General features: G+C 64.4%; 53 protein-coding genes and 1 pseudogene (1 of these 54 running past the window's edge). 23 read left to right on the forward strand and 31 right to left on the reverse strand.

Features of this window, described 5'->3' with window-relative positions:
* Positions 1-135 precede the first annotated feature (135 nt).
* The 4 genes and pseudogenes from DVS29_RS30240 (at position 136) to DVS29_RS30255 (ending at position 5,836) form a co-directional block, all read left to right on the forward strand.
* Positions 136-1,930, forward strand: a pseudogene (locus tag DVS29_RS30240) (ShlB/FhaC/HecB family hemolysin secretion/activation protein).
* A 96-nt stretch (positions 1,931-2,026) separates the two neighbouring features.
* Entirely contained in the window at positions 2,027-2,650 is a 624-nt protein-coding gene (locus DVS29_RS30245; protein ID WP_118184205.1) for a LysE family translocator, read from the forward strand.
* Between the two features lie 301 nt (positions 2,651-2,951).
* Positions 2,952-4,070, forward strand: a complete 1,119-nt coding sequence (locus tag DVS29_RS30250) for an extracellular solute-binding protein (protein ID WP_118184206.1) — start codon at positions 2,952-2,954, stop codon at positions 4,068-4,070.
* Positions 4,067-5,836: a sensor domain-containing diguanylate cyclase gene (locus DVS29_RS30255; RefSeq protein ID WP_118184207.1), complete on the forward strand. Its 1,770-nt coding sequence runs from the start codon at positions 4,067-4,069 to the stop codon at positions 5,834-5,836. Before DVS29_RS30250 ends, DVS29_RS30255 begins: the two co-directional genes overlap by 4 nt.
* Positions 5,837-6,354: 518 nt before the next feature.
* Here the strand turns inward: DVS29_RS30255 and DVS29_RS30260 are convergent.
* The 6 genes from DVS29_RS30260 to DVS29_RS30285 all read right to left on the reverse strand — a co-directional run bounded on the left by DVS29_RS30260 (position 6,355) and on the right by DVS29_RS30285 (position 11,432).
* Positions 6,355-6,933: a J domain-containing protein gene (locus DVS29_RS30260; protein ID WP_118184208.1), complete on the reverse strand. Its 579-nt coding sequence runs from the start codon at positions 6,931-6,933 to the stop codon at positions 6,355-6,357.
* Between the two features lie 96 nt (positions 6,934-7,029).
* Entirely contained in the window at positions 7,030-7,971 is a 942-nt protein-coding gene (locus DVS29_RS30265; RefSeq protein ID WP_118184209.1) for an IclR family transcriptional regulator, read from the reverse strand.
* Between the two features lie 76 nt (positions 7,972-8,047).
* Entirely contained in the window at positions 8,048-8,794 is a 747-nt protein-coding gene (locus tag DVS29_RS30270) for a DUF4410 domain-containing protein (RefSeq protein WP_240655860.1), read from the reverse strand.
* A gap of 105 nt (positions 8,795-8,899) precedes the next feature.
* Positions 8,900-9,484: a DUF3501 family protein gene (locus tag DVS29_RS30275; RefSeq protein ID WP_118184210.1), complete on the reverse strand. Its 585-nt coding sequence runs from the start codon at positions 9,482-9,484 to the stop codon at positions 8,900-8,902.
* Positions 9,485-9,499: 15 nt separating this feature from the next.
* Entirely contained in the window at positions 9,500-10,837 is a 1,338-nt protein-coding gene (locus tag DVS29_RS30280) for a heterodisulfide reductase-related iron-sulfur binding cluster (RefSeq protein ID WP_118184259.1), read from the reverse strand.
* A gap of 172 nt (positions 10,838-11,009) precedes the next feature.
* Entirely contained in the window at positions 11,010-11,432 is a 423-nt protein-coding gene (locus tag DVS29_RS30285; protein WP_118184211.1) for a rubrerythrin family protein, read from the reverse strand.
* 434 nt (positions 11,433-11,866) lie between these two features.
* On the opposite strand from DVS29_RS30285, the gene DVS29_RS30290 reads away from it, so the two are divergent.
* Positions 11,867-12,616, forward strand: a complete 750-nt coding sequence (locus DVS29_RS30290; RefSeq protein ID WP_118184212.1) for a DNA/RNA non-specific endonuclease — start codon at positions 11,867-11,869, stop codon at positions 12,614-12,616.
* Positions 12,609-12,869, forward strand: a complete 261-nt coding sequence (locus DVS29_RS30295) for a hypothetical protein (RefSeq protein ID WP_118184213.1) — start codon at positions 12,609-12,611, stop codon at positions 12,867-12,869. The genes DVS29_RS30290 and DVS29_RS30295 overlap by 8 nt, the downstream gene beginning before the upstream one ends.
* On the opposite strand, the gene DVS29_RS30300 is transcribed toward DVS29_RS30295, so the two are convergent.
* The 4 genes from DVS29_RS30300 to DVS29_RS30315 form a co-directional block, all read right to left on the reverse strand.
* On the reverse strand, positions 12,870-13,421 hold the full coding sequence (locus tag DVS29_RS30300; RefSeq protein ID WP_118184214.1) for a cysteine hydrolase family protein: 552 nt from the start codon (positions 13,419-13,421) through the stop codon (positions 12,870-12,872). It lies immediately after the preceding gene.
* 27 nt (positions 13,422-13,448) lie between these two features.
* Complete coding sequence (locus tag DVS29_RS30305) at positions 13,449-14,795, reverse strand: RNA polymerase sigma factor (RefSeq protein ID WP_118184215.1); 1,347 nt, start codon at positions 14,793-14,795, stop codon at positions 13,449-13,451.
* 21 nt (positions 14,796-14,816) lie between these two features.
* Positions 14,817-15,179, reverse strand: coding sequence for a YciI family protein (locus DVS29_RS30310; protein ID WP_118184260.1), 363 nt, complete (start codon positions 15,177-15,179; stop codon positions 14,817-14,819).
* 107 nt (positions 15,180-15,286) lie between these two features.
* The gene (locus tag DVS29_RS30315) at positions 15,287-16,078 is read right to left on the reverse strand and encodes a Crp/Fnr family transcriptional regulator (protein WP_118184216.1); all 792 of its coding nucleotides are present in this window, start codon (positions 16,076-16,078) and stop codon (positions 15,287-15,289) included.
* A 144-nt stretch (positions 16,079-16,222) separates the two neighbouring features.
* Here DVS29_RS30315 and DVS29_RS30320 point away from each other — a divergent pair, with 144 nt between their 5' ends.
* Entirely contained in the window at positions 16,223-16,765 is a 543-nt protein-coding gene (locus DVS29_RS30320; RefSeq protein ID WP_118184217.1) for an Mpo1 family 2-hydroxy fatty acid dioxygenase, read from the forward strand.
* Between the two features lie 65 nt (positions 16,766-16,830).
* On the opposite strand, the gene rarD is transcribed toward DVS29_RS30320, so the two are convergent.
* On the reverse strand, positions 16,831-17,730 hold the full coding sequence (gene rarD / locus DVS29_RS30325; RefSeq protein WP_118184218.1) for an EamA family transporter RarD: 900 nt from the start codon (positions 17,728-17,730) through the stop codon (positions 16,831-16,833).
* Positions 17,731-18,284: 554 nt separating this feature from the next.
* Here rarD and egtD point away from each other — a divergent pair.
* Positions 18,285-19,262: an L-histidine N(alpha)-methyltransferase gene (egtD, locus tag DVS29_RS30330; protein ID WP_118184219.1), complete on the forward strand. Its 978-nt coding sequence runs from the start codon at positions 18,285-18,287 to the stop codon at positions 19,260-19,262.
* A 64-nt stretch (positions 19,263-19,326) separates the two neighbouring features.
* On the opposite strand, the gene DVS29_RS30335 is transcribed toward egtD, so the two are convergent.
* Entirely contained in the window at positions 19,327-19,623 is a 297-nt protein-coding gene (locus DVS29_RS30335) for an acylphosphatase (protein WP_118184220.1), read from the reverse strand.
* Between the two features lie 486 nt (positions 19,624-20,109).
* On the opposite strand from DVS29_RS30335, the gene hpnA reads away from it, so the two are divergent.
* Positions 20,110-21,117, forward strand: coding sequence for a hopanoid-associated sugar epimerase (gene hpnA / locus DVS29_RS30340; protein WP_118184221.1), 1,008 nt, complete (start codon positions 20,110-20,112; stop codon positions 21,115-21,117).
* A gap of 73 nt (positions 21,118-21,190) precedes the next feature.
* Here hpnA and DVS29_RS30345 read toward each other — a convergent pair whose 3' ends face one another.
* Positions 21,191-21,472, reverse strand: coding sequence for a hypothetical protein (locus DVS29_RS30345; RefSeq protein ID WP_118184222.1), 282 nt, complete (start codon positions 21,470-21,472; stop codon positions 21,191-21,193).
* A 340-nt stretch (positions 21,473-21,812) separates the two neighbouring features.
* Here DVS29_RS30345 and DVS29_RS30350 point away from each other — a divergent pair, with 340 nt between their 5' ends.
* Positions 21,813-22,364, forward strand: a complete 552-nt coding sequence (locus tag DVS29_RS30350; protein ID WP_118184223.1) for a hypothetical protein — start codon at positions 21,813-21,815, stop codon at positions 22,362-22,364.
* Between the two features lie 93 nt (positions 22,365-22,457).
* On the opposite strand, the gene DVS29_RS30355 is transcribed toward DVS29_RS30350, so the two are convergent.
* A complete protein-coding gene (locus DVS29_RS30355; protein WP_118184224.1) occupies positions 22,458-23,663 on the reverse strand; it encodes a glycosyltransferase in 1,206 nt (401 codons plus the stop codon).
* Positions 23,660-24,526: a squalene synthase HpnC gene (gene hpnC / locus DVS29_RS30360; protein WP_118184225.1), complete on the reverse strand. Its 867-nt coding sequence runs from the start codon at positions 24,524-24,526 to the stop codon at positions 23,660-23,662. Before hpnC ends, DVS29_RS30355 begins: the two co-directional genes overlap by 4 nt.
* Before the next feature lie 299 nt (positions 24,527-24,825).
* Between hpnC and ispH the strand changes: the two genes are divergently transcribed.
* Positions 24,826-25,770, forward strand: coding sequence for a 4-hydroxy-3-methylbut-2-enyl diphosphate reductase (gene ispH, locus DVS29_RS30365; protein ID WP_118184226.1), 945 nt, complete (start codon positions 24,826-24,828; stop codon positions 25,768-25,770).
* Between the two features lie 12 nt (positions 25,771-25,782).
* Positions 25,783-26,934 carry an adenosyl-hopene transferase HpnH gene (gene hpnH, locus DVS29_RS30370; RefSeq protein WP_118184227.1) on the forward strand — a complete coding sequence of 384 codons (1,152 nt, stop codon included), beginning with the start codon at positions 25,783-25,785 and terminating at the stop codon, positions 26,932-26,934.
* 177 nt (positions 26,935-27,111) lie between these two features.
* Here hpnH and DVS29_RS30375 read toward each other — a convergent pair whose 3' ends face one another.
* A complete protein-coding gene (locus tag DVS29_RS30375) occupies positions 27,112-27,717 on the reverse strand; it encodes an MlaC/ttg2D family ABC transporter substrate-binding protein (RefSeq protein WP_118184228.1) in 606 nt (201 codons plus the stop codon).
* A gap of 208 nt (positions 27,718-27,925) precedes the next feature.
* Between DVS29_RS30375 and hpnN the strand changes: the two genes are divergently transcribed.
* Both hpnN and DVS29_RS30385 read left to right on the forward strand, forming a co-directional pair.
* Positions 27,926-30,553 carry a hopanoid transporter HpnN gene (gene hpnN / locus DVS29_RS30380; protein ID WP_118184229.1) on the forward strand — a complete coding sequence of 876 codons (2,628 nt, stop codon included), beginning with the start codon at positions 27,926-27,928 and terminating at the stop codon, positions 30,551-30,553.
* Complete coding sequence (locus DVS29_RS30385; protein ID WP_118184230.1) at positions 30,550-31,485, forward strand: MlaA family lipoprotein; 936 nt, start codon at positions 30,550-30,552, stop codon at positions 31,483-31,485. The genes hpnN and DVS29_RS30385 overlap by 4 nt, the downstream gene beginning before the upstream one ends.
* A 30-nt stretch (positions 31,486-31,515) precedes the next feature.
* Here the strand turns inward: DVS29_RS30385 and DVS29_RS30390 are convergent, their stop codons facing one another.
* The 7 genes from DVS29_RS30390 to DVS29_RS30420 form a co-directional block, all read right to left on the reverse strand.
* A complete protein-coding gene (locus DVS29_RS30390) occupies positions 31,516-32,223 on the reverse strand; it encodes a phosphorylase (protein ID WP_240655862.1) in 708 nt (235 codons plus the stop codon).
* A gap of 17 nt (positions 32,224-32,240) precedes the next feature.
* Positions 32,241-34,274 carry a squalene--hopene cyclase gene (gene shc / locus DVS29_RS30395; RefSeq protein WP_118184232.1) on the reverse strand — a complete coding sequence of 678 codons (2,034 nt, stop codon included), beginning with the start codon at positions 34,272-34,274 and terminating at the stop codon, positions 32,241-32,243.
* Positions 34,271-35,545, reverse strand: a complete 1,275-nt coding sequence (gene hpnE, locus DVS29_RS30400; protein ID WP_118184233.1) for a hydroxysqualene dehydroxylase HpnE — start codon at positions 35,543-35,545, stop codon at positions 34,271-34,273. The genes shc and hpnE overlap by 4 nt, the downstream gene beginning before the upstream one ends.
* On the reverse strand, positions 35,545-36,393 hold the full coding sequence (hpnD, locus tag DVS29_RS30405; RefSeq protein WP_118184234.1) for a presqualene diphosphate synthase HpnD: 849 nt from the start codon (positions 36,391-36,393) through the stop codon (positions 35,545-35,547). The genes hpnE and hpnD overlap by 1 nt, the downstream gene beginning before the upstream one ends.
* 238 nt (positions 36,394-36,631) lie before the next feature.
* The gene (locus tag DVS29_RS30410; protein WP_118184235.1) at positions 36,632-37,576 is read right to left on the reverse strand and encodes a sensor domain-containing diguanylate cyclase; all 945 of its coding nucleotides are present in this window, start codon (positions 37,574-37,576) and stop codon (positions 36,632-36,634) included.
* Entirely contained in the window at positions 37,573-38,196 is a 624-nt protein-coding gene (locus tag DVS29_RS30415; protein ID WP_118184236.1) for a chemotaxis protein CheC, read from the reverse strand. Before DVS29_RS30415 ends, DVS29_RS30410 begins: the two co-directional genes overlap by 4 nt.
* Positions 38,189-38,557 carry a response regulator gene (locus DVS29_RS30420; RefSeq protein WP_118184237.1) on the reverse strand — a complete coding sequence of 123 codons (369 nt, stop codon included), beginning with the start codon at positions 38,555-38,557 and terminating at the stop codon, positions 38,189-38,191. The genes DVS29_RS30415 and DVS29_RS30420 overlap by 8 nt, the downstream gene beginning before the upstream one ends.
* Before the next feature lie 658 nt (positions 38,558-39,215).
* Between DVS29_RS30420 and DVS29_RS30425 the strand changes: the two genes are divergently transcribed.
* The 3 genes from DVS29_RS30425 to DVS29_RS30435 all read left to right on the forward strand — a co-directional run bounded on the left by DVS29_RS30425 (position 39,216) and on the right by DVS29_RS30435 (position 43,354).
* Positions 39,216-41,486 (forward strand): hybrid sensor histidine kinase/response regulator, encoded by a 2,271-nt coding sequence (locus DVS29_RS30425; protein ID WP_118184238.1) that lies wholly within the window; start codon positions 39,216-39,218, stop codon positions 41,484-41,486.
* A gap of 151 nt (positions 41,487-41,637) precedes the next feature.
* On the forward strand, positions 41,638-42,819 hold the full coding sequence (locus DVS29_RS30430; RefSeq protein ID WP_118184239.1) for a hypothetical protein: 1,182 nt from the start codon (positions 41,638-41,640) through the stop codon (positions 42,817-42,819).
* A 256-nt stretch (positions 42,820-43,075) separates the two neighbouring features.
* Positions 43,076-43,354: a hypothetical protein gene (locus tag DVS29_RS30435; protein ID WP_118184240.1), complete on the forward strand. Its 279-nt coding sequence runs from the start codon at positions 43,076-43,078 to the stop codon at positions 43,352-43,354.
* A gap of 153 nt (positions 43,355-43,507) precedes the next feature.
* Here the strand turns inward: DVS29_RS30435 and DVS29_RS37475 are convergent, their stop codons facing one another.
* Entirely contained in the window at positions 43,508-43,645 is a 138-nt protein-coding gene (locus DVS29_RS37475) for a hypothetical protein (protein ID WP_164708021.1), read from the reverse strand.
* A gap of 448 nt (positions 43,646-44,093) precedes the next feature.
* On the opposite strand from DVS29_RS37475, the gene DVS29_RS30440 reads away from it, so the two are divergent.
* Both DVS29_RS30440 and DVS29_RS30445 read left to right on the forward strand, forming a co-directional pair.
* Positions 44,094-44,696 carry an RNA polymerase factor sigma-70 gene (locus DVS29_RS30440; RefSeq protein ID WP_118184241.1) on the forward strand — a complete coding sequence of 201 codons (603 nt, stop codon included), beginning with the start codon at positions 44,094-44,096 and terminating at the stop codon, positions 44,694-44,696.
* A complete protein-coding gene (locus DVS29_RS30445) occupies positions 44,683-44,880 on the forward strand; it encodes a zf-HC2 domain-containing protein (RefSeq protein WP_118184242.1) in 198 nt (65 codons plus the stop codon). The genes DVS29_RS30440 and DVS29_RS30445 overlap by 14 nt, the downstream gene beginning before the upstream one ends.
* Positions 44,881-44,906: 26 nt before the next feature.
* Here DVS29_RS30445 and DVS29_RS30450 read toward each other — a convergent pair whose 3' ends face one another.
* The 3 genes from DVS29_RS30450 to arsC all read right to left on the reverse strand — a co-directional run bounded on the left by DVS29_RS30450 (position 44,907) and on the right by arsC (position 47,222).
* Complete coding sequence (locus tag DVS29_RS30450) at positions 44,907-45,197, reverse strand: DUF1272 domain-containing protein (protein WP_118184243.1); 291 nt, start codon at positions 45,195-45,197, stop codon at positions 44,907-44,909.
* 102 nt (positions 45,198-45,299) lie between these two features.
* Positions 45,300-46,673 carry a GntT/GntP/DsdX family permease gene (locus tag DVS29_RS30455; RefSeq protein ID WP_118184244.1) on the reverse strand — a complete coding sequence of 458 codons (1,374 nt, stop codon included), beginning with the start codon at positions 46,671-46,673 and terminating at the stop codon, positions 45,300-45,302.
* 192 nt (positions 46,674-46,865) lie between these two features.
* On the reverse strand, positions 46,866-47,222 hold the full coding sequence (gene arsC / locus DVS29_RS30460; protein WP_118184245.1) for an arsenate reductase (glutaredoxin): 357 nt from the start codon (positions 47,220-47,222) through the stop codon (positions 46,866-46,868).
* A 735-nt stretch (positions 47,223-47,957) separates the two neighbouring features.
* Here arsC and parA point away from each other — a divergent pair.
* On the forward strand, positions 47,958-48,620 hold the full coding sequence (gene parA / locus DVS29_RS30465; protein ID WP_118184246.1) for a ParA family partition ATPase: 663 nt from the start codon (positions 47,958-47,960) through the stop codon (positions 48,618-48,620).
* Positions 48,621-48,644: 24 nt separating this feature from the next.
* A complete protein-coding gene (locus DVS29_RS30470) occupies positions 48,645-49,709 on the forward strand; it encodes a ParB/RepB/Spo0J family partition protein (RefSeq protein WP_118184247.1) in 1,065 nt (354 codons plus the stop codon).
* 49 nt (positions 49,710-49,758) lie between these two features.
* On the opposite strand, the gene DVS29_RS30475 is transcribed toward DVS29_RS30470, so the two are convergent.
* Positions 49,759-51,105, reverse strand: a complete 1,347-nt coding sequence (locus tag DVS29_RS30475; protein WP_118184248.1) for a replication initiation protein — start codon at positions 51,103-51,105, stop codon at positions 49,759-49,761.
* Between the two features lie 957 nt (positions 51,106-52,062).
* Here DVS29_RS30475 and DVS29_RS37480 point away from each other — a divergent pair.
* The gene (locus DVS29_RS37480) at positions 52,063-52,209 is read left to right on the forward strand and encodes a hypothetical protein (protein WP_164708022.1); all 147 of its coding nucleotides are present in this window, start codon (positions 52,063-52,065) and stop codon (positions 52,207-52,209) included.
* 931 nt (positions 52,210-53,140) lie between these two features.
* Positions 53,141-54,352 carry a DNA-binding protein gene (locus DVS29_RS30480; RefSeq protein WP_118184249.1) on the forward strand — a complete coding sequence of 404 codons (1,212 nt, stop codon included), beginning with the start codon at positions 53,141-53,143 and terminating at the stop codon, positions 54,350-54,352.
* Between the two features lie 167 nt (positions 54,353-54,519).
* Here DVS29_RS30480 and DVS29_RS30485 read toward each other — a convergent pair whose 3' ends face one another.
* The 3 genes from DVS29_RS30485 to DVS29_RS30495 form a co-directional block, all read right to left on the reverse strand.
* Entirely contained in the window at positions 54,520-55,530 is a 1,011-nt protein-coding gene (locus DVS29_RS30485) for a tyrosine-type recombinase/integrase (protein WP_118184250.1), read from the reverse strand.
* A gap of 87 nt (positions 55,531-55,617) precedes the next feature.
* On the reverse strand, positions 55,618-56,007 hold the full coding sequence (locus DVS29_RS30490; RefSeq protein WP_118184251.1) for a DUF2471 family protein: 390 nt from the start codon (positions 56,005-56,007) through the stop codon (positions 55,618-55,620).
* 123 nt (positions 56,008-56,130) lie between these two features.
* A protein-coding gene (locus tag DVS29_RS30495; protein WP_118184252.1) for a helix-turn-helix domain-containing protein crosses the window boundary here: on the reverse strand, positions 56,131-56,567 show its 3' portion. 178 nt of this gene lie beyond the right edge of the window; 437 of the gene's 615 nt are visible here — the last part of the coding sequence; its start codon lies beyond the right edge, outside the window; it ends in the stop codon at positions 56,131-56,133.

The following is a 56,567-nucleotide window of genomic DNA, read 5'->3' on the forward strand; positions in this document are numbered from 1 at the left end:
AAAGCCGGACGACCAACCTGTCGGCAGATTCTCATGGCCAACTCGGTTCAAGTGGCAAGAGGTCGGCGCTCTGAAAACGAGTTGTGCAGACCTTCCTTAGTTCTGCGCAGTCACCAGACAGAGAAAGAGGCGGTCATGAGCCGCCAGCCACGACAGGCAGAATCAGGGATCCATTGGCACATGAAGTTAAGCAAGAGGCTGGCGGCATTGCCGCTCACAGCCCTGGTCACACTCGCGTCCGCGCAACGCGCGGCCACTCCACTGGATGACGCGGCGGCGGCCCGCGCTAACGCCGACCAAAACCAGCAGTTGCAGCAACAGCGCGACGCACAGCAACGCGAGCAAACCGTCAACGCACCATCGGTCCGCTCGGAAGTGCCAACGTCAGAAGCCTTTCCACCACTGCCGCACGAATCGCCGTGCTTCCGCATCGACACATTCGCGCTAGATGTACCCGTGACGCTCCCCGACATCATCCGCAACCACGGCGCATCGTCATTGCCGCAAGACCCCTTCTGGTTCGCACGCGAATGGCTTGACCACTATCGGGATGAATGCATCGGCAAGCATGGACTTGAACTCATCGCAAAAGGCTTGCAACAAGCAATCCTGTCTCACGGCTATGTGACGACGCGCGTGCTGTTGCCCGAACAGGACCTGTCGACACACACACTGAAAATCTCGCTCGTCCCGGGTGTCGTGCGCAACATCCGTTTCGCCGATCCAGCGCCATACGGCACATGGAAGTCCGCGTTTCCCACGCGCGACGGCGACCTGCTGAATCTTCGCGATCTTGAGCAAGGTCTGGAGCGGATGAAGCACGTAGCATCTCAAGACGTAGACATGAAGATCGAACCAGCCAACGCACCAGGCGAAAGCGATGTCATGCTAAACGTGAAGCGCACAAAGCCCTGGACCTTCGTCGCATCCGTCGATAACTCGGGAACAGATGCCACCGGCAAGTGGCAAGGTAACGTGAGCCTTGGCCTGGACAATCCACTCGGGCTGAACGACGTGCTGTCGCTAGGCGCGAACCAGGATCTGTCGTTCGGCAACAAGTCACCTGGTTCGCATGGCTTCAACGGATCGTATTCAGTGCCGTGGGGCTACTGGACAGCGACGCTGTCGGGCAACACGAACACTTACTACGAGCAGATAGCGGGCGTGAACCAGACGTTTGTGTCGAGTGGCAACTCACAAACCGCGGTGCTCAGGCTCGCACGCGTATTGCGTCGCGACCAGGACGACGTGCTCGGCGTCGAGCGGCAACTGTCGAAGCGCTTTGGTGCAAGCTACATCGGCGATACGGAGATCGCGCTACAGCATCGCGACAGCACGGTCATTGAGGCTGGGCTCACTGACCGGCACTACTTCGGTGCGTCACAGTTCGATGGCACGCTTGCGTACCGCCAGGGCATCGGGGGACTGGGTGCAACGCCGGATCCGTACATGACGGGTCTGACCTACCGCTACCGGATGGCGGTGCTCGATGCCAGCCTCTCCGTTCCATTCGTCGTCGGTACACAGCCGTTCCGCTACGCAAGCACAGTACACGGCCAGTTCACTGACGACACGCTGTTCTATATCGATGACCTCACTATCGGCAGCTGCTACACCGTACGCGGCTTCGACGGTGAGACGATGCTCGCGGCAGAAAAAGTTCTACTGGCGCAACGAACTGCAATGGCCAATCGGAAAGACTGGCCACACCCTGTTCGCAGGCATCGATTACGGACACGTGTTCGGACCCAACACGGCCTGGCTCGCGGGCACTCAACTCGCCGGCGCGGTGATCGGCATTCGTGGAGGTCTTCTGGCGCGCTTTGCTCGCGTATCGTACGAATCGTTTGTGGGCACACCCGTCTACAAGCCGGCTGCTTTCCCTGCCGCGCGCGTTACCGCCACCGTGCGGCTCAACGCGCAGTTCTAGCACGCGATATGGGATGCGTCGTCAACTCACGGGAGCCTTGGCTACAATGAGTCCGGCGAAGGATTATCGAAGCATATTCAAAGGGCGGACGACAGAATGAGTTGGCACACGTATATGCTTTTCATTGGCGCTAGCCTCGTACTCTGCCTGGTGCCGGGTCCGGACATGCTATTTCTGTTGGGGCGCACGATCGCTCAAGGACGTGCGGCTGGCTTATGCGCCGCGTTGGGTATCAACCTTGGCGCGTACCTTCATTTGCTCGCAGCAGTGACAGGGCTGTCCGCATTGGTGCTGGCTTCAGCCACGGCATTTACTGTCGTCAAATTCGCGGGTGCAGCCTATCTTGTCTACCTGGGGTGGGGCGCTCTTCGTGCCAAAGGCGGATTCACACTCCCGGAAGGCCGGGGCAAAAGCGCTCTGCATCACATCTTCTGGCAGGGATTTCTCAGCGATGCGCTCAACCCGAAGGTGGCGCTGTTCTATACCGCACTACTGCCGCAGTTCATGAGCGCGCATGACCCTCATGCGGTCGCGCACCTCTTCGAGTTGGGTGTGGTTGGCAACACGGTCGGCATCAGCACAAGCGTCGTCTATGTGTTTCTCGCCTCCCGGATGACGCACGCACTCCGGCGAAACAAGACCATCTCGGCGTGGCTGACGAAGGCAATGGGCGCGTTGTTCATCGGCTTAGGTGCGAAGCTCGCGACGGAGAAGTTGTGACGGAGTGACTTGTGGCCACGGCGATTGGAAAGCCGTGCGCGTTACTTCATGCGCCCGGCAGCCGTACCGCCTGGTCGACCCGCGCGTACCCTTCGCTCGGGTTTCTCCGGAGTGAAAAGAAAACGGTGTACCCTGCTTCGACTTTTCTGATTCCGATATGATGGTTTCCCTGAAACCGCTGCGGATCGCCTGATTTGCGAATGCCGCTGACAGATGTAATCCTTACGCCTCGCTACTGACGTGCACACGAATGGGGCGATCAGTATTCGGTATTTAATAAATTGACCAGTTAGGGCGACGCATGAAGACGGTCGTTCTCCGATTAATCCGGGGATGGGGTGTCCGCCTGTGCGCGGGCGGCGTTGTTGCGATCCTGGTCTTCACGTTTCTGTCGTATTCGCGTCACTGGCCCACGGCGCACGCGGATACTGGATTCCCTCATCCAGCCGTTTTGCGCGTGCTCGCATGGCCAGGCTATGCGGACAACGACGTGGTAAGCGCGTTCGAGAAACGCTTTAACGTGAAGGTGGAGGTCACGTTCGTCGATTCCGACGAAGCGCTGTGGACCAGCATGCATAACGCGACGCCTCCGCATTTCGACGTGCTCGCGGCCAACACCGCCGAAATTCAGCGGTACACGCATGAGCATCTGCTGGTTCCGCTGGATCTGTCACGCATCCCGAACCGGCAGCGGCAATTGCCGAACTTCCAGAAGCTGACGGACATTCGCGGACTCACGGAAGGTAAAGACGCCTACGCGATTCCCTTTACCTATTCCTCGATGGGGCTCATTTACGACCGCAAGCAGATTCCCGATATTCCACACAGCATGCTGGAGCTCTGGAATCCGCGCTACCGTGGAAAGGTCCTCGATTTCAACAGCGCACAGCACAACTTCTCGTTTACCGCGCTGGCGCTGGGCTACCAGGATCCATTTCATCTGCAGCCCGCGCAGATGCGCGCGGTTGCGCGCAAGCTCGTCGAGTTGCGGCAGAACCTGCTCACGTACTACACGCTGCCTGAGGAAGCGACGGCACTGTTCGTTCAGCACCACATCGCCTTGATGTTCGGCAACTACGGCACACAGCAGGTGGAATCCCTGCGGCGGGCTGGCGTGGATGTGGGCTATGTTATTCCAGACGAAGGCGCGCTCGCCTGGCTCGACTGCTGGGCGATGACGACCGGCGCGCACGATCAGGCGCTCGCCTACGACTGGATCAACTACATGCTCGAACCGGCGATCGATTCGCTGCTGACCCAGCGTCAGGGCCTGGCGAATACGCTGACGCCCACGTCGGGCGAGCGCTCCGCCGCGCCCGGGCGCCTGGTGTGGCTCCAGGGCGTCGAAAGCACCAGCGAGCGCGAAGCGCTCTGGCAACGGATCGACTCGGGTGACCGGCTGGAGAGCTTTCCGAAATGATCAAACTCGGACTGACTTCCCGGCTGTCCCTCCTGCTCGTCCTGATCGGCGTCGCTGCGTCTGGAACGACGGGCTACTACGCGTACCGGGCCAATCGCGCGATGCTGATGCAGGAGGCCGAGCAAAACCTCCTTACCTCCACCCAGATCCTGAGTCAGCGCTTTACCGCCGCGCTCGGCGACGTATCCGACGACGTTCTCGTACTGGCGACGCTCCCGTCGACCGCGGCGGTTGCGCAAAACGACGATGCCTCGCGTGCTGGCCGCGAGCGGCTCGAGCAGGTATTCGTGCAGTTCATGATGCACCATCCGGAATACCTGCAGATACGCCTGATCACGCAATCGCACCATGGGCTGGAACGCATTCGCGTCAAGCGCGACGCGCAGGCTCGCGTGGTCGTCGTTCCCGAGGATCAACTGCAGGAGAAGGCTCAGTTCCCCTACGTGTTCGATGCGCTCACGACCATGATCGAGCACGTGTACGTATCTCCGATCGGGCTGACGCAGGGTGACGGCACGGACCCTTCAAAGGGCCGACCGACCATCACCGTGGCCACGCCGGTTGCCGAGGCCGATGGACTCAAGGTGGGCGTGCTCGTTATCGACGCGGACCTGACGCGGGTATTCGAGCGGCTCGAGCGCGATCTGCCCGCCGACTATCGCGTGTACCTCGCGAACGAATGGGGCGATTTTCTGATTCATCCCGATCCCAGCCAGACGTTCGGCTTCCAGCGGGGACGGCGCGTGATGATGCAGACAAGCTTTCCCGCCACACGGCCACTGTTCGAGACTAACCGCACGAATCTGACGTTCAACGGCCCTGCCGGGCCCGATCAGTCGCCGATCCAGGCGTTCGCGTTCGAGCGCTCGCCGTTCGGGCTCGTGGATGGCAACCGCTTCATCGTGCTCGGTCTCGGCCGTCCGCTCTCCGCCGTGCTGGCATCCGCGAACGCGCTGGGCGAGCATATCGCGCGAATCGTGCTGATTTCCAGCGCAGTCGCGATCATCCTGGCCGTACTCTTTGCGCGCGCGCTGACTCACCCGCTGCGCATCCTCACGCGTGCGTCGACACATGTATTCGACGATCACGGCGTCGACCAGCTACCGATGACGCGCACGGACGAGATTGGCACGCTTGCGCGTTGCTTTGACACGATGCGCATCGAGATCCGTTCGCAGATGAAAGCGCTGCATGACCGGCAGCAGGAGCTGACCCATCTTGCGGGACATGACGTGCTGACCGGTCTGCCGAACCGACTACTGTTCATGGAACGGCTTGACGCTTCGATGCGCGACGCCACCGTGACGGGCAAACGACTGACCGTCATGTTTGTCGACCTCGACGGCTTCAAGCAGATCAACGATCGCTTCGGGCATTCTGCCGGCGACCAGACGCTCGTCATCGTTGCGCAACGACTGCGCGCCGCGCTGCGCAGCGAGGACGTCGTGGGCCGCTTCGGCGGAGATGAATTCGTCATCCTCGTGACGACCGCGCAATCGCCGGATGACGTCGCCGAAATTGCGAACCGTGTGCTGGCGACCATCGATGAGGCAGTGCCCATCGGGGTCGACAGCGTGACGGTGGGTGCGAGCATCGGCATCAGCGAGTTTCCGGGCGATGACGTCAATCCCGACAACCTGCTCGCGAAGGCGGATGCCGCGATGTATGCCGCGAAGAGTTCGACGCGGTGTCGCTATGTAAGCTATCGGGAGCTGTTGGCGAATGGGTCGTCGTCGGAGCGGGATAGGGGTGTATGGCAGGTGTAGTGGTGGCTACTTTTGCCGGGCTGCCTCGTGCGGGCGATCGTTGTGAGGGATGGCAGGCTCGTGGGCGAACTGATGGATACCAGTTTCAAGCACTCGGCGAATGCAGTGAGTCGGCCAAGGCGATAAACGATTGCCTTGGCCGCCGACGACAACAAACGGAGCTCTGAATGTGCCCCACGCCGCACAACCGCTATGCCCAACGCCTCAGCGACGCGCGAAGGCGTCGCCAACCGCAACAGTTCATCGATCGAACTGCGGTCCACCTCTCGTACCATCGGTAATTGCCCTCTTCTCAGTTCTTATCGTCAGCCGTCGGCACGGCTTCAACTCGCATATACAACGGAACCTAGACCGCGAGAAAGCAATTGTTCAGTTATCGTCGTCGGCGTCGCTTCACCGCTATATACAGAGGCCAGTCTGTCCGCACTGTCCCGCGTCTGTCTTCCCGTCTTGCGTGCTTTCTGCCCGTACCTGGTCTCGACCGCTTTTATCTGTCAACGCGCGGAAATTCAGTCTCTTCACCCCCGCAACCCAAACATGCTATGCCAAAGGTTGCTAAACAGATTCGCGTGCAGATGCTCGTCGTCAATGCGAGCGCTCACATCCTCCGCTCGCTGCGCCACCGAATCCGCGTCCTCACGCGCCGAAGCAGAAGCGCCCGTCTCCCTCCGAGCCTCCACCAACGCCCAAACCGAATCCGCAATCCTTGCAGCCTCTAGCGGTTCACAATCCCGCCCAATCAAAACCCCAAACAGCACATCGCGGTTATGCCCTAACTCAGCAAACCTCATAGCCAAGGAGACAAAGCGAGCATAAACAGCCTCCCGCTCAGCCCTCACCCGTTCTTCCTCAACTTCCCGATCCCGCTCAATCCGACTCATCTCCTCCGCATAAACAGCGTCATAAACGCTCCTCTGCTGAGGATCGGAGAGAATGGAGTAAGCCTCTTTGATTTCCTGAAACCGCGCATGCGCGAACTCTTCGCGCCCGACATTACGATCGGGGTGCGCCTGCATCGCCGCGCGCCGGTACGCGCGCTTGATTTCAGCATCGGTGGCGTTTTCGTGAACGCCGAGCAAGTTATACAGCGTCGCCATGGTTCGTCACGCTAGAAGTCGGTTCGAATCGATCCTAGCACGTCGCCTCGACAAGCCCGAGTCGCCAAACAGCGAACCAAACAGCCAACCGAAACCCTACCCCGCCGCCACCTGCTTACGCCGAGCCTGCATCACCGTCGGATCATCCGCGCGCGGCCGGTAGTTGAGCCGCGACGACAGATCCACCGCCGCCGCGCACACCGAAGCAATCAGCGGCTCCCGCTCCTCGGGCTCGCCCAGGTCCGAACGCGGCACCGTCGCCGTGATCGCCGCGACAATGCGCCCGGACTGGTCGCGCACCGGCGCGGTCACCACAGAGATTCCGCGCTCGAACGACGCTTCGCTCACCGCGTAACCCAACGCCGCGCTTTCGCGAATCCGTCCATACAGCTCTTCGAGCGTTCCCGGCGTACGGTCGGTGAACTGCTCCAGTTTCGAATCCGGATAGAGCTGACGCAGCTCGTCGAACGTGAGGTCGCCCATCAGCACCTGGCCATGCACGGTCGCATGCGCCGGCAGACGCGTGCCCACATGCACCTTCACCGAGCTGAACATCGGGTTGTGCGTCTGCGCCTTCGCGACGAACACCACGTCGCGCTGATCGCGAATCAGCAGATGCGTGCTCAAGCCCGTCGCATCGCGCAGCTTCTCGATCACTGGCGTGCCGACGTCGGTCAGTTCCAGCGAGCTCAGATATTCGAAGCCGAGTCGCAGCACCGCAACGCCAAGCCGGAAATGCCGGTCGCCATTCGCGCGTTCGAGAAAGCCGAGTGCCTCCAGCGTCTGCAGCAGCCGGAACGTGGTGGTGCGGGGAATGCCGATGCGCTTCGACAGCTCGGGCGCGCCGAGCACGGGTTCGCGCGCGGAGAACTCCGCGAGAATGCGCAGCCCGCGTTCGAGTCCCGGCACCAGGTAGGTGGAGGAGCCGCTGGTGTCGTCGTCCTGCGTATCCTGGGTATGCGCGGCATCGTGGCTGGCGGGCGCATTGTCACGCGTTCCCGCTTTGCGTCCGGCCGCTGTCGTGTCTTGTTTTGCCATGTCCGGCTATCGTGCGCTGATCGTTCGGGTCAAGCCGGCATGATAGCGCGAAGCGCTGTGCGTTCTACGCACCCCGCTATTTCGGCGCGGTGGCGCGAATGCGCGCGACGATGGTCTCCGATATGCGCTCGGCAGTGTCGTTGATCGCCTTGTTCTCGTCGCGGCCCGACATCACGAATTTCGCGGCGATCACGTACGGATTCAGCTTCACGATAGCGCCCGGCATATGGCCGCCGCCGCTGCCTTCGTCGACGGCTTGATAGAGTGGCGGCTGCCCAGGCTTCGACAGATCGTCGATCGCCACCGCCACCTGGATGCCGCTATTCCCCGCGCCGAAGCCCACCACCGCGCGCCGCAGCCGGTTGCCCTGATCGACGTCGAGGAACACGCCGCGCACGAGCCAACCAATATCGGGTAGCGGATTATCCGGCGCCGCGCGGCGCGCATCGATGCCGGCTTTCACGAGATCCGCGGTCAGCGCATGCGCCATCTGGGTGACGATGGCCTTCGCATGCGCCTGCGGGTCCTGATCCGACTGCTTGCGCAGCGGTCCCGATGGCAGCACGCCGCCCAGAATGCGTCGCGCGCGCGAGCCGGGGCCCTGGTCGGGTTGAACGTCGGCGGCATCGAGTTCGAAATCGCTGATGTACACCACCGGCTGCACCGGCAGCGTGGCGACATTGCCGCCTTGAGCCGCTGGCGGTTGCATTGGCATGGCAGGCGCGGGATTCGTCTGCGCGAACGCGAGCGTCGCCATCAGCCCGGTGAGCCACGCCACCAGGCCCCGCACCACCGCAGATTGCCAACCTTGCGACGCACCCATGCGACGGCTCCGGCCTGGTCGTTGCGACACACCTCAACTTATTGCACGACAGAACGCCGGAAGCAATCGATGCGACTACGCAGTCATGGTCGCTGTGATCAATCGTCAGTGCAGATCCGCGACCAGCGAAGCGCGCACGTCGTCCACAAGCGTAAGCGGATCCACGCGATAGTTCGGATGATCGCAACCTAGCTGCAGTGCGGCGCCGCCTTTCAGTTTTGCTTTCATCGCGGGCGTCAGTTCGAAACGCACGAAGTGCACGGCCGAGGTCTTCTCGTTGGTTTCGCGCTCCAGGTCTTCATCCGCGATTGCGTAGACGGCTGCTTCGCCGTCCACCTTCACGAACACGGTATCTTCGATGCCGATCAGCCGTGCCAGCGCGGCGCGCCGCTCCACTTCGTTTTCATACTCGATCTGCATGGTCGCTTTCAGGTTGTCGCCATCGGGCACGAGCGGCAGATACGCTTCGAGTTCGCCCTGAATGCCGTCTTCATCGAAAATCTTCTCGATGTGCAACATCTCCTGCACCTGGTAGCGGATCGTCGTTTCGTCCTCGAACAGGAAGGTCAGGTGATTGCCGAGATGCACGGTGCGGATACGCTTGTGCGCGATCACCTTGTCGCGCATCGTCCTGCGTTGCTTCGCATACGCCTCGAGCGTCAACAGCGAATTTCTTGCGATGGTTCCCATCTGCCTGTCTCCGGTTTACACGCCGTAGGCCTTGCGCAGCAGCGTCAGCGGATGCGCGAGTTGTGCCTGGCCGAGGTTGTTTTCGTCGATGCCCTGTTCGATGTGATGTCCCGCCAGCTGGCAGTCCGACGAGATGTAGTCGGGCTGCGGCTGCGCCATCGCCTTGAACACCGGCGTGCCGATCTTCATCGACATCGCGTGGAATTCCTTCTTCACGCCGAACGTGCCCGCGTGTCCCGAACATCGCTCAACCACCGTCACCTTCGTATCGGGCACGAGCGAAAGCGTCTCGGACGTTTTACGGCCGATGTTCTGCACACGCGCATGACACGGCACGTGGTACGACACCTTGCCGAGCGAATCCTTGAAGTCGGTCTTCAGCAGCCCATCGCGATGGCGCGCCACGAAATATTCGAACGGGTCCCAGAACGCTTCGCTGATGAGCTTCAAGTCGGCATCGTCGGGGAACATCAGCGGCAGCTCGTGCTTGTACATCAGCACGCAACTCGGTATTGCGCTCATCAGCGCGTAGCCTTCGCGCGCGTATTTCGCAAGCACGGGCACGTTCTGCGCCTTCTTCCCGGCCACGCCTTCCAGGTTGCCTTGCTCGAGCAGCGGCATGCCGCAGCACGCTTCGCTCGTCACGAGCTCGTACGGAATGCCGTTGTGCGCGAGCACCGCGAGCAGATCGTGACCGATGCCGGGTTCGTTGAAATTCACATAGCACGTCGCGTAGATCGCGACCTTGCCGGGCGTGCGCTCGCCGTCCTGCACGCCGCCGTTCGCCGAGCGCTTCGCCGCGCTGCGGAATTTGCGCGTCGCGAAGCTGGGCAGCCACGCGTCCTTGTCCACGCCGAGCGTCTTCTCCATCATGCCGCGCGCGAACTTCGTGCGGTTCACGGCGTTCACGGTCTGCGTAACGACGGGGATGCCGGCGAGCTTGCCGAGCGTATCGGTATTGGAGAGGAATTTGTCGCGCGCGGGCACGTCGCCGCGTTTGTAGTTGACTGCCTTCGCGCGCAGCATCAGGTGCGGAAAATCCACGTTCCACGGATGCGGCGGCACATACGGGCATTTGGTCATGTAGCAGAGGTCGCACAGATAACACTGGTCGACGACCTTGCCGAAGTTCGCCTTGTCGACGTCATGCGCTTCGCCGGTGTCGGTTTCATCGACGAGATCGAAGAGCGCCGGAAACGCGCCGCAGAGCGACACGCAGCGGCGGCATCCCGCGCAGATGTCGAAGACGCGGGTCAATTCCTGATCGAGTGCGTTCTGGTCGTAAAAGGCATCCGACTGCCAGTTGAGCGGATGACGGGTGGGCGCTTCGAGGCTGCCTTCTTTATGGGGCATGTAGTCCGGCTCCTGTTCGATGACCGCGCTCATCAAAAGCGGAACGCGCACGCACGGACGATTTCTTTCGCCGATGCGCGCGCATTCCGTGCGCCGGTTTTGGACTACCGGCGCGCCGTACGTCGTCGGAAAGGCGGAACGGCGCAAAGGCCGCGCCGCCGTTCCGCGTCAGTCAATCGGTGAGCACTTCGAGCGCTTTGCTATAGCGGTTCGCATGGCTGCGTTCCGCCTTGGCTAGCGTTTCGAACCAGTTGGCGATCTCGTCGAAGCCTTCTTCGCGCGCGGTCTTCGCCATGCCTGGGTACATGTCGGTGTATTCGTGCGTCTCGCCGGCAATCGCCGCTTCGAGATTCAGGCGCGATGTGCCGAACGGCAAGCCGGTTGCCGGATCGCCTACCGCTTCCAGATATTCGAGGTGGCCGTGCGCATGGCCGGTTTCGCCTTCGGCTGTCGAACGAAACAGTGCCGCGACGTCGTTCTGGCCTTCGACGTCCGCCTTCGCTGCGAAATACAGATAGCGACGGTTCGCCTGCGATTCGCCGGCGAATGCGGCCTTGAGATTGTCTTCGGTCTTCGAGCCCTTCAATTGCGTCATCTGTGCCTCCTGCAATACCGGTATTGTGGGGTGCGCGATGGTGGCGAACGGTGGGGGACTTCCGTTCGCGCATGCTGCGGCGCGACGCGCAGGGAGGCGCCGCCTCTCTGAATGTAGAAGTTGCGCGAGCCGTTCCCCAATTGGGTTTTTCAATCTCTCCGATAGTGCGGGTCTGTGCCCAGGTGCGGAATGCGGCGGCATCGTGTAGGGCCTTGCGACAATGCTTGCTGCAATGCAGTGCCGCAAAGATTCAGGGCTTAAGTAAACGTTAAGCTACGGTGACTAGAGTGGTCATTGCTGTACTGCAATGCTTCACATCCACGTTCTCTGGGCCGCTCTGCGGCCCACTTTTTGCGTGACTTTATGTGACGTCAGGGCATTTTCATCGAAGGCGACGCTATACTTTCCGGCCCCTTACGATGCCCTGACAATCGATGAAGAAGTGGTTGCTTTCCCTGCTGTGCGCGGTGGCCGCGCACGCCATCGCCGCACCGTCCTGCCAGCAGTTTCTGCCCGGCGCCCAATGGCCGGTTCTCGCCAACGCGAAGCTCGCGCCGAAAACCCATGTGCTTTGCTACGCCGATTTCGCGGTGCTGCATTCGGGCATCACGCACGGCCCGCTCTGGTCCGCCGAGCATCTGACGCGCAGTCACGTCGAACTCGCTAAAGACGTCGCCCGCACCAATAAATTCTTCGAAGACGACCGCCTGCCGCAAGGCGAAGGCGCAACGCTCGCCGACTATCGCCGCAGCGGTTATGACCGCGGTCATATGAGCCCGGCGGGCAATCGCTGGAACCCGGAAGCGATGGCCGAATCGTTCTCGCTTGCAAACGTCGTGCCGCAAAATCGCGAGAACAACCGGCAGGTGTGGGCACGCATCGAAACGGCGGTGCGCCGGCTGACGGAGAAGTATGGCGACGCGTACGTGATCACCGGGCCATTGTTCGTGGGCAGCCAGCTCGACACCATCGGCGCAACGCGCGTGTTCGTGCCGACGCAGCTCTACAAGGTGGTCTACCTTCCGTCGACGGATACCGCGTTCGCGGTGGTCGTCGATAACGTCGCGACGAATCGCTATGACATGCGCAGCGTGCACGATGTCGAACGGATGACAGGCATGCGTTTTCCGGGCATTCCGGAATCTGCGAAAGACCAGCGGCCAGGAGGACTGAAAGGTGTTTGACGCTTACTCGAACGACGACGACGTGCTCAATATTCAAGGCGACGACTTCACCGTGACGAACGGCACCACGCGCGTCACGTTGTCGGGCTCGCTGGATATCGCGAGAGATCAGCGCGGCCTCAAGGCGGCGCTCACGCTGAAGGCGGCGGTGGATAGCATCGTCGCGGCATTGCAGCGCGAGGCTGCATTGCCGGCGCGCTTGAAGGACGAGCCCGACGCGAAGCCGGGCAAGATCGACAATCCGTTTAACTGATCAGACGCTGGTTCCCGCCAGCGCGCGGAAATCGATCTGATCCGCTGGGATCGCGACGATCGGCACGCCGTAGCTGTCGATATTCGCAAGCGTCACGTTGTGATGCCTGCGAATGCTCGCGGCGTCCGCGTGCGGTTTGTCGTGCGTGGTGTGCGCATCCGCAACGATCGTCACCGGATAGCCGTGCGCCACGGCGCTGCGCACCGTCGCATCGACGCAGAACTCGGTTGCATAGCCACACACCACAAGCTGGTTCACGCCCAGGCGCTTCAACAGCGGTTCAAGCTCGGTCCCGAGAAAAGAGTCACAGGTGCGTTTGTCGATCAGGTGATCGTCGGGCTCCATCTCGAGGGTGTCGAGCAGTTGCCACGCATGCGTATCGCGGACCAGCTCCTCGTCTTCATGCAGGATGAATACGACCGGCACGCCGGCTTCGCGCGCCTGCGACGTCAGCGCGTTGATGCGCGCGGTCACGTTGGCGGCATCGCCGGGCGGCGGATCGGTCGCGATGAGACCGTTCTGGAAATCGATCACGAGCAGAGCAGACGTCATGGCTACCTCGCTGAGGAAAAAACCATTCTAGTCGCTCGCGAGTGACAGGTCTGCACGCTTCCCTTGCAGAAAATGCCGCACGGCCGGATCGCGTTCGAGGCCGATCGCGAGGTCGTATGCAGCCAGCGCGTCCTGCGTTGCGCCGGTGCGCGCAAGCAGATCGGCGCGCGCGGCCCAGTACGGCTGATAGTCGACGAGCCGCGGATCGTCCGCATAAGGTGCGAGCGCATCGAGCGCGGCCTGCGCGCCGTCGCGTTCCGCCAGTGCCACCGCGCGATTCACGGCGACGACCGGCGTCGGCGCGATGGCGAACAGCGCGTCGTACAGGTGGACGACTTCATCCCAGTTCGCGCGATGGGTGCGGCATCGATGCACGTGCGCCGACTGCAACGCGGCCTCCAGCTCGAACCGTCCTAGCGTGCCGAATGCGCTGGCTCGGCGCAGCAATGCATCGGCGGTATCGATCATCGTTGCGTTCCAGCTTGCCGGGTCTTGCGCGGAGAGCGGCACGAACTCGCCGGCTGCGTTGCGGCGCGCGTCGCGGCGGGCGTGCGCGTACAACATGAGCGCGAGCAGGCCGAGCGCTTCGGGTTGATCGGGCATCAGCTCGGTCAGCAGATGCGCGAGGAACAGCGCCTCTTCCGCGAGATCGCGCCGCATCGTGTCGGCGCCGAGCGGATCGGTCCAGCCCTCCGCATACACCGCGTACACGGCTTCGAGCACGGCCGCGAGGCGCTCGGGCAACTCCTCGCGCTCGGGCACGGTGAACGGGATGCCGGCATCGCGGATCTTGTTCTTTGCGCGCACGAGCCGCTTGCTCATCGCGGCAGGCGACATCAGAAACGCGGACGCGATCGTCTTCGCTTCCAGGCCCAACACCACCTGCAGCATCAGCGGCGTGCGAATGCCTGCTTCGAGCGCCGGGTGCGTGCACGCGAACAGCAGCGCGAGACGGCGGTCGGGTAACGCGCTTGCGTTGCCTGCGTCTGCGCTTTCATCCAGTTCGTCGAAGAGAATCGCGAGCTGGTTCGCGACGTCGTCACCCACCATGCGATGTCGCACGCCATCGATCGCCTTGCGGCGCGCCACCGTCATCAGCCACGCTTCAGGGTTCGCCGGGCAGCCGCGCTCGGGCCAGTCCGCGAGCGCGGCGGCGAAGGCTTCGGCGAGCGCGTCTTCGGCCGCGGCGACATCGCGCGTGCGCATCGCCAGCAACGCGACGAGCTTGCCGTAGCTGCGGCGCGCGACGGCCTCCGCGATCGCATGGGCGTTCGCGTTGGCGCTCGCATTGCTGCACGCGGTGGTGGCGCGCGCATCGCCGCCGCCACCACCGCCGTCGGGCTGCTCGGGTGCGTCGCTAGCGGGCAAGCTCATGGGTGGCTCGCTGCGTGATGCTCACTTCTTGTAGTCCGCCATTTCCCAGATCGGGCGCACTTCCATCAGGCCATGTCCCGCGCCAGGGCAGCGCGACGCCCACGCGATCGCCGAATCGAGATTCGGCACGTCGATCAGGTAGTAGCCGGCTAGCTGTTCCTTCGAATCGGCATAGGGGCCATCCAGCACCTGCGGCTTGCCGTCGACCAGACGCACCGTCGTCGCGGCGCTCGTGTTCTGCAGGCGGTTCGAGCCCACCAGCACGTCGGCTTTACGCAGCGATTCGGTGTACGCCTGATACGCGGCGACGCCCTGCTGCCGCTCGCTGTCGCTCATCTGCTCCCAGGCACCCTCTTGCGAATAGATCATCAACAGGTATTGCATGTGAACCTCCGTCATGGGTTGAGGCGAAACACATTGCGTCGCCACTTCAATGACGCACGAATGAGCCGTCGATGGACAGGCGCGATCGAAATCCGCCTGACATAGCGTTACTTCGCGGACGTCACGGCGGAAACCGCGCCCGCAGCGCCCGGCTCGGCCAGCGCCGCGAGCTTCACCGCATCGACGATCTCGATCTCGCCATAACGCAGCGCGAGCGCACCCTGCATTTCGAACTGGCGCAGGATCTGGTTGGTGGTTTGCCGCGACAGCGCGAGCATCATCGCGAGGTCCTCCTGCGGCACCTTGATGACGCGGCGCTTTGGCGAGTCTTCGGGGCTGATACCTCCACTGTGGCGGAGACCATCGTCGAATCCGCCAGCCATCAGCAGCAGACGTCGCGCGATGCGTTGCGCGGCCGGCAGCAGCGCCGCTTCTTCGATCGCGGCGAATGCGAGCCTGAGCTTGCCCGTCAGCAGCAGACCGAACGCGTGCCAGTAATCCGGCCGCGCGGCCAGTAACGTGGTCAACGCGGCGCGCGGCGTATGAAACAGCACGCTGTCGCGCTCGGCGTATGCATCGTGGGTCCGCGCGCCGCCATCGAACAGCGTGATTTCGCCGAACCAGTTCACCGGCTCAATCACCGCCAGCAGCGCTTCCTTGCCGGCGAAACTCGCCGCGCCGATGCGGATCAGACCGTCCAGCACGCAGTACAGGCCATCGTCGGGATCGCCGCGCATGAAGAGCCGCTCGCCGGCGGCGCGCTTCACGACGCGGCCGTTCGCCTTCAGCCAGTCGCGCAGATCGGCGGGAATCGCCTGAAACCATGCGCTGCGCGACAGCGCGGCTTCGGCGGCATCGCGCGTGGCATCGTGGGGCGGCGAAGAGGCATCCGGACGCATGACCGTGTCTAGCGGGTTCGCAAATGGTGGGATGAGGTGGACCACGAGCGGCAAATACAGCGAATGCGGCGAATTGTCGGCTACCCGAAGGTCTCGTGGCCCGATCCCCGCGATTATGATGATTTTGGAGACGGAGCGGCACCCATGCGAACGCTGACTGAACAACTCACCCAATACGCGGCCTACCACCGCGACCGGCGCAGCATCGCGACGCATTTCGTCGGCATTCCGATGATCGTCGTCGCGCTTGCGGTGCTGTTGAGCCGGCCAGCCTTCGCTGTCGGCACATGGTTCGTGCCGCTGTCGCCCGCGTGGGTGCTGTTCGTGGCAGCCACGCTGTACTACCTCGTGCTCGACGTTCCGCTCGGCTTGATGATGGCGGTGTTTTCCGCGCTGTGTCTCACGTTCGGCGCGTGGCTCGCCGCGATGAGCACCGCGACGTGGCTCGCGAGCGGCATCGGGCTCTTCGTGATCGGCTGGGTGTTCCAGTTCATCGGCCACGCGGCCTACGAGCATCGCAAGCCGGCATTCGTCGACGATGTGATCGGCTTGCTCATCGGACCGTTGTTCGTGCTCGCCGAGGCGTTGTTTGGCTTCGGCTGGCGCCCGTCGATGCGCGAGGCAATCGAAGCGAAAGTCGGCCCGACGCGGATCAATCCGCCGCACGCCGTGGCGCAGTCGAAGTGAAGTGATCGTCACAACGCTCGCGCTGGCGCGAGCGTCGCCGTTCTACGCCGCCATGGCACCGGTTGTCACCGCGCCGGCAAGCGAATGAACCGCACGCTATGCAGCGCGGTGAGCGCCACCGCGATCCAGATCGGCACATACGTGCCGAGTTGCTGCGCCGTCAGCGTCTCGCCGAGCACCGTCACGGAGATGAGCACGAGCAGCACGGGCTCCACATAACCCAGGATGCCGAAGAGCGCCATCGGCAGCAGACGGCTCGCCTTCAGGTAGCACGCGAGCGCCGTCGTGGACAGCAGGCCGAGCCCCGGCAGCAGCAACGCCCACATCTCGGCGCGCGCGGCCACGATGGGCAGCGTGCCGCCCGCCACGATCTGCCAGATCGCGACCGGCTGCATCAGCACGACTTCGGCGGCGAACGCCGTCAGCGAGTCCGCGCCGACCTTTCTACGCAGCACGAAATACGGCGGATAGCCGAGCGCGACGAGCAGCGTCGGCCATGAAAACGCGCCGCTCACGAACAGTTCGTGCACCACGCCGAGCGCCGCGCAACCCACCGCGAGCCACTGCAATCCATCGAGCCGCTCGTGGTAGTAGAAGCGCCCGACCAGCACCATCACGAGCGGCAGCAGAAAGTAGCCGAGCGACACTTCGAGCATGCGCCCGTGCAGCGGCGCCCACATGAACACCCACAGTTGCAGGCCGAGCAGCGTCGCGGTCACGATCAGCGAGAGCCCGACGCGCACGTCCGAGACGGCGCGCAACGCCAGCTCGCGCAATGCGGGCAGCCGGCCGCGCAGCGCGATCAGCAGCAAGGCGCCGGGCGCGGTCCACAGCATCCGCCACGCGAAGATATCGAGTCCGGTCAGCGGCGCGAGCAGCGTCACGTAGACGGACATCAGCGCGAACTGCGCCGATGCAACTACGGACAACGCAATGCCGCGCCCCGGTTCATAGGAAGGATTCATCTGTGTCCCCGTTGCGAATGGCGCACGTCGAACGGCACGCGGGCGCGGCGCAACGAGGTAGCGAGTCGGCAATTCATGTTGTGCTTGTAGAGATCGCGTCGCGAATGGTGCGGCGCGAAGCCCGCATTCTAGTCGTTTGTAAGCTGGTTGTCGGGGCTGAACGCGGGATCACGGGTGATTGCACTAACGCGTGCCCATCGTTTGTGTGCGACGCGCCATGCACGATTTGCGGCAATGGACTACAAAGGAACTTCATGCGCGTCCGCCGCAGGGTCTGACGACAACGGTTGACAGCTACTGTCAGCCTGTCACAGGACGGTCGCGCATTCGCGGCAAGCTCGTTGCCTGCTTCCTGGCTTGTCACCCCCGGCCGATGCGCCGGCCACGCCTCGCGGTCGTCGAAGACCGTCCATCGCGCAGCACGTTGCGGATGGCGCGCGTTTTGCGCACCTCCGCTCCCACACTGTTGCGCCACGCAGTGTCCACCGATGGCGCGGCACCCCGCCGCGTTTCTACGATCAACCGGATCGAACCAGGATCCCCACGGAGACAGCATGACCCAGCCTGCCCTGTCCCATGCCGTGAACACCGCGTTCGCGAACGATGTCCGCGCTGGTCTTACGCACGCGCCACAAAAAGAGTTGCCGTCGATGTATCTGTATGACGAAGTGGGCTCGGCCCTCTTCGAGGTGATCACGGCGCTGCCCGAATACGGCGTGACGCGCTCGGAGGAGCAGCTCCTCACGCGTCACGCAAATGACATCGTCGCGGCGTTGCCGCACGATGTGACCGTCGCCGAACTCGGCAGCGGCAGCGGCCGCAAGACGCGTCGCATTCTCGAGGCGCTGAGCCGCAAGCGCCCCACTTCCGCGACCTCGTACTGCCCGATTGAAATTTCGCGCACCGCGTTGCAATTGTGTCGCCGCGAGCTGGGCGACATCGAGCGCATCGCGATCGTCGGTTACGAGCGCGATTACCTCGCGGGTCTCGCGGAGGTGAGCAGCGAGCGCAAACCGGGCGAACCGCTGCTCGTGCTGTTTCTCGGCAGCACGATCGGCAATTTCGGCCGGCTCGCGGGCACGCGCTTTCTGCGCGACATCCGCCAGATGCTGAAGCCGGGCGACATGCTGCTGCTCGGCACCGACCTCGACAAGCCGGTCGATACGCTGGTCGATGCGTACGACGATCCGGTCGGCGTCACGGCGGCGTTCAATCTGAACCTGCTTGCGCGCATCAATCGCGAGCTGGACGGCGATTTTCCGCTCGACGCGTTCGAGCACGTCGCGCGCTTCAATCGCGACGCCCGCAGCATCGAGATGCATCTGCGCGCAACGCGCCGCGTGACCGCGCACGTGCGCGCCGCGAACCTGACGGTGACGCTCGAGGAAGGCGAGACGATCTGGACGGAAAGCAGCCACAAATATCGCGTCGAGGAAATCGATGCGATGGCACACGATGCGGGCTTCGGCTGCGAACAGCAGTGGATCGAGCGCGATTGGGGGTTTGCCGAGAGTCTGCTGGTTGCGCGCTAGCGCTCTATCGGCTTGCAGCTGCGGCTGGGGCGAGCGACTATCGCCTCAGCTGCGCTTGTCGCGCTCAGTGCTGCTCGAAGCGCTCGAAGCGCTTGTCGGTGTGGCGCTCTTCGCCGGCCACGTCGGTGACACGCGCCGCCGGCGGCCCGTGACGCAGCCATGACAACATCCGGTCGATCTGGTTGGCCGACCCCTGCAGCATCGCTTCGACGGAACCGTCTTCGAGATTCGCCACCCATCCGCGGATGCCGAGCGCGTGCGCCTGCCGCACGGTCGCATGCCGGAAGCCCACCCCCTGCACCATTCCGCGCACCTTCACGTAGTAGGTTTCGATCCGATCGTCGAGGTTGGGACTCGTCATGCGTGGGGCTCCGTGTTGCTCATGCGCGTAAAAAAATTGCGGTGGTTCATATCGCGGCATTGTAGTCGCGCTTGCGCGATGCTGCGTCCGCGGTCGTGACGCGTGGCCTGGCTTGGCCTCGCTCGCGCTTCGCGCTTTGTAGTTCGCGCTTCGCGACGCCGCGCACGAATCGCGCCGCATACGTCCGCCGACTATGGTTCGCCATTTGCTAGATGATTGAGACTGGCTCAGGAACCAATTGCGCCCCTTCGCTGCCTCAATCTTTCAGCCTGATTGATCTACACAATGACGTCCCGTCCCGCGGCGGACGTGCATGATCGCCACCGGTGGAATGCATCGCCCCGCGTACAATGCCCCGTTCCGCGCCGTCCCGTACGGCGTTCGGCCGCCGCGAGCGGCGTGTGGTCGGCTGCCTGGCGTGACCGCGCGCCGCCGGAGCGGCAGCAGTCTTCGTCGCCCACTTCATATGTAGGGAACTCCAAAGGCATGTCCCAATTGCAACGCGATACGGTGCTCATCACCGGCGCATCCGGATTCGTCGGTTCGGCCGTGGCCCGCATCGCGCAACAGAAAGGGTTCGCGGTGCGCGTACTGGTGCGCGCCACGAGCCCGCGTCTCAATCTGCAGGACCTCGACGCCGAGGTGATGCTCGGCGACATGCGCGACGAAATGTCGATGCGCACCGCGCTGCGCGGCGTGCGCTATCTGCTGCACGTCGCCGCCGACTACCGGCTGTGGGCGCCGGACCCGACGGAAATCGAGCGCGCGAACGTGGAAGGCGCGCTCGCCACGATGCGCGCGGCGCTCGCGGAAGGCGTCGAACGCATCGTGTACACCAGCAGCGTCGCGACACTGAAGGTGTCGGCATCCGGCGAGTCGTCCGACGAGACGCACCCGCTGGCGGCGGACCAGGCGATCGGCGTGTACAAGCGCAGCAAGGTGCTCGCGGAGCGCGCGGTGGAACGGATGATCGAAGCGGACAAGCTGCCGGCGGTGATCGTCAATCCGTCCACGCCAATCGGCCCGCGCGACGTGAAGCCGACGCCCACCGGCCGCATCATCGTCGAAGCGACGCTCGGCAAGATTCCCGCGTTCGTCGATACCGGCCTCAATCTCGTGCACGTCGACGATGTGGCAGCGGGTCACTTCCTCGCGCTCGAACGCGGCATAGTGGGCGAGCGTTACGTGCTGGGCGGCGAGAACCTGCCGCTGCAGACCATGCTGGCCGACATCGCATCGATGACAAACCGCAAGCCGCCAACCATCGCCTTGCCGCGCTGGCCGTTGTACCCGATCGCGATGGGCGCGGAAGTGGTTGCGCAGTTCACGAAGCGTGAGCCGTTCGTGACCGTGGACGGCCTGAAAATGTCGAAGAACAAGATGTATTTTTCATCGGCGAAAGCGGAGCGGGAGCTCGGCTATCGCGCGCGACCCTATCGCGAAGGGCTGCGCGATGCGCTGATGTGGTTCCAGCAGGCGGGGTACTTGAAGTGAAGTGGTGATTGGCGCCGCGTGTTGTGCGCGGCGCAGCGCGGCGAGAATTGCGCCGCGCCTCGCGTCGTCATCATCAAAGCATGCGATAGATGCGGTTGAACACCACGCGGTTGCGGAACAGCCGCGCGAACCACGCACACAGTCCGCCGATCACGCCCGCCGCCGCGACGATGCCGAGCCACGGCAACGCGGTCAGCGCGCTCACTTCGATTCCCACGAACGTCGCCGCCATCAGCACGAGCAGGATCAGCGTGGGCGGTGTGCCGTATTCGATTTCCGCGTGGCATTCGCGGCAGATGTGGACGCCGCGCGGTACGTGATGATGGCAATGAGGGCAGATCAGGTGATGTGACATGGCTTGCTCCGAAAGTCATGAGAGGCCCAGGCACCTCGCCAGACATCCGCATCGCCGCACCACCTTCCCGTGCATTTTTGCGATTGCGTGTCTCCGCTCGAACGAGCAGTGGACCAGCACGCACATGTTTTCAGGATGGGAAGGTCGGTCCCATCAGCACAGTCCTAATCTCAAAAAAGCGTGATCGCCGAGGGTCTGGCAGACGCAGCGATCGCTGCTGCGCCACTCGCTCGAAGCGGCGCTGTTTGCACGCACTTTGTTACAACGTCCGCAACGACGCGACGGGTTCGCGCGGACGTGTAGCGGGTAAAATCGCGGGTCTTATCAGAGAAACCGCCGTATGAATCTTCAGGAACAGATAGGCGCGCTCGACGTCGGGGTCGATCAGCTCATTCGCACCGTCGAAGTGCTCGCGCTACGCCCCGCACCGGATGCAGCCGCGCAGCCGGCAGACGATGCCGTAGCCGGCACCGGCGCGTCGCCGGACAACGCCGCGCCGGAGCAGCACGATCAGCACGCGCCGCAAGCCGAGCAAGCGGATGCGGAAGCCAATGCCGCCGCGCAGGAGAAGCCCGCGCTGAGACTCGCGCGCCCGAGCCAGAACGAAATCACGATGACGATCGGCGACCAGACGGTGTCGCTGAACACGCTGCAGATCGGTCAGCTGATCGAAGAGCTGGCGAACGCGCGCGCGTCGATGACGCCCGAGCCGCCGCCGAATCTTCCGCAGGGCTGGCGCTTCGTGTCGACGAAAAATCCGATGATGGCGGTGCAAAAGCAGTCGAATGGCGACCGTCTGCTGGTGATGCGGCACACGGGCCACGGCTGGGTGCCGTTCACGTTCTCGCCGGATATCGCGGTTCAGTTGCATCTGCTGTTGACGCAGGGTTGAGCCGCATGTGAAAAGCGGTGCGGCCAGCCGCTCGATCAAAGCCACGCCAACCGCTCAGGCGAACACTACTGCCCTGTCCGCTTCAACGCCGCTTCAACGCTCCTGCACCGGCGCCTGCACGCGCGCCTTCCACTGGCCGCCCTTGCCGCTCCAGTACCGCACCGCCGAGCCGATCGTCGCGCTGACGTAGAACAGCGCGATGAGCGGCAGGAACGGCGCCCACAGCGGCGAGCGCCGGTAGTACTGCAGCATCGGCGCGTACGCGACGCACATCGCCGCCCAGGCGAGCCACGCGGGCCAGTCGCGCGGACCCGCGGCGAGCGCCGCGACGGGCGGCAACAGATAGATGATCGTCATGCCGAGCAGCGTGCCGAGCAGCAGCAGCGGCGAGTAGCGCAGCTGCGTGAACGCGGTGCGCGCGATCATGTTCCAGATCTCCTTCCAGCTGTCGTACGGGCGCAGCGACACGCTGCGCGCCGCCACATCGAGCCGGATCGGATGGCGGCCTTCGCCGCGGTGCTTGATGAGCGCCGCGAGCGTGCAGTCGTCGATCAGCGCACCGCGGATCGCTTCGATTCCGCCCGCTTCTTCCAGCGCCGTGCGGCGCACCAGCATGCAGCCGCCGGCTGCCGCGGCCGTGCGGTTGCGCGGCTGGTTCACCCACGCGAACGGATAGAGCTTCGCGAAGAAGAACACGAACGCCGGAATCAGCGCCTTTTCCCAGAACGAGTCGCAGCGCAGCCGCACCATCAGCGAGACGAGATCGCGCGCTTCGCTTTCCGCTCGCACCACGAGCTGCGTGACCGCATCCGCCGGATGGCCGATGTCGGCGTCGGTCAGGAGCAGGAAGTCGGCGGGCAGGCCGAGCGTGCGGACCGCCTCGATGCCCTGCGACTGTGCCCAGACCTTGCCCGACCAGCCGGCCGGCAGCGGCTTCGCCGTCAGCACCGTCAGGCGGTCGGGGCATTGCAGTTGCAGCGCGGCAGCGCGCGCGGCATCGGCGGTGCCGTCGGTGCTGTGATCGTCGACGACGATCACGTGGAACCCGCCCGCGTAGTCCTGCTGCAACAGCGTCGTGACGGCCTCTGCGATCATGTCGGCCTCGTTGCGCGCCGGCACCACGGCGACCACCGCGGGCCACGGGTTTGCGTCCGCGCGTACGTTGTCACGCGCCGGCACAGCGAGCGGCGGCGCGGGACGGGTGCGCCAGAAGCCCCCGCGCGCGAACAGCAGCACGCCCCAGATCAACAGCGACAGACACGACAGCAGAAACACGAGATCGAACTCCAGAGCCTTCATGCACTTCCTTCGATGGATGGCGCGCGCACGCCCACGCGCCCAGACAGCCACATTGCAACAGTTCGGGCCGCGACGATGCACCAGTCCGGCAGGTCGAGCGCAGGGCGCTGCCGGAACACGTCGTAGCCGGCTTTCTCGATGCGCTCGAGGATGCGCAGACCGCCATGCACGACGCCACAGAGTTGCAGGCCGAAGCGGCCCGGAAAACGCCGCGCGAGCGGCGCGCCGCGCACCAGCAGTTCCCGCGCGACGGCCACCTCGTGGCGCATCAGCGCGCGCCACGCATCGTCCACCTTGCCGCGCGCGATCGCCGTCTCGCTCACGCCGAAGCGCGCGAGGTCGGCCTGCGGAATGTACAGGCGTCCGCGCTGCCAGTCCTGCGCGACGTCCTGCCAGAAATTGACCAGTTGCAGGCCGGTGCAGATTGCGTCAGAGTCGGCAAGATTTTCCGGCGTCGCGAGACCGAACAGATGCAGCGTCAGGCGCCCGACCGGATTCGCCGCGTGACGGCAGTACTCGTACAGCGCCGGCCGCTCGGCATAACGATGCACGTCGATGTCCTGTTCGCACGCGGCAATCAGCTCGTGAAACGGCTCGAGCGGCAATTGATATTGCGCGACGACGCCGGCGAGCCGCTCGAACAGCAGCGGATGCACGGGCGCGGGCTCACCCGCGGCCACCGCATCGAGACCCGCGCGCAGATCCGCGAGGCTCGCGTGGCGCGCGGCCGGGCTCCAGTCGCCTTCGTCGACGATGTCGTTCGCCGTCCGCGTGACGTGGTAGATCACGCCGAACGGCGCGCGCAGCGCCCGTGGCAACAGGGCGGGCGCGACCGGCAGCGTCTCGTAGTGGTCGACTTCCATGCGCGAGGTCTCGGGTTCTCGGATCGCTTCGTAATGCAGGTGTAAGCCATCAAGGCAGGGCCAGACATTTTAAGGGTTCAAAACACGCGTTGCAGACTGCATTAATGCAAGAACTCGTTACGAGCCGTGGTATGGCTGTAAAGCAAAGGCGCGTCGATAGCGTTAGAATGCGCACCTGGTTTCGCAGTGCCGGCTGGATATCGAAGCGTATCGGCCTTGGTTTTAAATATGATGATCGCGGCGATTCGGTCGTTTTTTCCGGCTTGATTCGGACCCGCGTCAGTGGAGTTCGCCAGCCTATGCGAGTCATCCTTGCTCAACCCCGCGGCTTTTGTGCGGGGGTGGTCCGCGCGATCGAGATCGTCGATCGCGCGTTGCAGCAGCACGGCGCTCCCGTGTACGTGCGCCACGAAATCGTTCACAACCGGCACGTCGTCGAGAACCTGCGCCAGAAGGGCGCGCGTTTCGTCGAAGAGCTGGACGAGGTGCCCGCGGGCGCTGTCACCATCTTCAGCGCGCACGGCGTCGCGCAGACGGTCGAACGCGCCGCGGAGCAACGCAATCTGGACGTGCTGGACGCTACCTGCCCGCTCGTCACGAAGGTGCATGTACAGGGCCGTCAGTACGTCGCGGCTGGCCGTACGCTGATCCTGATCGGCCACGCGGGCCATCCGGAAGTGGAAGGCACGATCGGCCAGATTCCCGGCAAGGTGATGCTCGTGCAGAGCGAGGCCGACGTCGCGAAGCTCGATCTGCCGCTGGACGCGCCGCTCGCGTATGTCACGCAAACTACCCTTTCGGTGGACGACACGCGTGGCATCATCGATGCGCTGCTGGCGAAGTTCACGGACATCGTCGGTCCGGATACGCGCGACATCTGCTACGCCACGCAGAATCGCCAGGCCGCCGTGCGCGAACTGAGCGCGCAGGTCGACGTGCTGCTGGTGGTCGGCGCGACGAACAGCTCGAACTCGAACCGTCTGCGCGAGATCGGCAGCGAAACCGGGGTGCCGAGCTACCTCGTGGCGGATGGCTCGGAAGTGAAGGGCGAATGGTTTGCCAATGCGCACACGGTCGGTATCACGGCCGGCGCGTCGGCGCCCGAAGAAATGGTCGAACACGTCATTAATGCGCTGCGCGCACTCGGTCCCGTCGAAGTGACGACGATGACCGGACGTGAAGAGAAGGTCGAATTCAAGCTGCCGTCGAAGCTGATGCAAGCGCTCGCGGCTCGCGAAGTTTAAGGAGGACACGTCTTGTCTATTCCGCTGCTACAGAAGGTCCGGGTTGGCGCCTACATCACGCGCCAGCACATGAAAGGCAACAAGCGCTATCCGCTCGCACTGATGCTCGAGCCGCTGTTCCGCTGCAACCTCGCGTGCAACGGCTGCGGCAAGATCGACTATCCGGATCCGATCCTGAACCAGCGTCTGTCGCTCGCCGAGTGCCTCGAAGCCGTCGACGAATGCGGCGCGCCGGTGGTGTCGATCGCCGGTGGCGAGCCGCTGCTGCACAAGGAAATGCCGCAGATCGTGAAGGGCATCATGGCGCGCAAGAAGTTCGTGTACCTGTGCACGAACGCGCTCCTGATGGAAAAGAAGATGGACGACTACGAGCCGAGCCCGTACTTCGTCTGGTCGGTGCACCTCGACGGCGACAAGGAGATGCACGATCACTCGGTGTCGCAGGACGGCACCTACGACAAGGCCGTCGCCGCGATCAAGGAAGCGAAGCGCCGCGGCTTCCGCGTCAACATCAACTGCACGCTGTTCAACGACGCGGTGCCGGAACGCGTGGCCGCGTTCTTCGACACGGTCGGCCCGATCGGCGTGGACGGCATCACCGTGTCGCCCGGCTACGCGTACGAACGCGCGCCGGACCAGCAGCACTTCCTGAACCGCGACAAGACGAAGCAGCTGTTCCGCGAGATCTTCAAGCGCGGCGACAACGGCAAGAAGTGGTCGTTCAGCCAGTCGAGCCTGTTCCTCGACTTCCTGGCCGGCAACCAGACCTACGAATGCACGCCGTGGGGCAACCCGGCGCGCACGGTGTTCGGCTGGCAGAAGCCGTGCTATCTGGTCGGCGAAGGCTATGTGAAAACCTTCAAGGAGCTGATGGAAACCACCGAGTGGGAGAAGTACGGCACCGGCAACTACGAGAAGTGCGCGGACTGCATGGTCCACTGCGGCTTCGAGGCCACCGCCGTGATGGACACCGTCTCGCATCCGCTGAAGGCGCTGAAGGTCGCGATCCGCGGCGCAAAAACGGAAGGCGCGTTCGCGCGCGACATTCCGCTCGACAAGCAACGCCCGGCCGACTACGTGTTCTCGCGCCACGTCGAAATCAAGCTCGAGGAAATCAAGCACGCCGCTTCGTCGAAGAAGCCGGCCACGGTTTCGGCGCACTGAGAGGGCGAACTTGTGCTGGCTTCGCGCCAGCACATTTGATTGCCGCTCGATTGCTCATGAACGCGCCGCGTCGCTCCGACCGGCGCGTTTTTACATGGCGACCCGGGTAAAAAAGGGCGCAACGGTCATGGCCGCTGCGCCCTTTCGTTTAGCTTTACGCCGACGGTGTCGGCCGGGTCAGTCGGCCGTGAGCTGGTTGTGGTTCGTCAGATACTTGATCAGAGCGTCGATCCCGCCCTTGTTGATCTGCTCGGCGAACTGGGTCTGATAAACCTGGATCAGCCACGCGCCCGACATGTTGATGTCGTAGATCTTCCAGCCCGACGGACCCCTGGTGAGGCGGTAGTCGACCGAATCGTCGTTGTTGCGGCTCAGCACGTGCGACTGCACGACCGCATCGTTCGCGTTCCCGCCGGCCGACGTCGCGCCGAACTTGAACGTGACGGCCTGATCGCGCAGCTGCGACAGCGACACCGCATAGGTATGCGTGAGCAGCAGCGTGAACTGGTCGTAAAGCTGCTTCTGCTGGTCCGGCGTGGCTTGCGACCACGCCTTGCCGACGGCGATGCGCGTGGTGCGCTGGAAATCCGTAGCCGGCAGGAAGTGCGTCTGCACGACCTGGGTGATCTTCGCCATGTCGCCGCCGCGCGCCTGCGGATCGGCTTTCATCGCGTTGACCGTGCCCTCGACCGCGTTCTTCACGACCGCATCGGGCGCGGATTGTGCGAATGCTGCGGTCGATACGACCGCGGCGGCGATAAAAGCAGAGAAATAACGTTTCATACGCGAAAGCACCCAGAAGTTCGATGGCGCCGCCACCAGGCGGCACAGCGAAGGACCAGTATACCGGCATCGTCCCGACGCCCCCCGCCAAGGCAGCAGCGGCAACCGCAGCCCGACCGGCGAGGCGGGACGCGGCGTCGGTATACTTGTGCCCTTCCGTCACTTACGCACCACTTACGCCTTCCGGCACAGGGCTCGTCCCGCGTTCATGCTCAAGCCATACATCATTCGCCTTGTCGCCATATCGGTACGCTACCCGCTCTGGGTGGTCGTCGTTTCGCTGCTGCTCGCCGTGCTGTCCGGCAACTACGTGGTCCACCACTTCAAGATCAACACCGACATCGCCAACCTGATCGAGTCGGACAGGCAGTGGGCGACGCTCGATCACGCGATGGACGCCGCGTTCCCGCAGCAAGGCCAGACCACGCTCGTCGTGGTGGAAGCGCATGCACCCGAATTCGCCGATGCGGCCGCGAACGCGCTGACCGCCGAATTGCAGAAGGACACGCGTGCGTTCACGTCGGTTTCGCAGCCGGCAGGCGGCGCGTTCTTCGAGCGCAACGCGCTGCTGTTCGCGCCGCTCGACGACGTAATGAGCACCACCGCGCAGCTCGTGCAGGCCAAGCCGCTCGTCAACCAGCTCGCGCACGATCCGAGCCTGACGGGCCTCGCCGGCACGCTGACCACGAGCCTGCTGCTGCCGTTGCAGAGCGGCCAGATCAAGCTGCCCGACATGGCCGAGCTGCTCGGCCGCAGCGCGACGACGCTCGACGCCGTGCTCGCCAGCAAGCCCGCCGCGTTCTCGTGGCGCGCGCTGGTCGACAAGGACGTCGCGACCAATCCGGCGCGCGCGTTCATCACCGTGCAGCCGGTGCTCAACTACGAAGCGATCTCGGCAGGCGCAGGCGCCTCGCAGGCCATCCGCGACGCCGCCGCGCGGCTGCATCTGGACGCGCGCTACGGCGCGACGATCCGGCTCACCGGCGAACAGCCGCTCGCCGACGAGGAATTCGCGTCCGTCGAAGATGGCGCCACATTGAACGGCATCGGCACGTTCATCGTCGTGCTGGTGATCTTGTGGCTCGCGCTGCGCTCGGGCCGGATGATCGTCGCGGTGTTCATCACGCTGTTCGTCGGGCTCGCGATCACGGCGGCGCTCGGCCTGATGATGGTGAGCGCGCTAAACATGATCTCGGTGGCGTTCATGGTGCTGTTCGTCGGGCTCGGGGTGGATTTCGGCGTGCAGTTCGGCGTGAAGTATCGCGAGGAGCGCTTTCGCGACGACCGGCTCGACGTCGCGCTGCTGAACACCGCGCGCAGCATCGGCGTGCCGCTGACGCTCGCGGCGATCGCGGTGGCCGAGAGCTTCTTCTCGTTCCTGCCGACCGCCTATCGCGGCGTGTCGGAACTCGGCCAGATCGCGGGCGTCGGCATGTTCGTCGCGTACCTCACGAACATGACGCTGCTGCCGGCGCTGCTGAAGCTGTTCGCGCCGCCCGGCGAGCCCGAGCCGCCCGGCTTCAAGCGCCTAGCGCCCGTCGACGATTACCTGGACCGCAACCGCAAGCCGGTGCTGATCGCGACGCTCGTGATCGTGGTCGGCGCGCTGCCGCTCCTCACGCATCTGCGCTTCGACTTCAACCCGCTGCATCTGAAGGACCCACATACGGAATCGATGGCGACGCTGCTGTCGCTGAAGGATTCGCCCGAGGCGGCGGTGAACAACGTGCATACGCTCGCGCCGTCGCTTGCCGAGGCCGATGCGATCAAGGCGAAGCTCGCGAAGCTGCCGGAAGTTGGCCGTATCACGACGCTGTCCACCTTCATTCCACCCGACCAGCCGCAGAAGCTGCAGCTGATTTCGGCGGCCGCGCAGCAACTGCTGCCGGTGCTCACGCAGCCCGCGGCGCCGCCCGCAACGGATACGGTTCGCGTCGCGGCGCTGAAGCGCGCGGCGAATGCGCTCGAGCTCGCTTCGGAGGATCATCCAGGTGCGGGCGCCGCCGAAGCGACGCATCTGTCGAACACGCTGCGCAAGCTGGCCGCCGCCGACGCAGCCACGCGCGATCGCGCGGAAACGGCGATGTCCGACACGCTGAAGCTCGCACTCGCGCAGCTCGCGGCGCTGCTGCAGCCGGCCAGCATCACGCGCGACAACCTGCCGCCCGCGATCGTGCGCGACTGGGTCGCGCCGAACGGCCAGGCGCAGGTCGATATCGCGCCGAAGGTGCCGCCGGGCGTCGATCCGAACGACGACACCATGCTGGCCCGCTTCGCGCACGCGGTGAAGGCGGCGGAGCCCGGTGCGATCGGCGGACCGATCTCGATCCTGCATTCCGCTGATACGATCATCAAGGCGTTCCTGCAGGCCGCGTGCTGGGCGGTGCTGTCGATCACGATCCTGCTGTGGATCACGCTGCGCCGCTTCGGCGACGTGTTGCGTACGATGATTCCGCTGCTGGTGTCGGCGGTCGTGACGCTGGAACTATGCGTCGTGTTCGGCATGCCGCTCAACTTCGCGAATATCATCGCGTTGCCGCTAATGCTCGGCGTGGGGGTCGCGTTCAAGATCTACTTCGTGATGGCGTGGCGCAACGGCCAGACCGGCCTGCTGCAATCGAGCCTCACGCACGCCGTGATGTTCAGCGCCGCGACCACTGCGACCGCGTTCGGCAGCCTGTGGCTGTCGCACCATCCGGGCACGTCGAGCATGGGACGGCTGCTGGCGCTGTCGCTGGCGTGCACGCTGACCGGAGCGGTCGTGTTCCAGCCGGTACTGATGGGCAAACCGCGCGTGAAGCGCAAGACGAAAGAAAGGCAGGGGATCGACGGATGAAGATGCGAATCGCCCCGCTGGCACTGGTCGCCGCGGGCCTCATGAGCGGCTGTGCCACCGGACCGAACCGGACGCCGGGCGATCCGCTCGAGCCGATGAACCGCACGATCTACAAGTTCAACGACGCGCTCGACCGCACCGTTGCGAAGCCGATCGCGAAGGGCTACCAGAAGGTCACGCCGCAGCCGGTCCGCACGGCCGTCGACAACTTCTTCTCGAACATCGGCGACCTTGACAACTTCGCGAACAACCTGCTGCAGCTGAAGATCACCGACGCGACCGAAGACCTGATGCGCGTCGCGATGAACACGGTGTTCGGTATCGGCGGCCTGATCGACTTCGCGACGCCCGCCGGTCTGCCGAAGCACAAGCAGGACTTCGGCCTGACGCTCGGCCGTTGGGGCATGCCCTCGGGGCCGTATCTGGTGCTACCGTTCTTCGGTCCGAGCTCGTTCCGCGACGCGACCGGGCTCGCGGTGGACGTGCGCTTCAATCCGATGAATTACCTCGACAATTCGGCGAGCTATCCATTGTGGGCGCTGCAGTTCATCAGCGCGCGCGCGGACATGCTGGGCGCGACCGATCTGCTGCAGACCGCGGCGCTCGATCCGTATTCGTTCGTGCGCGACGCGTACACGCAGCAACGGCGCGCAAGACTCCAGCAAGGCTCGACGACGAACAACAACAACGTGCCGCTGCCGAACTACGGCGATCCGGGCGCGGCCACGCCGGGCTCGACCACGCCGGCGCCGGGCGGCGCGAACGGGTCGCACGAGCCGTCGGGGTCGTCGAATGGTCTGCCGAACTATACGGACCCGGGCGATAGCGGAGCGGCGCCTGCGGGCAGCACATCGAACGGGCTGCCGAATTACACCGATCCCGGCGCGAGCAGCCCTTCACCGGCCAGCGCAGCGGGTACCGCGGGCAAGTAACGCCGCCTGTTGTCGAGGTAAGGCGGAGCGTCAGCTGGGCCGCAGCGCGCCAGCGTGTTCCATCGCGTGACGGGCCTGCACCAGCGACGCTTTCGCCGCCTTCGCATCGCCCGCCAGCCGCAGCAGCGCACCCAGTTGCGAGGGCTGCCGCAGCAGCTCACGCAGGATCGGCCCGATGGCCGTCTTGCCGTCTTCGCCGAAACCGGCCGTGGCGGCCGATGGCAATGTGAGCGAAGCCGGATCGACGATCGCGCGGCACACCGCGAACGGCAACCCACGCGACTTCGCGATCGCACCGGCCAGATGCGATTCCATATCCACCGCAAGCGCGCCCGACGCGCGATGCAGCGCGGCCTTGTCCTGCGCGTCGACGAGCGGCGCGCTCACTGCCGCCTGCACGCCGATCTGCAGCTTCGCCGCGAGCGGCGACGCGGCGAGCGCGGCCTCGATGCGCTCGGTCCATTCCGCGTCGGTATCGAGCCGGCCGAACGGTCCATCGACCGCTTCCGCGACGACGATCGTTCCGGGCTCCAGCGCCGGCGCGAGACCGCCCGCCGTGCCGAAGCTCAGGATGCCGCTCGCGCCGCGCGCCACCGCGTCGCTCAGCGCGCGCTCCAGCAGGTCGCCGCGCGACGCATACACCGTCTCGACGCCGTGACCGCGCGCAATGCGCGCCTCGAACGCCATCCCGCTAACGACGATCACCGGCAATGTGGCGGCGGTGGGAGCAAGCGTCATCGCGTCGCGCGCCGTCATCACATGCCGACCATCACGCGCGTTTCGCCGTCGCGTTTCAGGTTGCGGTAGCGGGCGAGCGCCCACAGCGGGAAGAACTTGCGATAGCCGTGGTAGCGCAGATAGAACACGCGCGGGAAGCCGGTCGCGGTGAAGCGCGTTTCGTCCCACAGGCCGTGCTCGCGCTGCTCGCGGATCAGCCATTCGATGCCGCGCGCGACCGCCGGATGATTCACCTCGCCCACGGCCATCAGGCCGATCAGCGCCCACGCCGTCTGCGACGCTGTGCTCGTCGCGCGTTCGTAGCCGCGGTAGTCGAGCTTGTAGCTGGTGCCGTCTTCGCCCCAGCCGCCGTCTTCGTTCTGGATCGACACGAGCCATTGCGCCGCGCGGCGGAAGCACGGATCGTCGTGCGGCATGCCCGCCGCGTTGAGCGCGCACAGCACCGTCCACGTGCCGTAGATGTAGTTCATGCCCCAGCGGCCATACCAGCTGCCGTCCGCTTCCTGCTCGGCCAGCAGATAGTCGTACGCGCGGCGCGCCGGTTCGCTGCTGGCGGGCAGCTCGCCGAGCTGCGCGAGCATCGACAGACACCGGCCGGAGACATCCGCGGTGGGCGGATCGAGCAGCGCGCCGTGATCGGAGAACGGGATGTTGTTCAGGTAGTACTGCGTGTTTTCCGGTTCGAAGGCGCCCCAGCCGCCGTCGCTGCTCTGCATGCCGACCACCCACTCGCGCGCCCGCGCGATCGGCTGGTTATCGGCGTTCGACTTCGTGCCCCACGACTGACGGTTCATCGCCAACGCCACGACGGCCGTATCGTCGACGTCCGGGTAATGCGGGTTCGCGAACTGGAACGCCCAGCCGCCCGGCCGCACGTTCGCGCGGCGCGAGATCCAGTCGCCGCGCACGTCGAGAATCTGCAGCGGCCGCAGCCATTCGAGCGCGCGTTCCACCGCCGCTTCCGCGCGCGAGTCGCCGGTTTCGAGCAGCGCGTGCGCGACGAGCGAGGTGTCCCACACCGGCGACAGGCACGGCTGGCAATACGCTTCGTCTTCGTGAATCACGAGCAGCTTCTCCACCGACTGCCGCGCGATCGCGCGGTTCGGATGATCGGGAGGAAAGCCGAGCACGTCGTACATCATCACGGAGTTCGCCATCGCCGGGAAAATCGCGCCGAGGCCGTCTTCGCCGTTCAGCCGTTCGTTGACGAACTTCACCGCCTGATCGATCGAGCGCTGGCGGATGTGCTTCGGGAACAGGCCATCCACCGTGCGCAGCACCGCGTCGACGCAGCGGAACAATGTGAACCAGCCCTGCGACTGATGCGGCGCCTTCGGCGCGGGACCGACGGTGACCGGCGCGCCGCGGAACAGCTCGTCGATCCGCACGCCGCGCGGATTGCGCGCGACCGGCCGTTTCGCGTTCAGCACGAGCAGCGGCACGATCACCGTGCGCGCCCAGTACGACACCTTCGACAGGTGGAACGGGAACCACTGCGGCAGCATCATGATCTCGACCGGCATCATCGGCACTGCGTACCACGTGACGACGCCGAACAGCGCGAGCAGGATGCGCGTGAACACGTTCGCCCCTTCGGCGCCGCCCGCGGCGAGGATCGCGTCGCGCGCACGAAGCATGTGCTCGGTGTCTTCCGCGTCGCCGATCATCTTCAGCGCGAAGTACGCCTTCACGCTCGCGCTGATGTCCATCGCGCCATCGGTGAAAAGCGGCCAGCCGCCGCCGGGCAGCTGGATGCGCCGCAGATAGCGCGCGATCTTCTGCTCGAGCTCGAGGTTCGCTTTCTCGCCGAGGTAGTGGACGAGCAGCACGTACTCGGCCGGAATCGTCGCGTCGGCTTCGAGCTCGTAGAGCCAGTGGCCGTCGGCGTGCTGGTCGGCGAGGATCGCGTCGGTGGCGCGCAGCACCGATTGTTCGAGCGCGGCGGTCGTGGCGGCTTCGCCAGCGGGCAACAGCGACGCTGCGGCAGGCGCCGCGGCTTCGGTTTCAGTGATCGCGCCAGCTGGCGCCACGCCTTCAGTCAGATCGTTCATCGGCTTTCCATCGTTTCGTTCAGCAGCACGTCCGCGGCCTGCTGGCCGGAGCGGATCGCGCCTTCGATCGTGGCGGGCAGGCCGGTGGCCGTCCAGTCGCCCGCGATCGTCAGATTGGTCCAGCGCGTTCGCGTGCCCGGACGGCGCAGTTCTTCGTCCGGAAGCGCGGCGAACGTCGCACGGGGTTCGACGTCGAGCGTCCACGCCGGCAGCGGCTCGGCCGCCAGGCCGGTCGCGCGTGCGACCTCGCTCCACGTTGCGCGCACAAGCGCCTCGCCGGGCTGGCCGAGCCAGCGCGCGGCATCGCCGACGGTGACCGACAGGCGTCCGTCGTGCGCGTGCAGCCGCTCGGCCGTGCCGTTCACGAGGAACGTGATCGGCGCGAAGCCCAGCGGCGGGTCGATCGCGAAATGGATCGTCGCGATGGCTTTATGTTGCCGCGGCGCCAGCAGGCCGGGCACCAGCGTCGCCGCGACGTCGCCGGGCACGGCAAGCACCACGGCTTCGTCACCCGCGAGCGGCGTGGGCTGCGGCACGTCGCCGAACGCGAGGCCGATGACGCGGCACGTCGCATCGTCGAACACCATCGCGCGCAGGCGCGAACCGAGCCGGATCGTCGTACCGCCATGCTGCAACAGCCGCAGCGCCGGATCGACGAACGCGCTGCCAAGGCCGTTGCGCGCGACCAGCGGCCGGCACGCCTGGCCGCCGGCGAAAAACGTCTCGCGCGCGAGCGCGCACGCAAGCTCCGCGCTGGCATCGGCGGGTTCGACGTTCATCACCGCGCGCAACAGCGGCCGCAGCAGCTGGTCCCACACCGCGCCGTCGCAGCGCATGCTCCGCGCGATCGTGCGCCCCGGTTTCGCGAACAGCAGCGACGCGAGCGCCAGGTAGTCTGTGGGCTGCGTGCCGGGCACCCGCGCGCCGCGGTTGAAGATCCACCACGGCACATAGCCGGCCGAAGGCCGCACGTTCCAGCCCGTCTGCGTCGCGAGATCGAAAAACGGCAGCTCGGGCTCGACCGGGCCGACCAGTTCGTCGCTCGCGCCCACCGCGCGCAGATAGTTCAGCGTCGCGCGGTAACCGGACAGCACGAGGTGGTTGCCGGAATCGATCGTCGCGTTGAGCGTGCGGTCGTAGTACGAGCGGCAGCGTCCGCCCACCTGGTCCGTCGCTTCATGCAGCGCGACCCGCGCGCCGCGCCGCTGCAATTGCACCGCGGCGGCGAGACCCGCGAGGCCCCCGCCGATCACGTGAACAAGCGTCTGCATCAGAAAAACGCGTAGCGGGCGACGATCCAGAGCAGCTTCGCCTTCGGCTTGCTGACCTTCGTGCGAGGAATGTCGAAGCCGCGCTCGACCGTGCGGTCGAGCAGACACCGGTAGACGCCGGACATGATGCGCGGCGCGCGCACCTGCTGGCGCGGCGATGCGTCCATGATCGCATCGGCCTTCGCGAAATGCAGCTTCGCGCGCTCGGCGAGCGCATTGCACACGCGCGGCAGCGACGCATCGTCGACGACCGACGCCGGGCTCGACGTCGCGATCCCTTCCTTCGCGAGCAGTTCGTACGGCAGATAGCAGCGGTTGATTTCCGCGTCTTCGTCGATGTCGCGCAGGATGTTGGTCAGCTGCAGCGCGCGGCCCAGATGGTGCGCCAGGTCGTGGCCCGGGCCCTCGGGCATCCCGAAAATTCTCACCGACAGCCGGCCCGCCGCGCTCGCGACGCGATCGCAGTACAGATCGAGCGTCGCTTCGTCCGGCGCGCAGATGTCCGCGGCGGCATCCATCGCCATGCCGTTGATCATCTCGTGGAAGTCTTCGCGCCGCAGGTGGAACGTGTGAATGTGGCGCGTCAGCGCCCGCAGCGAGTCGCGCGGCTGGCCGGCGTAGCAGTCGTCGATGTCGGCGCGCCAGCGCTCCAGCTGCGCGGCGCGCTCGGCGCGCGGCAGCGAGCTGTCGGCGATGTCGTCGACCGCGCGGCAGAACGCGTACACCTGGTACATCGCGTCGCGCTGCGCAGCCGGCAGGATACGCATCGCGAGGTAGAACGAGCTGCCCGAAGTGACGGCAGCCGCATCGGTCTGTGTATCGTCCACGACGAGGTTGGAAACGGCCAAGACGATCTCCGCTGAGGAACCCGCAACGGGGCGATCAAGAAGTCATGCCTACCCGCAAGGGCAAGCCGCCCGCGCGCGCGGACACGCGCGAAAGATTCGCGGGCTCGCGAGGTGCCCGGGCAGGCGTCGACGATCCCGGAACCGGCCCTGGGGCCAGAAAACGGCAAAAAGTATAACAATCTTTGGATTACGCCGCAGAAAGGCTCCCCGATAGGTCCGCGGCGGCGCCAGAGGGCGGCTACGAGAACGCGACCGAGCGATTGCGCCCCTGCCGTTTTGCGCTGTAGAGCGCGGCATCAGCCTCGTTGATCAGCGCCTCGTAGGCGGACACGCCCACGCGCGCGGAGGCCCCGCCGACGCTCGCCGTCACCGGCACCTGCACGCCCTGCACGTCGACCGGCGCATCGGCGATCGCGTGACGGATTTTCTCGGCGACGCACATCGCGTCGGCAAGCGGCGTGCACGGCAGCAGCAGCGCGAATTCCTCGCCGCCGAAGCGGCCGAACACGTCCTGCGCGCGCACCGTCGCGGCGACACGCTGCGCCATCACGCGCAGCACCGCATCACCCACCATGTGCCCGAACTGGTCGTTGATGCGCTTGAAGTGGTCGAGATCGAACAGCAGCACCGACAGATCGCCGCCGTAGCGCTGCCAGCGCGTGTATTCGTCGCGCAGGCGCATCTCGAAGTAGCGGCGGTTCGCGATGCCGGTCAGGCCGTCGCGGTCCGCGTACTCCTGCAGCTTCGCGACCGCCTCTTCCCGCTCGCGCTGCATGATGCTGACGTGCGTCACGTCGCTGATCGTCACGCATACCGCGACGACTTCACGGTTGCGCGTGAGCGGCATGAACGTGAGGTCCTGCTGCATGTAGTCGACGCCGCCCGTGATCGGCCGGTCGTGATCGAACTTGAACAGGTACGGGCGCTGTTCCCACGAGCTGAACGCGAAACTGCCGAGCTGGAACACGCTTTCGAGCTTGCGCGTGAGCCACACGCGCGGCAGCTCCGGAAAGCTCGCGAAGATCGAGCTGCCCACCACGCGCTCTTCCGACAGCCCGCTGTGGTCCTGCATGAAGCGATTCCACATCAGCACGTTCATGTCGCGGTCGAGCACGAAGATGCCGAAGCCCACCCGTTCGACGACGAGGTCGGAGAGCGAGAGACCGGCGATCACGTCGCTCATAGGCTCGACAGCAACGAATCGAGGGCTTCGCCGATCCGGCGGATCGAATCCTCGGCCATCAGCATCACCAGATGCGCGCGGAAGGTCCGGTCCTCCAGCGCGAAATTGACTTCGACGAGGAGCGTCGTCGCCCATGCGACCGTGCTCGCCTGGAACACGTCCTCGATCGGCATCGCGGTACCGAGCAGGCCCGGCGCGGAGAACACCGGCGTGCGGCCGAGCTGCTCGAAGATGCACGACACGCACGCGCCGGTCAGCACGTTCGCGATGTCGAACACGAGTTCCTGCTGGCCGGTCGATTCGTACGCGGAGCCGGGATACGGATCGTTGACGAGCGCGCACAGCTGCTCGACGCCGCTGCTGCGGCACAGGACGATCGCCTCGCCCTTGATGTCCGAGCGAAAGCCCTGGCGCACCGCCATGATCGGCTCGCTGATGCCGGTCATGTCGCGCAGCACGGCAGCCGCCTGGTTCGCCGCGACGACGCGCACGCGCGGCACCGACAGCTCGATGAACGCGTCGAGCAGCAGCGCGAGCCGGCGCGCGGCCTGGCCCATCGCGAGGTTCGCGATTTCCTGCAGCGCGTCGCGCCGGTCTTCGCTCAGGGCAGGCTCAGTCATACAAACCGTACTCCTTCAGGACCGGCCGCAGCGCTTCCGGCGTCACCGGCTTCGCGATGAACGCGATCGCGCCCATCGCGCGCACGCGCGACTGCGCCATCGGCTGCACGTCGGCGGACACGACGATCACGAAGGTGTTGAGGTCCGCCTCCTGCAGCGCCTCGAGCACCTGGTAGCCGGTCATGTCCGGCATCGTCAGGTCGAGGAACATCACGGCGGCTTTGCCTTCGCGATACAGCGCCAGCGCCTCGGCGCCGTTCGATGCATACGAGATCTCGACGTCCCAGTCCGCGGGCAGCGCCTTGGTCAGCACCTTGCGGGCAAGCAGGGAGTCGTCGGCGATCACGATGGGCAGCGGCATGGCGTATTTCGATTGCAGGAAGCGGTTAGCGGCCGACGCGCCGATGCGGGCGCGGCGTGGCGGATGCCACGGAACGGTGCGGGAGGGAGCGTGCGGTGCGCAGGACGAACGCGGGCTCGGCAGCGCAAAGGCGACCTCGCGTGACGCGTTGAACGACGGCGATGTCCGGCATGGTCAGCCTTCCCCGTAGTTGGCCGGCGCGGCGAACGGCGGATGGCCATGGCGTCGCGCGTGGATTGCGAACGCCCACCGGCGCGCATTGCATGCGCTTCCGGCTGGCCCTCGCGACAGTGACGTCCGAGCGTGAGCGGACGCATCATAATTTGTGAATGGCCGAAATTCTCGAAGCAAACCAGCGAAAAGGCAACCCGACAAAATCGAATGTACCGATAAATTCCTCTGATAACCTGCCAAAAGTTGAAATGTTCCAGTTCGCAAAACACGAACGGCAAGAAATCTGTACTTTTGTGTACGTTTGCGCTTCGAAATTCGTCGCTGTTTTGGCGTCGGGACAGGGATTTTCACCATCCGTTACGCGTCTGATTCAACGTGCATTAAATTGCGATCCGCACAATCGTCTGGGGTGCGCGAGCCCCGCTCATCTACGCTTATGATCGCAAGGACGAACTGGCAACAATGCTTTCCCCGGGCACCCACCATGACCACTGAACGGACGGACCCGCCCCCGGCAAGCCACCCTGTCTCCGCTGACCGGGAGGACGACGGCGTCTACCCCGCGGTTCCGGAGCACAACTTCGCCGTCCGGCGCGTGACGCTGATCGGCCTCCTGATCGCGGCGATCGTGCTGCCGTTCGTCTACGTCGCGATCATGGCGTACAACGATCTGCGCAACCGCGAGGCCGACGCGACCGACATCACGCTGCGCACCGTGCGCGTCGCGGAAGAGCACGCGCTGAAAGTGTTCGACATGAACGAAACGCTCGACGCGCAGATCGTCGACCTCGTGTCCGGCCTCGACGACGACGGCATCGAGGCGAGCGAGCCCGAGATCCACGCCAAGCTGCGCACGATGGGCGGCGGCTACCCGCAGGTCGCGGCGGTGTCGATCTTCAGCCGCGACGGCAAGCTGCTCGCGAGCAGCCGCTTCTATCCGGTGCCGGACGTGTCGATCGCGACCCGCGAAGACTTCACCGGCATCCGCGCGGGCCGCGCGCTCGATCACGTATCGAAAGTGATGGTCGGGCACGTGGCGGGTGAACGCGTGTTCAACACGGGCATCGCGCGCCGCGACCCGGACAATGGCTTCGACGGCGTGGTGTCCGTCGCGCTGCGGCCCGGCTACTTCAGCGCGTTCTACCGCGAGCTGCTGGGCGGCGAAGACACGCCGATGGTGATGGGGCTCACACGCAGCGACGGCGCGATGCTCGCGCGCTACCCGGGCGGCGGCCCCAACGAGCCCGATGCCGTCACGCCGCACACGCCCTTCACCGAAGCGCTCGAGAACGGCCAGCGCGGCGGCGTCGTGCGGATGCACTCCGACCTCGCCAACGACAACCTGATCCTCGCGTATCGACGCGTCGGTTCGTACCCGGTGTACGTGTCGTGCGGCTACCGCACGTCGGCGATCTGGGCGGGCTGGTATCGCCATCTGAGCGTGCTGATCCTGTCGATGTTCACGCCATCCATCGTGCTGTGGTGCGTGATCTGGCTGTCGCTCAAACGTCTCGCCGCCGAGGAGGAAGCGTGGGAGCGCTGGCAGGCCGAAGCGTCGATGCGCCGCTCGATCGAATCGGCGTACCGGCAGTCGCGCAAGATGGAGGCGCTCGGCAACCTGGTCGGCAGCGTCGCGCACGACTTCAACAATCTGCTGATGATCGTGTCGTCGAACGTGCAGATCGCGCGGCGGCGCGGCGCGCTCGGGCTCGATCGCGAACTCTCCGCGATCGAGCGCGCGCTGAAAGGCGGCCAGTCGCTCACGCGCCAGCTGCTCGGCGTCGCGCGCAAGCAGCCGCTGCGCAGCGAGACGCTGTACGTGCACCGCTGGCTCGCGTCGTGCCGCGAGCTGCTGCGCGCGTCGCTCGGCGCGAAGGTGTCGCTCGTGATGGACGTCGGCGACGACATCTGGCCGATGCGCGTCGACGTCGCCGAGCTCGAGCTCGCGCTGATCAACATCGCCGTCAATGCGCGCGACGCGATGCCGAGCGGCGGCCGCTTCACCGTGCGCGCCGGCAACATCACGTTCCGCCACGAAGACGGCTTCCCGCTGACCGGCGACTTCGTGCAGATGACGCTCGAAGATACCGGCGTCGGCATGCCGCCCGATGTGCTGGCGCGCGCGTTCGAACCGCTCTTCACCACCAAGCCGTCCGGCATGGGCACGGGGCTCGGTCTGCCGCAGGTATTCGCGTTCTGCGAGCGCTCCGGCGGCCTCGCGACGATCGACAGCGCGATCGGCGCCGGCACCTCGGTGTGCCTGTACCTGCCGCGCGTCAGCGCGACGCCGCCGCAGGAACAGACGGAGGAGCCGAAGCGCGTCGAGGAACTGGCCGCGCCGCAGGGGCTGCGCATCCTGCTCGTCGAAGACAACGACGAGGTCGCGGCCGGTACCGAAGCCCTGCTGCAGATGATGGGCCACAGCGTGAGCTGCGCATTCAACGCGGACACGGCGCTGCGCCTGATCGACGCCGCGCGCACGCGGTTCACGGAGGCCGGCGAGCCGTTGCCGTTCGATCTCGTGATCTCCGACATCCACATGCCGGGCAAGCTGAACGGCATCGATCTCGCCGAAGCGGTGCGCGGCTTCGAGCCGAAGCTGCCGGTGATTCTCGTCACCGGGTACGCAGAGGAGCTGGACCGCGCGCGGCAGGTCGACGTGCGCGTGCTCGCAAAACCGTTCGATATCGCGTTGCTCGACCGCATCCTGCAGACCATCCAGCAGGATCTGCAGCACGCGGATTCGGCGGGGTGACAGGCGGCGGATCTGGTGCCTGAGCTGGATTGACGCTGGAGCGCGGTGCCGTTTCCAGGTCGCGGCACGAAGGTTGCGCTCCTGTTTCCTGTCACGAAAGCGCGGCGGCGTGCCGCGCGTTCGCATCGATCGAGAACATCGGGAGACAGCCATGCGACACACCATCGTTGCCCTGTTCGATACCTATGGTCAGGCGGAAGAAGCGCGCAATACGCTGGTCCGCTCCGGCTTTGCGCCCACCGATATCGAACTCCAGGCGCAGCCCGAACCCACCGCCGATACCACCGTCAGCCACCCGCCGGGCGTGCTGGCGAGCATCGAACGGTTCCTGTCGGGTCTGTTCACGTCGAGCCGCGGTGCGATGGACATGGAGCGCTACACGGAAGCGGTGCGGCGCGGCGCGGTGCTCGTCTGCGTGCGCGCGGCGAGCGAATCGCATGCGGAACTGGCTCGCAATGCACTGGCGGAACTCGGCGCGCTCGACATCAGCGAGCGCGAGCCCGGCTGGGATGCAGCGCCGGACGATCCGGAAGCGCGGCGCGCGCATTCCGTGCTCGACGAACTGGGCGTCGGCAATCCGGTGCCGACCGTGCGCGACGTGCTGCGCGAGCGCGAAGAAGAGGTGCCGGTGGCGCGGGATACGTTGCCCGAGACGCGGAACCCGCGGGACGCCAACGAAGTGCGGCCGTCATCCCTTGCTGCCGCGCCCGGTTTCGCGCCGAACGACGACCTCGCGACTCAGGCCGCGATCGCCGCGGCGGGCGCCCCGGGTGCCGGCGCCGTGATGGGCGCCGAAGGGCCGCCCACCGTGCACGTGTATTCGGGCTCGGCGACGGCGAATACGGCGGGCGCCGAAAGCCGGCCGGCGGAAGCGGCCGGTGCGGGCGCGACGGGGTATGCGGCGACGAGCGCGCGTGTGCCACCCGCTGCGGGTTCCGACGCAGAGGCAGCGGCTATGCCTGGCGCATCGTCGTACGGTGGACCCGCGGCCGATGCGCAGTTGCGCACGTCGTGGTCGTCTTCGCCCGAGGACGAGAATTTCGGCAGTTCGGTGCCGGACGAATACCTCGAGTACGAAGAAGATTTCCGCAGCCACTACGACGACCTGTACGCGCAGGTGGATACGCAATACGAGGACTACCGCCCGGCTTATCACTATGGCGCAAACATGGCCCGCGACGAGCGCTATCGCGAGCGTTCATGGGACGACGTGGAGCCCGAGGTGCGGCGTGAATGGGAAGCGTCGCCATCACGTTCGGGCGATACGTGGGAACGGTTCAAGGCAGCCGTGCGGCATGGCTGGGACCGCGTGACGGGGCATCACCACATTTGAGGATTCGCTTTTGCGCCGGCTTCTCGTTCAAGCCGGCGGCGGGTGATTCACGTCGCGACGTGGATAACCCGCGCTCGCACGAAGATATCCACAATTTCTCTGGACAACCTTGTGGATAAGTCAACTCTTTGCCTTGTCAATCAAGCAAACCATCGGGCGGGCCTGTCCGGCAGCAATTGCAGGTCCTGGGCATGTCGGTTGCGCATGCTTCAATGCCGCGATCACATCGATCGCATGCCATCCAGGAGGAACCGTCATGGCTCGCGACCCCTCGCATCCGACCGCCCAACCTGCCGACGAAAAGACCACCGTCCACACCGAACACCCCGCAGGCCAGCCCTACGCGGGCCGCTCGCACGATGAGGCGGTGGCGGCGCGCAGGCACGAGCGGCAGCGCGCGCAGGAACAGCCCGGCGGCGGCATGGCCGTGGAAGGAACGGCCCCCGACCCGAAGCATTCGTGCGGCGAACTGTCGGACGCCGGCAAGCGCGTCTGGCAGACCGGCAGCGGACTCGACGGCGGCGGAAAAGCGTAACGTTTGCGCGTCGCGCCGCTGAGCAGTGCGTCAGGCTGTGGATAAGACGAATGGGCGTCGTTCGTTGCGATGCCTCCTGCTTCGCAGAAAGGCGATTTACGTCCGCTATTTGTGTCTGCTTCCCGATGCCTTGTCTTCCTTGCCTGCCTTGTCTTAATTGCCGAAGAAAACCGAGCACCAGGAGGCGGGTCCCTGGCATGCGTTCGCGGACTGCGAGGTAGCGGCGTTGGCGCTACCGGCGAAAAGGGTCATCAAGGCGGCCGCGCTTGCGGCGATGAGCATGCGTTTCATGGCGTGTGTTCCTGTCTTTGCTGAGGCGCCGCCTCGGGGCACGAGGTCGCGCGGAAAGGGTGTGACCGATCGGTACGCGGAGCTTATCGGTGCCGGGCGATCGGAAACACAGCGAAGGCGTTAGAACACTCTTTTTCGAATTGCAATAATCGCCACCTTGGATGGCCATCAATCTGGCCAAGGTTGAGTCGCTTCAACCATTTAGCTTTGATCGGGCGTAGCATCTTCATGATTTTTGCAATAATAAATTGCCGGCATCGCTGGCAATCGGACGGTGGTTGTGCGTCGTGAATTCACCGTCATTTGCGGGTCGTTCCGCCGACCAATGCAGATTGCGTTGATTGCGTTGGCTGATCGATGTCTCGACCGTTCTCCGCTGTGGTAGCGTGGCAGCCGCTGCGCCGGCGCCATCCGGCGCGGCGCTTTCCGACTTCCGCGACCTCCGCCGATGAATCGTTCCGCTTCGTTCGACGACCCCGTCTATCTCGCCGGCCTGCGGCGCGATCTGTTGCGATTCGCGCGTCTGCAATTGCGCGACCGCGCGGCCGCCGAAGATGCGGTCCAGGAAGCGCTCACCGCTGCATGGACGCAGTCCGACCGATTCCAGGGGCAGTCAGAGCACAAGACGTGGGTGTTCGGCATCCTGCGGCACAAGCTGGTCGACACGCTGAGGGCGCGACAGCGCACGATCAATCTGTCAGCACTCGAAGCGGAGCTCGACGACGAAGCGGCGCTCGACCGCGCGCTCTTCAAGGCCAATGGTCACTGGACACCGGAGGCCAAGCCGACGCGCTGGCCGACGCCCGAAAGCGCGCTGCAACAGCAGCAGTTCTGGGCGCTCTTCGAGATGTGTCTCGGGCATCTGCCCGAGCACATCGGCCGCGTGTTCATGATGCGCGAGTTCCTCGATCTCGAGACGGCAGAGATCTGCGCCGAACTCCAGCTGACCGCCAATCATTGCAGCGTGCTGATCTATCGCGCGCGCCTTCGGCTGCGCACCTGTCTCAGCGAGAAGGGCCTTTCCAGCGAGGATGCGAATGGGGAAATGTAAAGACGTGACGCGCCTGCTGTCGGATGCGCTCGACAGACGGCTGAGCGCCGGCGAGTGGCTCGCGATCCATGTCCATCTGCCGGCGTGCAGCGGCTGCCGCAACTATCGGAAGCATATCGGCCTGTTGCGCGCCGCCGCGCGCGCGACGAGCGGACTTGATGAGGGCGGTCATGGCGGCGCCTGAACGTGCTTTGAGCGCGCGTTGTTCCGTCAGCGTTCGCCTGGCGGAGTCGAGCTGTAGCGCGTGAAGTACGCGGCGTGCGCCGCTTCGTCGACGTGCGGGTCGCGACGCTCCTGGCTCGCCGGGTTTTTCGCCAGCATCGCCCGCGGACGGACCGGCCGGCGTTCGAAGTTGCCGCCGCAGTTCGGACACACGTTGCGCAGCACGTTCCGCGCGCAATGCTCGCAGAACGTGCATTCGTACGTGCAGATCATCGCATCGGGCGCATTGGGCGGCAGGTCCTTGCCGCATGCCTCACAAGCTGGGCGCAGTTCGAGCATCGCTGGTCCTTGGGGGTGGTGGTGGTCGATCGCTATTGTGGCGGCTTCGCGGGGTTTCGACCAACGCGCGCCCTTGCCCTTCCTCTCCGGCTGAATGCGGGCTCAGGTCAGCGCGTTCCACAGAACGAGCGTCAGCACGAGGCCCACGACCGACACGATCGTCTGCAACACCGACCACACCATCACGGTCTGCTTCAGCTTCAGCCCGAAATACTCGCGCACCATCCAGAAACCCGCGTCGTTCACGTGGCAGAAGAACACCGAGCCTGCGCCGATGGCCAGCGCGAGCAGCGAGTTGTGCGTCGCGCTCAGACCCGCGACGACCGGTGCGACGATACCCGCGGTCGTGGTCGTCGCGACCGTCGCCGAGCCGGTCGCCTGGCGCAGTGCCACGGCGATCAGCCACGCGAGCAGGATCAGCGGCAGATGCGAGCCGACGGCGATCTTCGCGATCGTCGTGCTGATACCGGCGACGACGAGCGCCTGCTTCAGTCCGCCGCCCGCGCCGATCGTCAGCAGCAGCGCGGCGATCGGTGGCAGGCTCTTGCGCAGAATGCCGCCGACGCGGTCGCGCGCCATCCCTCGCGACCAGCCGAGTGCGACGATCGCGAACAGCACCGTCAAGCCAAGTGCAACGAGCGGCTCGCCGAGAAAATCGAACGCGTCATGGAGGAAGGTGCCTTTCGTCAGCCACAACCGCGCAACCGTGCGCGCCAGCATCAGCAACACCGGCAGCAGGATGGTGATCAGCGAGAGCGCAAAGCTGGGCGCCGCGATGTCGTGCGATTCGGCCGTGAAGAGCTTGCCCATCTCCTCCGGCTCTTCAACGTGCATACGCTTTGACAGCCAGATGCCATACACCGGTCCGGCGAGCACCACCGCCGGCAACGCGACCAGCAGACCGAAGCCGAGTGTCATGCCGAGATCCGCATGCAGCGCGCTGACGGCGATCAGCGGACCCGGATGCGGCGGGAGCAGCGCGTGCAGCGTGGTCATGCCGGCGAGCGCGGGAATGGCAATACGCAGGATCGGTTGCCCCGAACGGCGCGCCATCACGAAGATGATCGGCACCATCATCACGAGGCCCACTTCGAAGAACAGCGGCAGGCCGATGATGATCGCGACGAGCGCCATCAACCAGGGCAAGGTGCGCGGCGTCGAGTGCTTGAGGATCGTCGACACGAGCTGGTCGGCCGCGCCGGAGTCAGCCATCAGCGCGCCGAGCATCGCACCGAGCGCGATGATGATGCCCACGTCGCCCAGCAGGCCGCCCGCTCCTTTGCTAAATGCGCCGGCAACCGCTTCCAGCGGAAGACCCGCGGTGAACCCAGCGACAAAGGTACCCACGAGGATCGACAGGAATGGCGCAATCTTGAGCACGCTGATGCCGATGATGATCAGCGCAAGTCCGACGACGCACGACAGGATGAGTTGCGTGTCGTGCGCGGACCACGACGCAAGTGTTGACGTAAGCACGGTGTCCTCTAAAGAAGGGATGAACTGTCGGTAAGCCTTGTGAAATCAGGCCGGATTGTAGCGGCGAGAAGGGCTTTGTCGCTTCACGGCTGACCGCTTTCCGGCTGCTGGCTGCCGATTGAAGCAGCCATCTGGTGTGAACTTCGTTCGGCAAATGGCGCTTCTTGCTCGACCGACGGGCGTGATTTCGCGTCAGGCGAACAGCACGTCGACATTCTCCGGCGGACGACCGATTACCGCCCTGCCGTCGCGCACAACGATCGGTCGTTGCAGCAGAACCGGATGCTGTGCGATCGCTTCGTATAACTGACTATCCGTGAGCGCCGGGTCTGCAAGGCGCAGTTCGTCGAATTCCTTTTCACTATTCCGGATCATGTCGCGAACCGGGCACTTCAACATTGCGTTGAGCTTCTTCAGTTGCTGCACGGTCGGCGGATGCTTCAGGTATTCGATGATTTCGACGGGCTCGCCGTGCGTGTTCAACGCTCCGGCACGTTCGCAGGAGCCGCGGGACTTCGAGCAGCGCGGGTTGTGGTAGATCGTGATCATTGGAATGGGCGAGGGGTTGGATTCGATTGTTGGGTGTTCAACGCTCGCGCGCTGGACTGGCGGTGCGTTGGGATTGTATCGGGCGCGGCGAGGGGTTGAGCGCTGGCGATGCGTGCGCGGTAGAGGTGGGGCATTCATCGAGGTCCTCGCGACGGTGGCGGAGGTCGATGCTGCGCCAGGTCGCGCACGAGTCTGCGACTGGTTGTGGCTTCCCCGGTTGAATGGGACGTTATTCGCAGAGATGGACGCAGGCGGGGCCGCACACTCTCCCGTTCGTTTAAGCCCACGGTGTGCGACCGACTTTATGCGCATAAAGAACGTTGCGTTGGCGTGGGGCGAGCGCTGCGCTCGGGGAGTTCTCCACCCGCCGGAAGATCGGCGTAACGGCGGCCGGTCGATATTCGGCTGGTGTGCTGTGGGGAAAAGGCCGTTCCACCTCGTCGTTCGAACGAGAAACCCGATGCGTCTGAACTCCGTCTCTTGACCGAACGCGTGGTGGTCGAAGGTCGACGTCCTTCGGCACGCATACTTTTGATGACTGCGACTGCGACTGCGCCTCCGTCAACCGGGCTCGAGAACGTCGCGTAGCTCACTCGCCCATGACGGCCCGCCGCCCTCCTTTATGCGCATAAACCTTATCCGAATGGCCAATTTGTCATCATCGCCCGCGAAACTGATTGCGATAAAAGTTCTTCAAGGTAAAATTCAAATGCGATCAGTAAAGGGGGTGAAGAATTGGCAGCAGAAATCATCGCTGTAACTCAACAGAAGGGCGGCGTCGGCAAAAGCACGATCGCGATGCACATCGGTGCGGCCTTTCATGAGCGCGGGAAGCGCGTGCTCGTCGTCGACGCCGACGGCCAAAATACCCTGATTCACTGGGCCAGCGCCTCGTCCGACACCGACTCCGGCATCCCTTTCCCGGTCGTCAATCTCTCCGAGGCCGGCAGCCAGATCCACCGCGAGATCAAGAAGTTCGTCGCTGACTACGACATCATCGTGGTCGACTGCCCCCCGTCGATCACCGAGAAAGTCTCCGGCGTCGTCCTGCTTGCGGCAACGATCGCGATCATGCCGACGTCGTCCTCGCCGGCGGACTACTGGTCGAGCGTTGGACTCGTGAAGCTCGTCCAGCAGGCGCAGGTCATGAACGAGGACCTTCGTGCCGTGTTCCTGCTGAACAAGACCGAGGAGAAGCGGATGCTCACGCGCGAACTGAAGCGCGCACTCGAGGAGCTCGGCTTTCCGTTACTCAAAACCCAGATTCCCACGCGCGAAGCCTACAAGCAGGCGATGGCCCTCGGCCAGACCGTCCTGCAAATGAGCGACCGCGGCGCCAAGCTCGCCAGCATCGAGGTCCGGGCCTGCGCCGACGAAATCGCCGCCATGCTCCCGTGAATTTATGCGCATAAAGGACCCTGAATGAAATCATCCCAACTTGCCAAAGGCTTCCAGGCGCGCCCGGATTCGACGAGCAGCGAGAAGCGAACCGCCCTCGATCGCCTCAACGCGATCGACGGACTGGTCCAGACGAAAACGCCGACGCGCCCCGAAATGGCCGTGAGGTCCAACACCCCGCTCGCGATTGCGGAGCCCGACGAAAGCGAGGCCGCCAGCGAAAACGAGTCGGCGCAATATCGCGCGTGGCGTGTCGAGCATGGCTACCGGCCCGGTCAGGTGATCGAGTTGCCGTTGAAGGCCATCAAGCACAGCCCGTTCAATCCGCGGCACTTCTACCTGAAATCGTCGATCGCCGAGCTGGCTGTAAATCTGGCGAAGCAAGGCCAGCAGCAGGCTATCCACGTCATTCCCGATTACGACAATCCCGGCTCCTACTTCGTCAGCGACGGCGGGCGGCGTGTGCGTGCGCTCAAGGAAGCCAACCACGAGACCGTCAAAGCGCTCGTCATCGATCTGCCGATCGGTATCCAGAGCTACAAGCTTGGCTACGACCTGAACGTCCAGCGCGACTCGCAGACGGTGTTCGACAACGCCATCGTCTGGAAGCGGTTTCTCGACGAACAGCATTTCCAGAGCCAGAAGGAACTGGCCGAGCATCTGGGGCTGGACGAATCGACGGTCGCGGTGGCGCTATCGATCGCGAAGCTCCCGGAAACCATCATGCAGGAAATGGTGACGCGGACCGATCGCTTCGGGTCGAACATGGCCTACCAGGTCGGGCGTTATCACGGCGCGCGCGGCACCGACGCGACGTTGCGCCTCATCAACAAGATCCTGTCGGACGATCTGAGCACGCGTCAGGTTGCGGATATCGTGAAGGGCAGGGCGAACGCGCAGCAAAGCGCGAAGCCCGCAGGTCGCCAGCGCTACGCCCAGCGACTCGATATCAAGCTCGATGGCGTGTCGGTCGGTGACCTGAAATCGTACGGTGACGATCGGCTCGAACTGCGGCTGCGCGGTCTGACGAAGGAGAAGCGGGACGACATCTTGCGGCAGATAGAACAGATGCTGCTCCCAGCGAAGTAATAAAAAAGCCGGCAGAGATGCCGGCTTTTCTGTCACTGGGGACGATCCGTCAAACTGTCCGCGTCTGGTTCAACGTGAACGACAGCAGATCGCCGTCGGTAGGTTCGCCCCAGGTCTTGCGCGCAAGCCAGTCGAAGAACGCGGTTTCGGTGAGCTTCGATTCCAGACCGCGCCGACGCCAGTCGTCACGCATGTGAGTGCCAAGTCCCGGCAACTCATCTTCCTCGAACGATCGACGGGCAGTCTCGCGCTCCAGTTCACCCTGTTCGTCGTAGAGCGACTGTGCTTCCTTGCGCCGGAACGCCGCATATTCGCCAAGCAGACGCGCCTTCAGATCTTCCGCCGGCGCGCCGGCCAACCGGCCGCCGCCCGTTGCAGCAGCCGAATCCACCGGCGGCGCGTAACCCTTCTTGAGCGCGTCCTTGAACAGCGCGGGCGCGCTGCGCACCGGCGGCAACGTCGTGCTGCGCATGCGCTGCTCCGTCATCTGAAGCGCCGCCCGGATCCGGTTCTCCTCGCTATCGGCGTAGAGCGTCTGCGCTTCCTTCAACGGAATCCCGATCTTGACCATGCGATCGACGAGCGTGCTGTCGAAAACGTTCGGATGTTCGTCCAGCGCGAGCATCGGCTGCTTGCGCTCGGTCACGCGGAACTGGATCTCGGCGACGCGGCGCCCTTCGCGGTGTTCGATCAGCTCGACGAAAATATTCGTGACCGCGTTCACTTCGGCGATCGCGGGACGCAGATAGTCGCGCTTGAAATACTTGTATTCGCGCTTCGCCTCGTCACCCGCTTCGGTATCCGGCGTGCCCGACAGGATCGGCCGCCACCATTCCCAGGTTTCGCGCATCGTCAGATGGCTGGGGTTGGTCAGGTAGCGAACGCAGATTTCGTACAGCGCGAGCCCGGCGCTGCTGCGCAACTGGCTCTGGAACTGCAGACTGAGACGGGCGTACTGGACCGGGTCGAGCAGCTTCTTCTTGATCTTCGGCGCGAACGAGAATTCGACCCATACGCGACGCGTGGCCGGATCCTCGAGAATTTCCGCATCCGCGATCAGCGTGGAGATGCCCCACTTGCGGCCGGGCTTCTGGCTCGACGTGCCGCTGCTCCATTCCACCTGCACCGACACCATCCGCCTCAGGTGTTCCTTCACGAGCGCGGTATCGTTCGAATCGAAGGCGGAGTTGGCGACGATGTCCGACAGCAGCGCACGATAGGTGTCGCCGTTCTCGTCCGCCTGCTGGGCAACGGCGAGCAGCACATTGAAGAGCTTGCGCGTGAGCAGCGTGATCTTGCCGCTCTTCGGCTGGATTGCGATCGCCTCGACGGCTTTGCGCAGCTCCGCCGAACTTGGGCTCACGACATCGGTTTTCTTGGCGCGCTTCGTAGCCATACGTCGGATCGAGGTGGATTTCGCGAGAGGATACCGGCTGCGGTGATGTGCGTCTATAGGGACGCTCTCACCGATTTCCGGTGATCCGGCTTTGCGAGCCCCGACTCACCTCGGGCCGTCCCGAAAATGCTCACCTCTGCATTTTCGGTGTCCGCCTCCTGGCGCGCGCCGTGTCCGGAGCCAGGAATTTGCAGGGATTCCGGCCGCGGACAGAACCACCCCGTCGGGTCCCGTATCGCCTCACCTTTATCTATCGTCGCAAGTTGACGACGCCTATCGGGCTGGAATGGTGCGTGCGCCGCGCGCGAGGCGTGCACCGATCGTTTCTCCCCGCCTCGGGCAGCCATCGATGGGACTCGTGAGGTATGCAGGCTCGATCGGCGCACAGTCCGGGTTTCGAGTGAGCGCGTGGCCCACTGCCTGGGTGGGCCTGCCGAGCGGCATACCAGTGCCCCTACGCCGGCTCCAGACGTCCACTTGGTCCTCCTCGAGCACTCACTGCGTGCAGGACGGTGTGCGTCCCACGCTCGCCCCAGAAATCGGCGCCAGGCTCGCCAGGCCAAGGCACCGCCGCGCGCTTCGACCAGTCGACAGATGTTCCAGCCGCCCATCACGGTGACTCCCATTACTCGATTTCACGCACCCTCGGCTCAGGCTCCTGAAAACTCTCACCTTGAGACGCCGACAGCGTCCGTCCACAGGACGTTTCAACGGACCGGACCATTTTTCTACCCGCCCAAAGGTCCCGAAATTCCTCACCTATGCCATTCGGTCCACCGAATGCGGCAGTGCGGAAGCGCCGGATCCGCCATTCCCGCAAACGCTCACCTTTCTCGGCAACGCGACAAAAAGATAATTATTTCAATGATTTAGTGAGAAATTGAGTCTCGGACAATACCCGCTCGCGAAGAAAACCGCCTCCCGAATATTCTCACCTTTGGCTATCCGACCGTTTCCATGCCTTCGGTCCAGGATGGCGAAGCAGCCCCGAAAAACCTCACCATTGCCGATCCGGCCAGCGAAAATCGCGATGAAAACATCACCACGCAGCCTGGGTTTGCGGGCAGCTTGCCTGTTAACTATCCCGAAACTCCTCACCTTTAGCCAAAATCGGCCTCATTTCCGATCCCGAAAATCCTCACCGGAAGCGTTCCGACTTCCAGCCGCCCGGCCGCGGGCCTCACTCCCGCATTCCCTCACCTCAACGCTAAACACCTGCAAAACCAGGGGTTTTCCATCCAGCAGGCTTATCCAGATGAGCGTCGTCTCCCGAAAAATCTCACCTTTGCGACAGTCGCATGCGGGTTTCCGGGGATTCGCCCCTGAAAAACCTCACCCGGCAGCCCCGTTTTCTCCCGAAAACGCTCACCATTGATAAAAAACGAGGCGCGCAAGCCATTTGTCGCACTGCAAAACCGGGCCCCGAACGTTCTCACCCAGGTCATTCCGGTCGCGAGCCGCCCTGTAACGGTGCATCAAGGCGCGCAGCGGTGCTCACTCCCGAGGATTCTCACCTTTGCCGGATCGGCCCCCGGCGAGCACTCCCGAAGCCGCTCACGTTCTTTCCCGCACCGACTCACCATGTTCCCCGAACCCCGTCACCGTCGAATCCCGCAGGCTCTCACCACCACTCCCGGAAAGCTTCACCCTGTCGCCCGCAAAGCCTTGTCTGGTAAGGCTTAGCCGTGGCGTTAACGTTTTTAACAAGGGTTCAAGGGTGTTTACTTCTATTACTCTCAAGCGCTACGCGCGAGAGCCTTCGAAAAACCCCCTTGACCACCAGACTCTACGTTCAACGCCTATCCGTGAAACAGTGTCAAAGCGTCGCTCTACCTTAAATAACGCTTTATAAACAGAAGCTTGTAGACTATTCTTCGATTTGTTTCACGGAAATTTCAAGGACATAGTCCTCGAGGACCAACGCGTCGCCTTGAAAACCATGTCCACGGCCATTCAGTCTTGTCGGACGAAAAAATCGTAGCAAACACTACGTAAATTGTTATGATTCTTCGAACCTGCCACCGATGAGGTCCGAATGAATCTGGATGAACAACGAAACGCGATCCGTCAGGAGCTGGAAACGATGCGCGCTGCCGGCGCCCGTCGGCAGGAACTGTCGCTGCATGCATGCAAACGGCTGTTCTTCGATCTGGGTGTCCGTCCGTCGCTGGCCGCGGTCCGCGATCTGACCCAGACCGGCAGCGCGAGCGACATCCCCAAAGACATCGATCACTTCTGGGAACGTATCCGCGGCGCATCGAAAGTGCGCGTCGCGTCGGGTTCGATCCCGAAAGCGCTCGAAGACCGCGCGGGTGAACTGCTCGGCGCGCTGTTCGAAGAAGCGGTCTCTCACGCCCGGACATCGCTCGAAGACGAACGCGCCAAGGTCAAGGCGCTGATCGCCGAAGCTGAACAGAAAACGCGCGACGCAGAAATTCGCCGCGATGTATCCGATGAAGCCGTACGACGAGCTGAAGCTCGCGTCGACAGCGCGCTGGACCGGATCCGCACGCTCGAAGCGCAACTCGCGAACACCAGCGGCCAGCACCATAGTCAGCATGAAGGTCTGCAGCACGTCGTCCGACGGTTCGAAGCCGATAACGAGGCGCTCCAGAAACGGCTCGACACCGAGCAGACCACCAACGCGACATTGCGCGACCGCGTCGACGAGCTGCATCGCGACCTGCGTCATAGCACCGAGCATTATGCGCAGCAGATCAAGGATGCTGTCGCGGAGGCCGAGCGGCGGGTGAAGCCGATGCTGGTCGAGCTCGACTCGCTGCGCAGCATGGCGACGACCTACCAGTCAGGCGTGAGAGATGCCAGCCGGAAAGAGTTCGACTTCATCCAGCAGCTCGCGGCCGCCAAGGCCCGTGGCGACCGCTTCGAAGTCCAGTTGCACGAGCAGGCCGATGAAATCGACGCGTTGACGCGCGAGCTCGACACCTTGCGCGGGCATCAGAATCTCGACCCTGCCATTGCAGCATTGTTGTGTGAGCTCGCCTCCGCCGGCCGCCTCTCAGTCGACGAACTCGCCCGCGTCGGTACGATCGCCGATGGCCACGTCGCGCTACCCGCGCGCTGCCCCCGTTGCGATGAGGGGGAGCCCGAGTTGTCCCAGGTCGATGGTCAGTATGAAGTGCTGTGCCCGGACTGCGAGCACTCGTCGGGTACGGGCGATTCGCGGCTCGAAGCGGTCGTGCGATTCATGGCGAATGGCGAACTTTCGCCGTCTGCGGCGGGCTGAATCGTGAAAAAAATGTGACCGGATAGCGATTTCTGGACCCACATATCCCGAAAGGTGAGACGCTGCGGGACCGCAAAGGTGAGCATTTTCGGGACTTCGAACGACTGAACGTCGCACCGGCTATGAGGTTCGCAGAACGGTCCGACGAAGCGTCCCGCGCCATTTCCTCACACATTTTCAGCGTCGACGCTGTCCGTGCGCCGTTCGAGCCACGTTTTCCACGCGCGATGCAGCCGGTTCGACGATATCGGCTGGACGAATCCCAGCCACCGGCCGACCTGCTCAGGGTCGACGCCGCTTTCGAACAGATCCGCGGCGAAGCTGTTGCGCAACGTTTGAGGACTCGCGCGTTCCGCGCGCGCGTCCGCGATGCCGGCCGCCTCGGTCTGCGCATCGATCGCGCGCAGCATCGTGGCCTTGTGCATCGGCCGCCCGGAAGGCGACGCGGGAAACAGCAGATCGCCGGCCAGCTCCGCTGCGCCGCGTTCGTCGAGCCACCGGTCAAGTAGCGCAATCGCGAACGGCGACAGGCGGGTGCGGCGCGTGAATGCCGGATTGACCGCTTCGATCGTGACGTCGGCTGAACCTCTCTGCACGCAACTAACCGCGAGTCTGCGCGCCTCACCGGTTTTCAGCCCGCCGCCGAGAAACAGCGCGACCAGCGCGCGGTCGCGCATCTCGCGCCAACGTTGCGCGGCCGTCAGCATCGTCAACGGGGAGAAGAGCTGCGCGATCAGCCGCGCGCGTTCGTTCGACGTGAGGAATCCGGTCGGTTCGTTGTCGCGCGTGTCGCGCCATGCTGCTTCGCCATCCTGAGCAATGAAACGCGCGGGGTTCACCGACGCGAGTTCAATATCGCGGACGTGATCCAGCACACGTTCGATGAGCCGCAGATAGCGGGCCCGCTGCGTTTTCTTCACCGACAGACCGCCGACGAAATCGGCGATCGTCAAACGGTCGACGGTGGTCAGCGTCTTCTTCTTCGCGTGCATCCAGTCGAGAAACAACCCCCACTGCGCGCGGTAGACATCCGCGGACGACAGCCGGAATTGCTGCTTCGCGAGCCACGCGTCGAACGCCGAACGCGGATCGCGTTGCCAGTCGGCGCGTTCCTGATCGAAGAGATCGGCTTCCGGTCTGGCATGCGGCGAAGTGTCCGGCGTGGAAGGTGTGGGCATGTCTATCTACCGGTTAGTTGCGCAGATTCGACATCGACCGGCCCCGGATGTTCATGGACCTGGCCACGGAAAAGCGCACGCAGCCGTTCAACCGCCCCATGGCCGCGAACGCCGCGTCGGTTTAGCGCGTGGCGGTGTCTGCGCGGCTTCGCGTGCCGCTTCCTCATACGCAGCGACGGCAAAACCGAACACGGCCGGTAACGCATTCGACTGCCCGAAATCCACCGGTTCATCCGTCTCTGGAAACGCGAGTCCGCCGGGTCGTTCGAATAGCCCATGCATGACGTCGTCATAGCGACTCGCGAAACCGAGGTCCGCGAGCGCCTCCGCCTCGATTGCGTGTAGCAGACGCCAGGTGAGCGGGACGTGCTGCACGATATAGCGCGCAGCGATGTTGCGCACGATGCGCTCGAGATCGCGCGCTGCCTGTTGATAGCGCAGCGCGGCCAGTTGAAGTTCTTCGTTCTGTTTTTTCATGATGGGCCTCGGAACAAGCCGCTGTCACTGTATGAATATACAGTATCCGCGTGCGGACCGGTAGCAGAAAAAACCATCTCCCGAATCTTCTCACCGACTCCCGTATTTCCTCACCTTTCCCGCTCAGCCGTGGATCACGACCAGCAGCGCTTTCGCCTCGCTCTTGCCGGCGTTGCGGATCGCGTGCGGTTCGTCGGCGACGTAGCGTGCAGTTTCCGCGAGCTTCAGTCGCCGCGTCGCGCCGGCCGCTTCCACCTCGATCGATCCATGCAGCACGGTGAGATGTTCGCGCGTGCCTGGCTCGTGCGCGTTCGAGACCAGCGCGCCGCCCGGCGCGAGCGTAAGCTCATACCACTCGAACTTGCCTGCGAGTTCGATCGGGCCCCACACCCGCAGCTGATAGCGCGCGTCATGGCCGCTCAGCGTCGGGATTTCGTGCGGACCGGATACGGCGATTGCTTCAGGCGCCTTGGGCGCCGCGAACAGCGAATCGAGGTTGACGCCGAGTGCATTCGTCAGACGCCACGCGACGGCGATCGTCGGGTTCGCCTTGTCGCGCT

The organism is Paraburkholderia phosphatilytica, from assembly GCF_003443895.1.
Classification (GTDB): Bacteria; Pseudomonadota; Gammaproteobacteria; order Burkholderiales; family Burkholderiaceae; genus Paraburkholderia; species Paraburkholderia phosphatilytica.

Coding starts and splice junctions, on each gene's coding strand:
- DVS29_RS30245 (WP_118184205.1), top strand. CDS start 2,027: ATGAGTTGGCACACGTATATGCTTTTCATTGGCGCTAGCCTCGTACTC.
- DVS29_RS30250 (WP_118184206.1), top strand. CDS start 2,952: ATGAAGACGGTCGTTCTCCGATTAATCCGGGGATGGGGTGTCCGCCTG.
- DVS29_RS30255 (WP_118184207.1), top strand. CDS start 4,067: ATGATCAAACTCGGACTGACTTCCCGGCTGTCCCTCCTGCTCGTCCTG.
- DVS29_RS30260 (WP_118184208.1), bottom strand. CDS start 6,933: ATGGCGACGCTGTATAACTTGCTCGGCGTTCACGAAAACGCCACCGAT.
- DVS29_RS30265 (WP_118184209.1), bottom strand. CDS start 7,971: ATGGCAAAACAAGACACGACAGCGGCCGGACGCAAAGCGGGAACGCGT.
- DVS29_RS30270 (WP_240655860.1), bottom strand. CDS start 8,794: ATGGGTGCGTCGCAAGGTTGGCAATCTGCGGTGGTGCGGGGCCTGGTG.
- DVS29_RS30275 (WP_118184210.1), bottom strand. CDS start 9,484: ATGGGAACCATCGCAAGAAATTCGCTGTTGACGCTCGAGGCGTATGCG.
- DVS29_RS30280 (WP_118184259.1), bottom strand. CDS start 10,837: ATGCCCCATAAAGAAGGCAGCCTCGAAGCGCCCACCCGTCATCCGCTC.
- DVS29_RS30285 (WP_118184211.1), bottom strand. CDS start 11,432: ATGACGCAATTGAAGGGCTCGAAGACCGAAGACAATCTCAAGGCCGCA.
- DVS29_RS30290 (WP_118184212.1), top strand. CDS start 11,867: ATGAAGAAGTGGTTGCTTTCCCTGCTGTGCGCGGTGGCCGCGCACGCC.
- DVS29_RS30300 (WP_118184214.1), bottom strand. CDS start 13,421: ATGACGTCTGCTCTGCTCGTGATCGATTTCCAGAACGGTCTCATCGCG.
- DVS29_RS30305 (WP_118184215.1), bottom strand. CDS start 14,795: ATGAGCTTGCCCGCTAGCGACGCACCCGAGCAGCCCGACGGCGGTGGT.
- DVS29_RS30310 (WP_118184260.1), bottom strand. CDS start 15,179: ATGCAATACCTGTTGATGATCTATTCGCAAGAGGGTGCCTGGGAGCAG.
- DVS29_RS30315 (WP_118184216.1), bottom strand. CDS start 16,078: ATGCGTCCGGATGCCTCTTCGCCGCCCCACGATGCCACGCGCGATGCC.
- DVS29_RS30320 (WP_118184217.1), top strand. CDS start 16,223: ATGCGAACGCTGACTGAACAACTCACCCAATACGCGGCCTACCACCGC.
- rarD (WP_118184218.1), bottom strand. CDS start 17,730: ATGAATCCTTCCTATGAACCGGGGCGCGGCATTGCGTTGTCCGTAGTT.
- egtD (WP_118184219.1), top strand. CDS start 18,285: ATGACCCAGCCTGCCCTGTCCCATGCCGTGAACACCGCGTTCGCGAAC.
- DVS29_RS30335 (WP_118184220.1), bottom strand. CDS start 19,623: ATGACGAGTCCCAACCTCGACGATCGGATCGAAACCTACTACGTGAAG.
- hpnA (WP_118184221.1), top strand. CDS start 20,110: ATGTCCCAATTGCAACGCGATACGGTGCTCATCACCGGCGCATCCGGA.
- DVS29_RS30345 (WP_118184222.1), bottom strand. CDS start 21,472: ATGTCACATCACCTGATCTGCCCTCATTGCCATCATCACGTACCGCGC.
- DVS29_RS30350 (WP_118184223.1), top strand. CDS start 21,813: ATGAATCTTCAGGAACAGATAGGCGCGCTCGACGTCGGGGTCGATCAG.
- DVS29_RS30355 (WP_118184224.1), bottom strand. CDS start 23,663: ATGAAGGCTCTGGAGTTCGATCTCGTGTTTCTGCTGTCGTGTCTGTCG.
- hpnC (WP_118184225.1), bottom strand. CDS start 24,526: ATGGAAGTCGACCACTACGAGACGCTGCCGGTCGCGCCCGCCCTGTTG.
- ispH (WP_118184226.1), top strand. CDS start 24,826: ATGCGAGTCATCCTTGCTCAACCCCGCGGCTTTTGTGCGGGGGTGGTC.
- DVS29_RS30375 (WP_118184228.1), bottom strand. CDS start 27,717: ATGAAACGTTATTTCTCTGCTTTTATCGCCGCCGCGGTCGTATCGACC.
- hpnN (WP_118184229.1), top strand. CDS start 27,926: ATGCTCAAGCCATACATCATTCGCCTTGTCGCCATATCGGTACGCTAC.
- DVS29_RS30385 (WP_118184230.1), top strand. CDS start 30,550: ATGAAGATGCGAATCGCCCCGCTGGCACTGGTCGCCGCGGGCCTCATG.
- DVS29_RS30390 (WP_240655862.1), bottom strand. CDS start 32,223: ATGACGCTTGCTCCCACCGCCGCCACATTGCCGGTGATCGTCGTTAGC.
- shc (WP_118184232.1), bottom strand. CDS start 34,274: ATGAACGATCTGACTGAAGGCGTGGCGCCAGCTGGCGCGATCACTGAA.
- hpnE (WP_118184233.1), bottom strand. CDS start 35,545: ATGCAGACGCTTGTTCACGTGATCGGCGGGGGCCTCGCGGGTCTCGCC.
- DVS29_RS30410 (WP_118184235.1), bottom strand. CDS start 37,576: ATGAGCGACGTGATCGCCGGTCTCTCGCTCTCCGACCTCGTCGTCGAA.
- DVS29_RS30415 (WP_118184236.1), bottom strand. CDS start 38,196: ATGACTGAGCCTGCCCTGAGCGAAGACCGGCGCGACGCGCTGCAGGAA.
- DVS29_RS30420 (WP_118184237.1), bottom strand. CDS start 38,557: ATGCCGCTGCCCATCGTGATCGCCGACGACTCCCTGCTTGCCCGCAAG.
- DVS29_RS30425 (WP_118184238.1), top strand. CDS start 39,216: ATGACCACTGAACGGACGGACCCGCCCCCGGCAAGCCACCCTGTCTCC.
- DVS29_RS30430 (WP_118184239.1), top strand. CDS start 41,638: ATGCGACACACCATCGTTGCCCTGTTCGATACCTATGGTCAGGCGGAA.
- DVS29_RS30435 (WP_118184240.1), top strand. CDS start 43,076: ATGGCTCGCGACCCCTCGCATCCGACCGCCCAACCTGCCGACGAAAAG.
- DVS29_RS37475 (WP_164708021.1), bottom strand. CDS start 43,645: ATGAAACGCATGCTCATCGCCGCAAGCGCGGCCGCCTTGATGACCCTT.
- DVS29_RS30440 (WP_118184241.1), top strand. CDS start 44,094: ATGAATCGTTCCGCTTCGTTCGACGACCCCGTCTATCTCGCCGGCCTG.
- DVS29_RS30445 (WP_118184242.1), top strand. CDS start 44,683: ATGGGGAAATGTAAAGACGTGACGCGCCTGCTGTCGGATGCGCTCGAC.
- DVS29_RS30450 (WP_118184243.1), bottom strand. CDS start 45,197: ATGCTCGAACTGCGCCCAGCTTGTGAGGCATGCGGCAAGGACCTGCCG.
- arsC (WP_118184245.1), bottom strand. CDS start 47,222: ATGATCACGATCTACCACAACCCGCGCTGCTCGAAGTCCCGCGGCTCC.
- DVS29_RS30470 (WP_118184247.1), top strand. CDS start 48,645: ATGAAATCATCCCAACTTGCCAAAGGCTTCCAGGCGCGCCCGGATTCG.
- DVS29_RS30475 (WP_118184248.1), bottom strand. CDS start 51,105: ATGGCTACGAAGCGCGCCAAGAAAACCGATGTCGTGAGCCCAAGTTCG.
- DVS29_RS37480 (WP_164708022.1), top strand. CDS start 52,063: ATGCCTTCGGTCCAGGATGGCGAAGCAGCCCCGAAAAACCTCACCATT.
- DVS29_RS30480 (WP_118184249.1), top strand. CDS start 53,141: ATGAATCTGGATGAACAACGAAACGCGATCCGTCAGGAGCTGGAAACG.
- DVS29_RS30485 (WP_118184250.1), bottom strand. CDS start 55,530: ATGCCCACACCTTCCACGCCGGACACTTCGCCGCATGCCAGACCGGAA.
- DVS29_RS30490 (WP_118184251.1), bottom strand. CDS start 56,007: ATGAAAAAACAGAACGAAGAACTTCAACTGGCCGCGCTGCGCTATCAA.